This window comes from Streptomyces sp. NPDC034049, from assembly GCF_055575575.1.
Genome location: NZ_JBVISJ010000002.1, coordinates 283,742 through 340,101, shown reverse-complemented (window position 1 = coordinate 340,101; position 56,360 = coordinate 283,742). Strand labels below are relative to the sequence as shown.

At 72.4% G+C, this 56,360-nt stretch carries 54 protein-coding genes (2 of these 54 running past the window's edge); 34 read left to right on the top strand and 20 right to left on the bottom strand.

Features of this window, described 5'->3' with window-relative positions:
• The 3 genes in view from ACZ52C_RS06345 to ACZ52C_RS06335 are tightly spaced (at most 9 nt apart) and all read left to right on the top strand, a layout consistent with a single transcriptional unit that may run on beyond the window.
• Positions 1-13: the 3' portion of an ABC transporter permease gene (locus ACZ52C_RS06345; RefSeq protein WP_469073663.1), read on the top strand. The gene continues 1,001 nt to the left of window position 1, outside the view; the window shows 13 of its 1,014 coding nt (coding positions 1,002-1,014); the start codon falls outside the window, past its left edge; its stop codon occupies positions 11-13.
• Between the two features lie 9 nt (positions 14-22).
• On the top strand, positions 23-1,018 hold the full coding sequence (locus ACZ52C_RS06340) for an ABC transporter ATP-binding protein (protein WP_469073662.1): 996 nt from the start codon (positions 23-25) through the stop codon (positions 1,016-1,018).
• Positions 999-2,078: an ABC transporter ATP-binding protein gene (locus ACZ52C_RS06335; RefSeq protein ID WP_469073661.1), complete on the top strand. Its 1,080-nt coding sequence runs from the start codon at positions 999-1,001 to the stop codon at positions 2,076-2,078. The genes ACZ52C_RS06340 and ACZ52C_RS06335 overlap by 20 nt, the downstream gene beginning before the upstream one ends.
• Positions 2,079-2,243: 165 nt before the next feature.
• Here the strand turns inward: ACZ52C_RS06335 and ACZ52C_RS06330 are convergent, their stop codons facing one another.
• A complete protein-coding gene (locus ACZ52C_RS06330) occupies positions 2,244-4,400 on the bottom strand; it encodes a S9 family peptidase (protein WP_469073660.1) in 2,157 nt (718 codons plus the stop codon).
• 224 nt (positions 4,401-4,624) lie between these two features.
• On the opposite strand from ACZ52C_RS06330, the gene ACZ52C_RS06325 reads away from it, so the two are divergent.
• The 8 genes from ACZ52C_RS06325 (at position 4,625) to ACZ52C_RS06290 (ending at position 12,335) form a co-directional block, all read left to right on the top strand.
• Positions 4,625-4,819, top strand: coding sequence for a hypothetical protein (locus ACZ52C_RS06325; RefSeq protein WP_005480627.1), 195 nt, complete (start codon positions 4,625-4,627; stop codon positions 4,817-4,819).
• 127 nt (positions 4,820-4,946) lie between these two features.
• Positions 4,947-5,897: an N-acetyl-1-D-myo-inositol-2-amino-2-deoxy-alpha-D-glucopyranoside deacetylase gene (gene mshB, locus ACZ52C_RS06320; protein WP_469073659.1), complete on the top strand. Its 951-nt coding sequence runs from the start codon at positions 4,947-4,949 to the stop codon at positions 5,895-5,897.
• Positions 5,898-5,961: 64 nt separating this feature from the next.
• Positions 5,962-6,393, top strand: coding sequence for a DUF6113 family protein (locus ACZ52C_RS06315; protein ID WP_469073658.1), 432 nt, complete (start codon positions 5,962-5,964; stop codon positions 6,391-6,393).
• Between the two features lie 160 nt (positions 6,394-6,553).
• Positions 6,554-8,704: a hypothetical protein gene (locus tag ACZ52C_RS06310; RefSeq protein ID WP_469073657.1), complete on the top strand. Its 2,151-nt coding sequence runs from the start codon at positions 6,554-6,556 to the stop codon at positions 8,702-8,704.
• Between the two features lie 166 nt (positions 8,705-8,870).
• The gene (locus ACZ52C_RS06305; RefSeq protein ID WP_469073656.1) at positions 8,871-9,815 is read left to right on the top strand and encodes an ABC transporter ATP-binding protein; all 945 of its coding nucleotides are present in this window, start codon (positions 8,871-8,873) and stop codon (positions 9,813-9,815) included.
• Entirely contained in the window at positions 9,812-10,552 is a 741-nt protein-coding gene (locus ACZ52C_RS06300; RefSeq protein ID WP_469073655.1) for an ABC transporter permease, read from the top strand. Before ACZ52C_RS06305 ends, ACZ52C_RS06300 begins: the two co-directional genes overlap by 4 nt.
• Positions 10,549-11,724: a sensor histidine kinase gene (locus tag ACZ52C_RS06295; RefSeq protein ID WP_469073654.1), complete on the top strand. Its 1,176-nt coding sequence runs from the start codon at positions 10,549-10,551 to the stop codon at positions 11,722-11,724. The genes ACZ52C_RS06300 and ACZ52C_RS06295 overlap by 4 nt, the downstream gene beginning before the upstream one ends.
• On the top strand, positions 11,721-12,335 hold the full coding sequence (locus ACZ52C_RS06290) for a response regulator transcription factor (protein WP_045559115.1): 615 nt from the start codon (positions 11,721-11,723) through the stop codon (positions 12,333-12,335). The genes ACZ52C_RS06295 and ACZ52C_RS06290 overlap by 4 nt, the downstream gene beginning before the upstream one ends.
• A 131-nt stretch (positions 12,336-12,466) precedes the next feature.
• On the opposite strand, the gene ACZ52C_RS06285 is transcribed toward ACZ52C_RS06290, so the two are convergent.
• A complete protein-coding gene (locus tag ACZ52C_RS06285) occupies positions 12,467-13,318 on the bottom strand; it encodes a transglutaminase-like and tetratricopeptide repeat-containing protein (protein WP_469073653.1) in 852 nt (283 codons plus the stop codon).
• 17 nt (positions 13,319-13,335) lie between these two features.
• The gene (locus ACZ52C_RS06280) at positions 13,336-14,436 is read right to left on the bottom strand and encodes a GNAT family N-acetyltransferase (protein ID WP_469073652.1); all 1,101 of its coding nucleotides are present in this window, start codon (positions 14,434-14,436) and stop codon (positions 13,336-13,338) included.
• A 140-nt stretch (positions 14,437-14,576) separates the two neighbouring features.
• Between ACZ52C_RS06280 and fdxA the strand changes: the two genes are divergently transcribed.
• Positions 14,577-14,894, top strand: a complete 318-nt coding sequence (gene fdxA, locus ACZ52C_RS06275) for a ferredoxin (RefSeq protein WP_005480604.1) — start codon at positions 14,577-14,579, stop codon at positions 14,892-14,894.
• Between the two features lie 131 nt (positions 14,895-15,025).
• Positions 15,026-16,126, top strand: a complete 1,101-nt coding sequence (locus ACZ52C_RS06270; protein WP_469073651.1) for a bifunctional succinyldiaminopimelate transaminase/glutamate-prephenate aminotransferase — start codon at positions 15,026-15,028, stop codon at positions 16,124-16,126.
• Positions 16,127-16,185: 59 nt separating this feature from the next.
• On the opposite strand, the gene ACZ52C_RS06265 is transcribed toward ACZ52C_RS06270, so the two are convergent.
• Both ACZ52C_RS06265 and ACZ52C_RS06260 read right to left on the bottom strand, forming a co-directional pair.
• On the bottom strand, positions 16,186-16,599 hold the full coding sequence (locus ACZ52C_RS06265; protein WP_086803772.1) for an ATP-binding protein: 414 nt from the start codon (positions 16,597-16,599) through the stop codon (positions 16,186-16,188).
• A 314-nt stretch (positions 16,600-16,913) separates the two neighbouring features.
• A complete protein-coding gene (locus ACZ52C_RS06260) occupies positions 16,914-17,852 on the bottom strand; it encodes a VldE C-terminal domain-containing protein (protein WP_469073650.1) in 939 nt (312 codons plus the stop codon).
• Between the two features lie 199 nt (positions 17,853-18,051).
• Between ACZ52C_RS06260 and dapE the strand changes: the two genes are divergently transcribed.
• Together dapE and ACZ52C_RS06250 are read left to right on the top strand one after the other, a co-directional pair.
• Positions 18,052-19,131: a succinyl-diaminopimelate desuccinylase gene (dapE, locus tag ACZ52C_RS06255; RefSeq protein WP_469073649.1), complete on the top strand. Its 1,080-nt coding sequence runs from the start codon at positions 18,052-18,054 to the stop codon at positions 19,129-19,131.
• A 104-nt stretch (positions 19,132-19,235) separates the two neighbouring features.
• Positions 19,236-19,994, top strand: coding sequence for an LOG family protein (locus ACZ52C_RS06250; RefSeq protein WP_469073648.1), 759 nt, complete (start codon positions 19,236-19,238; stop codon positions 19,992-19,994).
• Positions 19,995-20,145: 151 nt separating this feature from the next.
• Here ACZ52C_RS06250 and folP read toward each other — a convergent pair whose 3' ends face one another.
• A complete protein-coding gene (gene folP / locus ACZ52C_RS06245; protein ID WP_469073647.1) occupies positions 20,146-21,006 on the bottom strand; it encodes a dihydropteroate synthase in 861 nt (286 codons plus the stop codon).
• Between the two features lie 119 nt (positions 21,007-21,125).
• Between folP and ACZ52C_RS06240 the strand changes: the two genes are divergently transcribed.
• Both ACZ52C_RS06240 and ACZ52C_RS06235 read left to right on the top strand, forming a co-directional pair.
• Entirely contained in the window at positions 21,126-21,476 is a 351-nt protein-coding gene (locus ACZ52C_RS06240) for a DivIVA domain-containing protein (RefSeq protein ID WP_192333120.1), read from the top strand.
• Positions 21,473-22,060 (top strand): DNA-3-methyladenine glycosylase I, encoded by a 588-nt coding sequence (locus tag ACZ52C_RS06235; protein ID WP_469073646.1) that lies wholly within the window; start codon positions 21,473-21,475, stop codon positions 22,058-22,060. The genes ACZ52C_RS06240 and ACZ52C_RS06235 overlap by 4 nt, the downstream gene beginning before the upstream one ends.
• 130 nt (positions 22,061-22,190) lie before the next feature.
• Here ACZ52C_RS06235 and chcB read toward each other — a convergent pair whose 3' ends face one another.
• Positions 22,191-22,982: a 2-cyclohexenylcarbonyl CoA isomerase gene (chcB, locus tag ACZ52C_RS06230; RefSeq protein WP_469073645.1), complete on the bottom strand. Its 792-nt coding sequence runs from the start codon at positions 22,980-22,982 to the stop codon at positions 22,191-22,193.
• A 379-nt stretch (positions 22,983-23,361) separates the two neighbouring features.
• Between chcB and ACZ52C_RS06225 the strand changes: the two genes are divergently transcribed.
• Positions 23,362-23,529 (top strand): DUF3117 domain-containing protein, encoded by a 168-nt coding sequence (locus ACZ52C_RS06225; RefSeq protein WP_003966491.1) that lies wholly within the window; start codon positions 23,362-23,364, stop codon positions 23,527-23,529.
• A gap of 114 nt (positions 23,530-23,643) precedes the next feature.
• Here ACZ52C_RS06225 and ACZ52C_RS06220 read toward each other — a convergent pair whose 3' ends face one another.
• Positions 23,644-24,345: an O-methyltransferase gene (locus tag ACZ52C_RS06220; RefSeq protein ID WP_469074155.1), complete on the bottom strand. Its 702-nt coding sequence runs from the start codon at positions 24,343-24,345 to the stop codon at positions 23,644-23,646.
• A 270-nt stretch (positions 24,346-24,615) separates the two neighbouring features.
• Between ACZ52C_RS06220 and sigE the strand changes: the two genes are divergently transcribed.
• From sigE to ACZ52C_RS06195, 5 genes are all read left to right on the top strand, one after another.
• Entirely contained in the window at positions 24,616-25,332 is a 717-nt protein-coding gene (sigE, locus tag ACZ52C_RS06215; protein ID WP_469074154.1) for an RNA polymerase sigma factor SigE, read from the top strand.
• The gene (locus tag ACZ52C_RS06210; RefSeq protein WP_469073644.1) at positions 25,329-26,522 is read left to right on the top strand and encodes an anti-sigma factor family protein; all 1,194 of its coding nucleotides are present in this window, start codon (positions 25,329-25,331) and stop codon (positions 26,520-26,522) included. The genes sigE and ACZ52C_RS06210 overlap by 4 nt, the downstream gene beginning before the upstream one ends.
• A gap of 142 nt (positions 26,523-26,664) precedes the next feature.
• On the top strand, positions 26,665-28,959 hold the full coding sequence (locus tag ACZ52C_RS06205) for a S1C family serine protease (RefSeq protein WP_469073643.1): 2,295 nt from the start codon (positions 26,665-26,667) through the stop codon (positions 28,957-28,959).
• Between the two features lie 257 nt (positions 28,960-29,216).
• Complete coding sequence (locus ACZ52C_RS06200; RefSeq protein WP_469073642.1) at positions 29,217-29,675, top strand: sec-independent translocase; 459 nt, start codon at positions 29,217-29,219, stop codon at positions 29,673-29,675.
• A 233-nt stretch (positions 29,676-29,908) separates the two neighbouring features.
• Positions 29,909-30,580, top strand: coding sequence for a hypothetical protein (locus ACZ52C_RS06195; RefSeq protein WP_469073641.1), 672 nt, complete (start codon positions 29,909-29,911; stop codon positions 30,578-30,580).
• A 141-nt stretch (positions 30,581-30,721) separates the two neighbouring features.
• Here the strand turns inward: ACZ52C_RS06195 and ACZ52C_RS06190 are convergent, their stop codons facing one another.
• From ACZ52C_RS06190 to ACZ52C_RS06180, 3 genes are all read right to left on the bottom strand, one after another.
• A complete protein-coding gene (locus ACZ52C_RS06190; protein WP_469073640.1) occupies positions 30,722-31,855 on the bottom strand; it encodes an Mrp/NBP35 family ATP-binding protein in 1,134 nt (377 codons plus the stop codon).
• A gap of 43 nt (positions 31,856-31,898) precedes the next feature.
• Positions 31,899-32,558 (bottom strand): DUF1003 domain-containing protein, encoded by a 660-nt coding sequence (locus ACZ52C_RS06185; protein WP_469074153.1) that lies wholly within the window; start codon positions 32,556-32,558, stop codon positions 31,899-31,901.
• Positions 32,559-32,640: 82 nt separating this feature from the next.
• Entirely contained in the window at positions 32,641-33,942 is a 1,302-nt protein-coding gene (locus ACZ52C_RS06180; protein ID WP_469073639.1) for a magnesium transporter MgtE N-terminal domain-containing protein, read from the bottom strand.
• A 176-nt stretch (positions 33,943-34,118) separates the two neighbouring features.
• Between ACZ52C_RS06180 and ACZ52C_RS06175 the strand changes: the two genes are divergently transcribed.
• Positions 34,119-34,877 carry a hypothetical protein gene (locus ACZ52C_RS06175; protein ID WP_469073638.1) on the top strand — a complete coding sequence of 253 codons (759 nt, stop codon included), beginning with the start codon at positions 34,119-34,121 and terminating at the stop codon, positions 34,875-34,877.
• Positions 34,878-35,194: 317 nt separating this feature from the next.
• On the opposite strand, the gene ACZ52C_RS06170 is transcribed toward ACZ52C_RS06175, so the two are convergent.
• Together ACZ52C_RS06170 and ACZ52C_RS06165 are read right to left on the bottom strand one after the other, a co-directional pair.
• Positions 35,195-35,740: a hypothetical protein gene (locus ACZ52C_RS06170; protein ID WP_469073637.1), complete on the bottom strand. Its 546-nt coding sequence runs from the start codon at positions 35,738-35,740 to the stop codon at positions 35,195-35,197.
• Between the two features lie 83 nt (positions 35,741-35,823).
• Positions 35,824-36,948: a magnesium and cobalt transport protein CorA gene (locus ACZ52C_RS06165; protein ID WP_469073636.1), complete on the bottom strand. Its 1,125-nt coding sequence runs from the start codon at positions 36,946-36,948 to the stop codon at positions 35,824-35,826.
• A 535-nt stretch (positions 36,949-37,483) separates the two neighbouring features.
• Here ACZ52C_RS06165 and ACZ52C_RS06160 point away from each other — a divergent pair.
• From ACZ52C_RS06160 to ACZ52C_RS06145, 4 genes are all read left to right on the top strand, one after another.
• Entirely contained in the window at positions 37,484-38,068 is a 585-nt protein-coding gene (locus ACZ52C_RS06160; RefSeq protein WP_469073635.1) for a suppressor of fused domain protein, read from the top strand.
• 253 nt (positions 38,069-38,321) lie between these two features.
• Complete coding sequence (locus ACZ52C_RS06155; RefSeq protein ID WP_469073634.1) at positions 38,322-38,963, top strand: DUF6758 family protein; 642 nt, start codon at positions 38,322-38,324, stop codon at positions 38,961-38,963.
• A 168-nt stretch (positions 38,964-39,131) separates the two neighbouring features.
• The gene (locus tag ACZ52C_RS06150) at positions 39,132-40,001 is read left to right on the top strand and encodes a PHP domain-containing protein (RefSeq protein ID WP_469073633.1); all 870 of its coding nucleotides are present in this window, start codon (positions 39,132-39,134) and stop codon (positions 39,999-40,001) included.
• Positions 40,002-40,179: 178 nt separating this feature from the next.
• Positions 40,180-40,785, top strand: a complete 606-nt coding sequence (locus ACZ52C_RS06145) for a MarC family protein (protein ID WP_469073632.1) — start codon at positions 40,180-40,182, stop codon at positions 40,783-40,785.
• A 91-nt stretch (positions 40,786-40,876) separates the two neighbouring features.
• On the opposite strand, the gene ACZ52C_RS06140 is transcribed toward ACZ52C_RS06145, so the two are convergent.
• On the bottom strand, positions 40,877-41,029 hold the full coding sequence (locus ACZ52C_RS06140; RefSeq protein WP_086786875.1) for a hypothetical protein: 153 nt from the start codon (positions 41,027-41,029) through the stop codon (positions 40,877-40,879).
• Positions 41,030-41,275: 246 nt separating this feature from the next.
• Here ACZ52C_RS06140 and ACZ52C_RS06135 point away from each other — a divergent pair, with 246 nt between their 5' ends.
• Positions 41,276-42,172, top strand: a complete 897-nt coding sequence (locus ACZ52C_RS06135; RefSeq protein ID WP_469073631.1) for an NYN domain-containing protein — start codon at positions 41,276-41,278, stop codon at positions 42,170-42,172.
• A gap of 58 nt (positions 42,173-42,230) precedes the next feature.
• On the opposite strand, the gene ACZ52C_RS06130 is transcribed toward ACZ52C_RS06135, so the two are convergent.
• Both ACZ52C_RS06130 and ACZ52C_RS06125 read right to left on the bottom strand, forming a co-directional pair.
• Positions 42,231-43,106, bottom strand: coding sequence for an alpha/beta fold hydrolase (locus ACZ52C_RS06130; RefSeq protein ID WP_469073630.1), 876 nt, complete (start codon positions 43,104-43,106; stop codon positions 42,231-42,233).
• Positions 43,107-43,482: 376 nt separating this feature from the next.
• Positions 43,483-45,966: a DEAD/DEAH box helicase gene (locus tag ACZ52C_RS06125; RefSeq protein ID WP_469073629.1), complete on the bottom strand. Its 2,484-nt coding sequence runs from the start codon at positions 45,964-45,966 to the stop codon at positions 43,483-43,485.
• A gap of 496 nt (positions 45,967-46,462) precedes the next feature.
• On the opposite strand from ACZ52C_RS06125, the gene ACZ52C_RS06120 reads away from it, so the two are divergent.
• On the top strand, positions 46,463-47,239 hold the full coding sequence (locus tag ACZ52C_RS06120) for a ferritin-like fold-containing protein (protein ID WP_469073628.1): 777 nt from the start codon (positions 46,463-46,465) through the stop codon (positions 47,237-47,239).
• Positions 47,240-47,341: 102 nt separating this feature from the next.
• Here ACZ52C_RS06120 and ACZ52C_RS06115 read toward each other — a convergent pair whose 3' ends face one another.
• From ACZ52C_RS06115 to ACZ52C_RS06100, 4 genes are all read right to left on the bottom strand, one after another.
• The gene (locus ACZ52C_RS06115) at positions 47,342-47,614 is read right to left on the bottom strand and encodes a hypothetical protein (protein WP_469073627.1); all 273 of its coding nucleotides are present in this window, start codon (positions 47,612-47,614) and stop codon (positions 47,342-47,344) included.
• Positions 47,615-47,822: 208 nt separating this feature from the next.
• Positions 47,823-48,050, bottom strand: coding sequence for a DUF3107 domain-containing protein (locus ACZ52C_RS06110; RefSeq protein WP_009293559.1), 228 nt, complete (start codon positions 48,048-48,050; stop codon positions 47,823-47,825).
• 169 nt (positions 48,051-48,219) lie between these two features.
• A complete protein-coding gene (locus tag ACZ52C_RS06105) occupies positions 48,220-48,861 on the bottom strand; it encodes a TetR/AcrR family transcriptional regulator (protein WP_469073626.1) in 642 nt (213 codons plus the stop codon).
• 201 nt (positions 48,862-49,062) lie between these two features.
• A complete protein-coding gene (locus tag ACZ52C_RS06100) occupies positions 49,063-49,287 on the bottom strand; it encodes a hypothetical protein (RefSeq protein WP_469073625.1) in 225 nt (74 codons plus the stop codon).
• Between the two features lie 423 nt (positions 49,288-49,710).
• Here ACZ52C_RS06100 and ACZ52C_RS06095 point away from each other — a divergent pair, with 423 nt between their 5' ends.
• The 4 genes from ACZ52C_RS06095 to ACZ52C_RS06080 all read left to right on the top strand — a co-directional run.
• Entirely contained in the window at positions 49,711-50,865 is a 1,155-nt protein-coding gene (locus ACZ52C_RS06095; protein ID WP_469073624.1) for an alpha/beta fold hydrolase, read from the top strand.
• Positions 50,866-51,644: 779 nt separating this feature from the next.
• On the top strand, positions 51,645-52,712 hold the full coding sequence (locus tag ACZ52C_RS06090) for a DUF3152 domain-containing protein (RefSeq protein WP_469073623.1): 1,068 nt from the start codon (positions 51,645-51,647) through the stop codon (positions 52,710-52,712).
• A 219-nt stretch (positions 52,713-52,931) separates the two neighbouring features.
• Positions 52,932-55,379 (top strand): DUF3492 domain-containing protein, encoded by a 2,448-nt coding sequence (locus ACZ52C_RS06085; protein ID WP_469073622.1) that lies wholly within the window; start codon positions 52,932-52,934, stop codon positions 55,377-55,379.
• On the top strand, positions 55,376-56,360 hold the 5' portion of the coding sequence (locus ACZ52C_RS06080) for a hypothetical protein (protein ID WP_469073621.1). 308 nt of this gene lie beyond the right edge of the window; 985 of the gene's 1,293 nt are visible here — the first part of the coding sequence; it begins with the start codon at positions 55,376-55,378; the stop codon falls past the right edge of the window. The genes ACZ52C_RS06085 and ACZ52C_RS06080 overlap by 4 nt, the downstream gene beginning before the upstream one ends.

The following is a 56,360-nucleotide window of genomic DNA, read 5'->3' as shown; positions in this document are numbered from 1 at the left end:
CAAGTTGAGGTGAGGCGTCGTCATGTTGCTCGAAGTGCGCGGTCTGCAGGTGGAGTTCCGCACCCGGGACGGGGTCGCCAAGGCCGTCAACGGGGTCGACTACGGGGTGGACGAGGGGCAGACGCTGGCGGTGCTGGGGGAGTCCGGCTCCGGGAAGTCGGTCACCGCGCAGGCGATCATGGGCATCCTCGACATGCCGCCGGGCAGGATCACCGGCGGCGAGATCCTCTTCAAGGGCCGGGACCTGTTGAAGCTCAAGGAGGACGAGCGCCGGAAGATCCGGGGCGCCGAGATGGCGATGATCTTCCAGGACGCCCTGTCCTCCCTGAACCCCGTTCTCTCCGTCGGCGACCAGCTCGGCGAGATGTTCGTCGTGCACCGGGGCATGACGAAGAAGGACGCCCGCGCCAAGGCCGTCGAGCTGATGGACCGGGTCCGCATCCCGGCCGCCAGGGAACGCGTACGGGACTACCCGCACCAGTTCTCCGGCGGTATGCGCCAGCGCATCATGATCGCCATGGCGCTGGCCCTCGAACCCGCGCTGATCATCGCCGACGAACCGACGACCGCGCTGGACGTCACCGTCCAGGCCCAGGTCATGGACCTCCTCGCGGAACTCCAGCGGGAACTGCGCATGGGCCTGATCCTCATCACCCACGACCTCGGCGTCGTCGCGGACGTCGCCGACCGCATCGCCGTGATGTACGCGGGCCGGATCGTGGAGTCCGCCCCCGTCCACGACATCTACAAGGCCCCGGCCCACCCGTACACGCGCGGCCTGCTCGACTCGATCCCGCGCCTGGACCAGAAGGGCCAGGAGCTCTACGCGATCAAGGGCCTGCCGCCCAACCTCATGGCCATCCCGCCCGGCTGCGCCTTCAACCCCCGCTGCCCGATGGCCCGCGACGTGTGCCGGACCGACGTGCCCCCGCTGTACGACGTGGAGCCGGCGGACGGGATCCGGATGAGCGCCTGCCACTTCTGGAGGGAGTGCCTCGATGACCACCGCCACCGCTGAGGCCGAGCCGATCCTGGAGGTCAGCGGCCTGGTCAAGCACTACCCGCTCACCCAGGGCGTCCTCCTCAAGAAGCAGGTCGGCGCCGTGAAGGCGGTCGACGGCGTCGACTTCGCCCTCGGCCGGGGGGAGACCCTCGGCATCGTCGGCGAGTCCGGCTGCGGCAAGTCCACGGTCGCCAAGATGCTGGTCCACCTGGAACGCCCGACCGCCGGCTCGATCCGCTACAAGGGCGAGGACATCACCAGGCTCTCCGGCCGCGCGCTCAGGACCGTCCGTCGCAACATCCAGATGGTCTTCCAGGACCCGTACACCTCCCTCAACCCCCGGATGACCGTCGGCGACATCATCGGGGAGCCGTACGACATCCACCCCGAGGTCGCGCCCAAGGGCGACCGCCGGCGCCGGGTGCAGGAACTCCTCGACGTGGTCGGCCTCAACCCCGAGTACATCAACCGCTACCCGCACCAGTTCTCCGGCGGCCAGCGCCAGCGCATCGGCATCGCCCGGGGGCTGGCGCTCCGTCCCGAGATCATCGTCGCCGACGAACCGGTCTCCGCCCTGGACGTCTCGGTCCAGGCCCAGGTCATCAATCTGCTGGACCGCCTCCAGAGCGAGTTCGGGCTGTCGTACGTCTTCATCGCCCACGACCTGTCCATCGTGCGGCACATCTCCGACCGGGTCGGCGTGATGTACCTGGGGCGGATCGTGGAGATCGGCCGCGACGCCGAGATCTACGACCATCCGACGCATCCCTACACCCAGGCGCTGCTGTCCGCCGTGCCCGTCCCGGACCCCGAGGCGCGCGAGCACCGGGAACGGATCATCCTCTTCGGCGATGTGCCCTCCCCGACGAACATCCCCTCCGGGTGCCGCTTCCGCACGCGGTGCTGGAAGGCCCAGGAGCGCTGTGCGCTGGAGGTGCCGCTGCTGGCGGTCCCCGCGGAGTTCCGGCTCACCACCGGCCCGGCCGCCCATGACTCGGCCTGCCATTTCGCGGAGGAGAAACGGGTGGTGCCGCCCGAGGAGTCGACGGACGATCATACGAATGAGGCGGAATAAGCCTACAAACCCATACCAAATGCGTTAACACACAGGCAACTTGGCTGACGCGGTTCCGATATACGGACGCGCGAATCTACTACGCGTACGGCCGTGCGGGTGCCGTAAACGGGCCGGGGCTCGCCATGTAGCCCCGGCCCGTTGCTGTGCCCGCTCCTCCTCCCGCTACGCCGGGTTCAGTGAACGCTTCAGGAAGTCGACCTGGAGCAACAGCAGGTTCTCCGCGACCTGTTCCTGCGGGGTGATGTGGGTGGCGCCGGAGAGCGGCAGCACCTCGTGGGGGCGGCCGGCCGCGAGCAGCGCCGAGGACAGGCGCAGCGCGTGCGCGAAGACCACGTTGTCGTCGGCGGTGCCGTGCACGATCATCAGCGGGCGGTGCGGTTCGGCGGGCGAGGAGAGCTCCTCGCCCGTGATCAGCGAACTCTTCGCGTAGGCCGCCGCGTTCTTCGCCGGGTCGCCGAGATAGCGCTCGGTGTAGTGCGTGTCGTACAGCCGCCAGTCGGTGACCGGGGCGCCCGCGATGCCGGCGTGGAAGACGTCCGGGCGGCGCAGCACCGCGAGGGCCGCCAGCCAGCCGCCGTAGGACCAGCCGCGGATCGCCACCCGGGACAGGTCCAGCGGATGGGACGTCGCCAGGTCGTGCAGCGCCTCCACCTGGTCGTCCAGGGAGAGCGTGAAGTCCCCGTCGATCTCCTTCTCCCAGGCGGGGGAGCGGCCGGGGGTGCCGCGGCCGTCGGCGACCACCACCGCGAACCCCTGGTCGGCGAACCACTGCGAGGTGAGGTGCGCGTTGTGGGCGGCGAGCACCCGGGGGCCGTGCGGACCGCCGTAGGGGTCCATGAGGACCGGGAGGGGCGTGACCCCGTCGTAGTCGCTCGGCATAAGCAGGGCGCACGGTACGCGGCGTGCGCCCCCCCGTGTAAACCGTACGCGCGGGGACAAACCGGGATTCTCCGCAAAAGACGCCACGGTCGCGATCTGCTTGCCGTCGCGCAGCACCTGCACCTGGGCGCCGGCCCGTCCCGGAACGGCCGAGACGAGTACGGTCACGCCCCCGGCGCGCACCGCCGAATGCACGCCGGGCTCCTGGGAGACGCGCTCCATGCCCAGCTCGTTCACGCGGTAGACGTGGATCTCCCCGATCTCCGGATCGGCCGCCGCCTCTCCCGCCGAGGCGGAGACCAGTACATCGGCGTCCGCGACGTCGAGCACCGCGCGGACGTGCAACTGCGGCCCGGTCAGCGGGCGTTCGCCGACCGCCAGCACCCGCGCGCCGCCCTCGTCCGCGACACGCACGAGCCGGCCCGACGGACTCCACGCGGGCACTCCGGGGAAAAGATCAAGCCAATGTGGATCTTCGTCGGCGTGCACCATCCGGGTCGCCCCGGAGTCCGGGTCCACGGCCAGGAACAACTGGCTGAGCTGGTCCCGCGCCTGCACCAGGATCAGCGGGGCCCCCGCCGCTGACCAGTGCACATGCGCCAGATACGGGTAACGGGCCCGGTCCCACACGACCTCCGTGCGCGTCCCGGCGAGGTCGATGACGAAGAGCCGCACCTCCGCGTCGGCGGTCCCGGCCACCGGGTACGCCACCTGCTGCGGGGCCTTCTCCGGCTGCGCGGGGTCGGAGATCCACCAGCGGCGCACCGGCGTGTCGTCCACGCGCGCCACCAGCAGCCGGTCCGACTCCGGGGACCACCAGAAACCACGTGAACGGCCCATCTCCTCGGCCGCGATGAACTCCGCCAGACCGAGGGTGACGTTCTCCGCCGCCTCCTCGGCGAGCGCCCGGTCCCCGTCGCCCTCCGCCCCGACCACCCGCAGCGCGCCCCGGGCGACATAGGCGACGTGGCGGCCGTCGGGCGAGGGGCGGGGGTCGATCACCGGGCCGGGGACGTCGAGTTCACGTGCCGTCCCGGCCCGCAGCTCGGCCACGAACAGCCGCCCTGACAAGGCGAAAGAGGCCAACTCCACGGCCGCGTCGGTGGCGTAGCCGACGATCCCGGCGCCGCCCTCACGCAGGCGCTCACGGCGCGCGCGCTCCTCGGCCGACAACTCCTCCCGGGAGCCCGCGAGCAGCGCCCCCGGGTCCGCCGCCACCCTCTCCCGGACCTCGGCCGGGCGGCCCCCCGTCCCGCTTCGCGCGCCGCCGTCCGGCAGGTCCAGCACCCACAGCTTGTTGGCCCGGTCGGTGCCGGACGAGGACCGCAGGAACGCCACGCGGGAACCGTCCGGCGCGACGGAGAAGGCCCTCGGCGCGCCGAGGGAGAAACGCTGGGTCCGGGCGTGTCGGCGAGGGAAGGACTCGGGCTGGGTCGTCATGCTCCGACCATATTGGCCATGCGCCCCCTTGTGCGGCCGTGCGCCGACCGATGCGCGCGTATGGATAGTTATGATCACTACCGCTGGGTGGGTATGAACCTGCTGGCCGCTGTATGGATTTACAACTGCGTCACCCACGTCACCGGTTGACGACGGCTTCGCCGTCAGCCCTCGACAACTGCTTCGCTCCCCAGGTCCCAGGGAACTTTTGGAGGTGAGCCGCCGTGGCACTCTCGATTTCGGCGGTGGTGCTGCTGGCGATCATCGTCTTCATCCTGATCAAGAAGTCAGGGTTGAAGGCACCACACGCGATCATCTGCATCCTGCTCGGGTTCTATCTCGCCTCCTCGACCATCGCGCCGACGATCAGCGAGCTGACGACCAACATCGCGGGCATGATCGGCAGTATCAAGTTCTGACACCTCCGGCCGCCGGGGGCCTCTCCCAGGGCCCGTCCCACCGGGCCCGCGACCCCCGCGGCCGACCGTTCCCGTGAGTGACCCCGCCCGGCACGGGCGCGGACCGGGGGCCTCGTAGGGTGGCCCCATGACGGATCAGCCCTCCCGCCGACTGCTCCTGGTGCACGCGCACCCGGACGACGAGTCGATCAACAACGGCGCGACCATGGCCAGGTACGCGGCCGAGGGAGCGCGGGTGACGCTGGTGACCTGCACCCTCGGCGAGGAGGGCGAGGTCATTCCGCCCGGCCTCGCCCATCTCGCGCCCGACCGCGACGACACCCTCGGCCCGCACCGGGTGGAGGAGCTGGCCGCGGCCATGAAGAAGCTCGGCGTCACCGACCACCGCTTCCTCGGCGGCCCCGGCCGCTACCGCGACTCCGGGATGATGGGCGTCGAACAGAACGAACGGCCCGGCGCCTTCTGGTCCGCCGACGTCGACGAGGCCGCCGCCCAGCTGGTCGAGGTGATCCGCGAGGTACGCCCCCAGGTCCTCGTCACCTACGACCCGAACGGCGGCTACGGCCACCCCGACCACATCCAGGCCCACCGCGTCGCCATGCGCGCCGCCGACCTGACCGCCGACCCGGACTTCCGCCCTGACCTGGGCGAGCCCTGGGAGATCGCCAAGGTCTACTGGAACCGGGTGCCGCGCGGGGTGCTCCTGGAGGGCTTCGGCCGGCTCCGCCGCGATCTCGCCGCGCCCGGGCGGCTGCCGTTCGAGCGGGCCGCGAGCGTGACCGACGTGCCCGGAGTGGTCGACGACCACATCGTCACCACCGAGATCGACGGCACGGGCTTCGCGGCAGCGAAGGCCGCCGCGATGCGCGCGCACGCCACCCAGATCGAGGTCGCCGAGCCGTACTTCGTCCTCTCCAACGGGCTGGCCCAGCCGCTCCTGACCACCGAGTACTACGAGTTGGTGCGGGGCAGACGCGAAGGAGGGAGCCGGGAGCGCGACTTGTTCGAGGGAATTCCCGGTATTTCTTTCGAGGACCGGCAGACTTTCGGGGAACAGCAGAACGGAACGGCCCTGTGATGCGTACGCATGGGTATGACACACCAGTGGTGCGGGCGCACGGCCACCGAGAGGCGGGCCGGTGATGACCGCGAAGGACCGGCCGACGGGCGGGCAAGGCAGCGCGCTCGCACAGCCGTTGACGTTTCCCCCGCTGGGCCGGGCCGCCGCGCACCTGGGACTCTTCGTGCTGGGCGCCGTGATCGGCCTGGCCGGCGGGCTGATCCAAGCGGCCTGGTTCCCCGGTGGGTTGCTGCTCGCGCTGCTCGGCGCGGCCGGGCTGTTCCTGGGCGGCGCCCGGGCGACGGGCGGGCGGGCCGGGGCCGTTGCGCCGGCCGCCGGCTGGATGATCGCCGTCGTCCTGCTGACGTCCACCCGGCCGGAGGGGGACTTCCTGTTCGGCGCGGGAGCGGGCTCGTATCTTTTCCTGCTCGGCGGCATGGCTGTGGCTGTGATGTGCGCCACCCTTGTGCGGGGGCGGCAACCGACCGGGTCCGACGCCCGACTTGGGAAGTGACGTACTACTTCGCCGTAGCGTGCGGGTGCGGGTCCCGTGTGGGTTTCCCACGCGGTCGTGGGATACGCGCGGGAAGTGGCCAGTATGGTGGTGCGCGCCGCCGAGCTGCCCGCTGAGTTGAGGTCGTGACGGGCGGCGGAGCAAACCGGGAGAACCTGCCTTGAGTCGTGAAACTGACACTTCGTCCTCCGGGGCCAATGGGCGCGGCAGCACCGCGTACCCGTCGGGGACACCGCCGTACGGCACGCCCATGGCCACCGAGGCCGGTGCCGAGGCGGCCCGGTCGGCCGCCGGCGAGCGGCCGGACGGACCCAAGACCGAGACCACGCTGACGACGCGGGTCCGGATCAACATCCCCGGCTCGCGCCCCATCCCGCCGGTCGTCGTCCGCAAGCCGGTCACCGACGGCGAGGGCGCCGCGGACGACGGCGGGTCGGAGTCGGAGACCACCGGCACCACGGCCATGCCCGTGTCCACGGACACCCCGCCGCCCGCGCCGGAGCCGGCCGCACCCGCCGACGACAAGCCGGCCAGCGACTGGTTCGCGCCCCGCAAGGGCGCGACCCCCGCCAGGGGCACGAGCACCGGCGGCAGCAACGGCGCCGGGTTCTCCACCGGCTCGATCGGTGGTCCCGCTCCCGGTGCCCCCGGCACGGGCGCCCGCCCCGGCGGTGCGGGCGGTCCCGGCCCGATGGCCGGCGGCCCCGGCGCCCAGCCCGGCGGCCCGCGCCCCGGCGCGGGCAACGGCTCCCGGCCCGGCGGCGCGAAGGGTGCCGGGCTGCCCGGCGCCACCGGCGGTCAGCCGGTCGCTCCCGGCCACGGCGGCGGCACCGGCTCCTTCGACGTCTCGGCCGCGCTGGCCGGCACCAAGCCCGAGCGCGACGACCTGCCGTACTTCTCCGACAACGGCACCGGCCGCCCCGGCGGCCCGGCCGGCCCCACCGGCGGCCCCGTCACCGGCGACAGCCCGCTCGGCCCGCCGCCCGGCCAGGGCGGCCCCGGTGGCCCCGGCTACCAGGGCAACCCCTTCGCCCCCGACGCCGACTTCTCCGCGCCCGGTGCCTCCGGTGCCTACGCCCGCCCCGGGGGCGGCATCAGCGACGACACCGCGGTCCTCACCCCGCAGCGGCCCGCCCCCGAACCGGGCACCCCGGGCTACGGCGGCTCCGGCCCCCTCGTCGACAACCCCTCCGGGCACACCCTGACCAGCGGCATCCCGGTCGTGCCCCCCGGCACCCAGGGCCCGCCGTTCGGCGCGGGCGGCCCCGACGGCGCCGTGCAGCACACCCCGCCGAAGCTGCCCGACCCCGGCCCGCAGCAGAAGTCCGGCCCGGCGAAGAACACCAAGTCCGCCAAGCCGGCCAAGAAGAAGGGCCGCGGCAAGCTCGGCCTGCTCGTCGGCGGGGTGATCGTCCTCGGCGGCGGTGTCTACGGCGCCGGTCTGCTGATGAACCACTCGGACGTCCCCAAGGGCACCACCGTCCTCGGCGTCGACATCGGCGGCGGCACCCGCGACGAGGCCGTCAACAAGCTCGACGCGGCCTTCGGCAAGAGCACGAGCGAGGCGCTGAAGCTCACGGTCGACGGCGAGACCGTCTCCCTCAAGCCCGACCAGGCCGGACTCCAGTTCGACAAGCAGGCCACGGTCAGCGCCGCCGCCGTCAGCGACTACAACCCGGTCTCGGTGATCGGCGCGCTCTTCGGCCAGGAGCGGGTGGTCGATCCCGTCATGCCCGTCGACGAGGAGAAGCTCCGGGCCGCCCTGCAGCGCGCCGCCGGCGGCTCCGGCTCGGCGAGCGACGGCACCGTCAAGTACGAGGCGGGCAAGGCCGTCGCCGTCTACGGCAAGGCGGGCAAGGGCATCGCGGTCGACGAGTCCACCGAAGCCGTCGAGGAGGCCTACCGCACCCAGGTGGAGACCGGCGAGGCCGCGCCGGTGCAGCTGCCGACGACGACCAAGGAGCCGTCGGTCGACAAGGCCGAGGTCGACCGGTTCATGAAGGAGTTCGCGGAGCCGGCCATGTCGGGCACCGTGACCGTCCAGACCGACGCCGCGCACAGCATCGCGCTGAGCCCGGAGAACTCCCTCTGGAAGTTCCTGAAGGTGAAGGCCGTCGACGGCAAGCTCGTCGACTCCTACGACGAGAAGGCGCTCAAGGAGCTCTACGGCGGCACCTTCGACGGCGTCCTCATCACCCGCGGCAACGGCGAGAAGACCCCCGTCACCGTCCAGGACGTCTACGGCGCACTCCGCCTGGCCCTGAAGAGCACGACCGAGCGCACGGCGGTCATCGAGACGGACCCCAGCTAGCGGCACCCGGCAAGGCCGGTGGGCGGATCGCACGGCACGACGAGGGGGCACCCGGGACATCCCGGGTGCCCCCTTCCGTCACGGTCGCGGGTATGACTTCTGTCATGCCGGGGTGTGGACCCCCGACACTGCCGCCCGCACCCCCCGCGCGCCCACGATGGTGCCCATGACGACGACCACGACGACGACCACCGAGGCCGCCACCCGGTCCGCGGTGGTGGGGTTCGACCATGTGACGAAGGCGTACGGCGACGTGCGGGCCGTGGACGGCCTGACGCTCGCCCTGCACCCGGGGGAGACCGTGGCCCTGCTGGGCCCGAACGGCGCCGGCAAGTCCACCACCCTCGACCTGCTGCTCGGCCTCAGGAACCCCGACAGCGGCACGATCGACCTCTTCGGCACCGGCCCGCGCGAGGCGATCACCGCCGGACGCGTGGGCGCCATGCTGCAGAGCGGCGGCCTGATGGACGAGGTCACGGTCACCGAACTGGTCCGGCTCGCCTGCGCCCTGCACCCGAGGCCGTACCCGGTCTCCGAGGTGCTCGCCCGCGCCGGCGTCACCCGGATCGCCGACCGCAAGGTCCACAAGCTCTCCGGCGGCCAGGTCCAGCGGGTCCGCTTCGCCCTCGCCACGGCCGGCGACAGCGACCTGATCGTCCTGGACGAGCCCACCACCGGCATGGACGTCTCCGCCCGCCAGGCCTTCTGGGCCACCATGCGCGAACAGGCCGACCGGGGCCGCACCGTCCTCTTCGCCACCCACTACCTCGAAGAGGCCGACGCCATCGCCGACCGTGTGCTCGTCCTGCACCGGGGCCGCCTGCTGGCCGACGGCACGGCGGCCGAGATCAAGGCCAGAGCGGGCGCCCGCCGCATCACCTTCGACCTGCCCGACGGCCCGCCGGACGAGCCGCGGCTGCGCGGCCTCCCCTTCCTGACCACGCTCGACGTGTCCGGCCGTACCGTGCGCATCCAGTCCTCCGACGCCGACGCGACCGTGCACGCCCTCTACGGACTCGGTGTGTACCCCCGCAACCTCGAGGTCACCGGCCTCGGACTGGAGCAGGCCTTCGTCGCGATCACCGCCGCCGAGGAGGCGAAGTCGAAGTGAACAGCCTCATCAAGCTGGAACTCACCCGCGCCCTGCGCAACCGCAGGTCCATGTTCTTCACGGTGCTCTACCCGTCGCTGCTGTTCCTGCTCATCGCGGGCAGCGCGAGCACCACCGACGAGGTCGGCGACACCGGTCTGACCCTGCCGACGTACATGATGGTCTCCATGGCCTCCTTCGGCGCCCTGACGGCCGTCCTGATGGGCAACAGCGAACGCATCGCCAAGGAACGCGAGAGCGGCTGGGTACGGCAGCTGCGGCTCACCACGCTGCCGGGGCGCGGCTACGTCCTCGCGAAGACCGCGAGCGCGGCCGTGGTCAGCCTGCCGTCCATCGTGATCGTCTTCGTGGTGGCCGCCGTCGTGAAGGACGTGCGCCTGGACGGCTGGCAGTGGCTCGCCCTGACCGGCGCGATCTGGGCCGGCAGCCTCGTCTTCGCCGCGCTCGGCGTCGCCCTCGGCTATCTCGCCTCCGGCGACGCGGTCCGCCCGATCACGATGATCGTCTACTTCGGCCTGTCGATGCTCGGCGGCCTGTGGATGCCGACGACCACGTTCCCCGACTGGCTCCAGTCCGTCGCCAGGTGGGTGCCCACCCACGCGTACGCCGCCCTGGGGCAGGCCATCGAGCAGAGCCGGGCCCCGCACGCCGAGGACCTCGTCGTCCTGGCCGTCTCCTTCGCCCTGTTCGCGGGCGGCGCGGCCTGGCTCTACCGGAAGGACACGCTGAAGGCGTGAGCGGTGTACCCCTCGGGCAGCGCCCGCAGAACCGCAGGCAGAGAGCGATCAAGTTCCTCTGGACCGGGATCTGGCTCGCCTATCTGAGCGCCCCCGTCAGCGACCTGCTGCACGGGGGCCACAGCGACGGCGTCGTCGTCCTCGGCTGGATCGGCCTGGTGGCCTTCGTCGCCTGGTACTTCGTGCTGATCTTCCGCACCGGCCGCCGCGACACCACCCCCATGGTGCTCGGCGCGCTCGCCGTCCTCGCCGCCCAGTCCGTCGTGCTCGCGCTCTCCCTCGGCCGCGAGTGGCTCGTCCTCTTCGTCTACGTGTCGGTGGCCTCCGGCGCGGCCCTTCCGCTGCGGCTCGCCCGCTTCACGATCCCGGCGGTGTCGGCCCTGCTCACGGCCGCCGCCCTCGCCGTACCGGGCGGCGGGGCCTACCTGGCCTCGCTGCTCCTCCCGGCCCTCCTCGGCGGCTTCTCCATGACCGGTGTCCGCGAGCTCATCCGCACGACACAGGAACTGCGCGAGGCGAGGGCCACGGTCGCCCAGCTCGCCGCGAACGAGGAGCGGCTGCGGCTCGCCCGTGACCTGCACGACCTCCTCGGCCACTCCCTCTCCCTGATCACGCTCAAGAGCGAGCTGGCGGGCCGGATGCTCCCCGGCCGGCCCGACAAGGCCGCCCAGCAGGTCGCCGACATCGAACAGGTCAGCCGCCAGGCCCTGGTCGACGTCCGGGAGGCCGTCACCGGCTACCGGCGCCCCCGCCTCGGCGCGGAACTCGCGGGCGCCCGGGACGCGTTGACGGCGGCCGGCATCACCCCCGAACTGCCCGCCGACCCCGACCTCACCGACGTGCCCGAGGAGAGCGAGTCCGCCCTCGCCTGGGCCTTGCGCGAGTCCGTCACCAACGTCGTACGGCACAGCGGCGCCCACCGCTGCACGGTGGACCTCGTCCGCCGTCACACCCTCGGCGGGCCGGTGCTCGAACTGACCGTGGACGACGACGGACCGGGCAGCCCCGGCGGCCCGGCCGGCACCACCACCGGAAGCGGTCTCGCGGGCCTCGCCGAACGGCTGGAGAAGGTGGGCGGCACCCTGGAGGCGGGCCGCTCCCGGCACGGTTTCCTGCTGGTGGCCCGGGCCCCCGCCGCACCCTCCGGCCCGGACGTAGGATCCGGCGCATGACCCGCACGATCAAGGTCCTGCTCGCCGAGGACCAGTCCATGGTCCGCGAGGCCCTGGCCGCCCTGCTCGGCCTGGAGGACGACATCGAGGTCGTGGCCCAGGTCGCCCGCGGCGACGAGGTCCTGCCGGCCGCCCGCGCCCACGCCGTCGACGTGGCCCTCCTCGACATCGAGATGCCGGGCGCGACGGGCATCGAGGCGGCCGCCGAGGTCCACCGGGCCCTCCCGGCGGTGAAGCTGGTCGTCCTCACCACCTTCGGCCGCCCCGGCTACCTCCGCAGCGCCATGGAGGCCGGCGCCGACGCCTTCCTGGTCAAGGACGCCCCCGCCGCCCGACTCGCGGACGCGGTCCGCAGGGTCCTCGCGGGCGAGCGGGTCATCGACCCGACGCTCGCGGCAGCGGCCCTGGCCGAGGGCGCGAACCCGCTGACCGACCGCGAACGCGAGGTGCTGCGCGCGGCGGCCGACGGCTCGACCAACGCGGAACTGGCCGAGGCCCTGCACCTCTCCCAGGGCACGATCCGCAACTACCTGTCGACGGCGATCCACAAACTGGCGGTGAGAAACAGGACGGAGGCGGTCAGAACGGCACGGGAGAAGGGGTGGTTGTAACCGCCGACGGGCTGCGGAGGAGCCAGGGCTCGGGGAACCGCGCGACCAGCCGCGACGCACCCGCACCCGCCCGCCAGGAGGTGTCCCACGGCGAAGAGGCGCCCTCAGTCCCCTCGGTGTCCGAGACGCCCTCAGTTCAGCCGAGCCCGAGCCGCCTCCGCCTGCCTGCGCATCTTCTCGGCGGCCCCGGCATCCACCCCGGCCACGACCTCCGCGTACTCCTCCAACGCGGCGGCACCCCGCACGAACTCCCCCCGCTGCACCAGCAACCGCGCCCACTCGTACCGCAACCGCCCCGGATGCGAAGGCATCGCCAGCGACAACTCCAGCGCCCACAACGCCACATCCGTCCGCTCGGGCCGCGCCGCCGCCCACGCCCGCACGTTGTTGAGGACCCGCACCACCACGTCGAGCGGATCGGCGGGGCTCAGCACCGAGGGGTCCAGCGCGGCCCCCGTCGCCCCGGCCACCAGCAACTCCGCGTCGCTCCCGCTCAGCACCCGCCCTCCGTCGAACGGATCGGCGAGGACCTGCCCCTCGCGGGGCCCGAACCCCACCACGAAGTGCCCCGGCAGCGCGACCCCGTACACGGGCGCACCCGCCCGCCGGGCCACCTCCATCCACACCACGGACAACAGGATCGGCAACCCCCGCCGCCGTTCGAGCACCTGGTGCAGCAGCGACGACTCCAGCCGCTGGTAGTCCCCGGCGGCCCCCCGGAACCCGTACCGCTCGCCGAGCAGTTCGGCCGCCGCGACCGCCCACGCGCGCGGCGTGCCCGGCCGGTACGGCATCAGCCCGGCCAGCCGGTCGAGCTCGATCTCGGCGGCGTCGACGCCCGCGTCGTCCAGCGTCCCGTCGCCCGCGGCCCCCACCAGCAGACACAGCAGGGCCAGGTCGGGCCGCTCGGCCCGCGCCTCCTGCGCGAACCGCCGCCGGACCTCGGCCGCCCGCTCCGGCTCGGGGGGAAACGGCGCCGGCACGGCGGGGTGATGCCCGCTCACGACGACCCGCCCGACACGGAACCGGCACCGGCACCGGAATCGGCCTCCGAACCGGCACCTGAGCCGGCACCCGCACCGGACTCGGCGTCACCACCGCGGCTCGCGCCCCCGGGCTCCCGGTAGTGGTGGTACGCGTGGTGCGCCGCGAACCCCATCCCCCCGTACAGCGCCCGCGCCCCCGCGTTGTCCGTCTCCACCTGGAGCCACCCCGCCGAGGCCCCTTCGTCCAGCGCCCGCCGGGCCAGCGCGGCCATCACGGTCGTCGCGAGCCCCCGCCGCCGCTGGGCCGGATCGACCTCGACGGCCGCGAAACCGGCCCACCGCCCGTCCACGACACACCGCCCGATGGCGGCGGGACCCGCGTCCCCGGCCCCCGGCACGGTCGCGAACCACACCGACGGCCCGCTCCCGAGCACCTTCAGCGCGACCTCGCCGAGCCCCTTGCGCTGGTAGCGGCCGAGCCACGCCTCGTCCGCCGTGCGCGACAGCTCGACCCCGGCCCCTTCCCGGTCCGCGACCGGCGCGAGCGCGCCGATCCACAGCTCGGCGGTCACCTCACGCACCCAGCCGCGGTCCGCCACCTCCGCGCACAGCAGCTCCTGCGTCCCCTCGGCGCCCGTGGCCAGCTGGAGGAAGGCGGGCAGCCCGCGGGCCGCGTACCAGCCGCGTACGGCGGTCAGCGCGTCGTCCAGGGGCATTCCGGGGTCGCCCGCCGGCAGCACCGAGTTGGCGCGCCGGGTGAAGCCGGCGGCGGCTCGCAGCTCCCACTCGCCGAGCCGCTCCCGTTCGATCGGCTGCCAGGCCCGCGCGGCGACCCGCGCCAACTCCTCGTACGAGGCGGCGGGGCCGCGCCGACGGGCCGGGGCGGCGGGCACGACCTTCCCCGCGACCAGCGAGGTCTCCTCGATCCGTACCCGCTCCCCGTTCCGGCGGGTGATCAACAGGACACCGCCGTCCCATGATGTGAGAACACCAACCGTGTCGGTGAATTTCCCACCCCCGGCGACAGCGTCGGCGAGGCAGCGCACGGACACGCGTTTGCCCACGTCAGCAGCAGAGACACGGATCTCGAGCCGTCCACCGGCAGAGATTTCCACAGGTCTGTCCACCCCTCCTGTTCGGATCACGCCCCGGAACGGAGATACTAGGTGCGGGCATCGACGACGCCGCGCTCCCGCGCGCCAGGCGGCGGAGCCTGAGGAGGCCCGCCAGCGCCCTATCGAGGAGGAACGACAGCGTGACCTACGTCATCGCGCAGCCTTGTGTCGACGTCAAGGACAAGGCGTGCATCGAGGAGTGCCCGGTCGACTGCATCTACGAGGGGCAGCGGTCCCTCTACATCCACCCGGATGAATGCGTCGACTGCGGCGCCTGCGAGCCGGTGTGCCCGGTCGAGGCGATCTTCTACGAGGACGACACCCCGGAGGAGTGGAAGGACTACTACAAGGCGAACGTCGAGTTCTTCGACGAGCTCGGCTCGCCCGGTGGTGCCAGCAAGCTCGGTCTGATCGAGCGCGACCACCCCTTCGTCGCCGCACTCCCGCCGCAGGCCTGAGAGCGACGCCGCGGGCCCTGGGGCCGAGTCCCGGCGGCCCGCATCCGCGCCGCCCCGGTCCCGTACGCCCGATCAGCATGATCGCCGTACGGGGCCGGGGCGTTCGCCAGTGAGAAAGTGAGCCAGATCCCGTGTCCGCAGTCAGCGACCGCCTTCCCACCTTCCCCTGGGACAAGCTGGAGCCGTACAAGGCGAAGGCCGCCGCGCACCCCGGTGGCATCGTCGACCTGTCCGTCGGCACTCCCGTCGACCCGGTGCCCGACCTGATCCAGAAAGCGCTGGTCGCGGCGGCGGACTCGCCGGGCTATCCGACCGTCTGGGGCACCGTCGGACTGCGCGACGCGATCACGGGCTGGCTGGAGCGGCGTCTCGGCGCCCGGGACGTGACCCACAGCCACGTCCTGCCGATCGTCGGCTCCAAGGAACTGGTGGCCTGGCTCCCCGCCCAGCTCGGCCTCGGCCCCGGCGACCGGGTCGCGTACCCGCGCCTGGCCTACCCGACGTACGAGGTGGGCGCCCGGCTCGCCCGCGCGGACCACGAGGTCTACGACGACCCGACGGACCTGGACCCGGCCGGCCTGAAGCTCCTCTGGCTGAACTCGCCGTCCAACCCCACGGGCAAGGTGCTCTCCAAGGACGAGCTGACCCGGATCGTGGCGTGGGCCCGCTCGCACGGCATCCTGATCTTCTCCGACGAGTGCTACCTGGAGCTGGGCTGGGAGGCCGACCCCGTCTCGGTCCTCCACCCGGACGTCAACGGCGGCTCGTACGAGGGCATCGTCGCCGTCCACTCCCTCTCCAAGCGTTCCAACCTGGCGGGGTACCGCGCGGCCTTCCTCGCCGGCGACCCGGACGTCCTCGGTCCGCTTCTGCAGATCCGCAAGCACGGCGGCATGATGACCCCGGCCCCCACCCAGGCCGCCGTGGTCGCCGCCCTCGGGGACGACACCCACGTCCAGGAGCAGCGCGTCCGCTACGCCGCCCGGCGCACGGCCCTCCGCGAGGCCCTGGTCGCGCACGGCTTCCGTATCGAACACAGCGAGGCGAGCCTCTACCTCTGGGCCACCCGGGGCGAGTCCTGCTGGACCACCGTCGCCCACCTCGCCGACCTCGGCATCCTGGTGGCCCCCGGCGACTTCTACGGCACCGCCGGCGACCACCACGTCCGCGTGGCCTTCACGGCGACGGACGAGCGCGTGGCGGCAGGGGTGGAGCGCCTGTCCCGGGCGTAGGACACACGACGTCGAAGGGGCCCGGGGGAGTTCCCCGGGCCCCTTCGACGTACGGCAGGTCAGCCGAGCGGGCTCTTGGCCGGCAGCTGGCCCGTCGGCAGGCCACCCTTCGTCGCCGTCTTGGTGGTGTCGCCCAGAACGGTGCCGGCGGACCCGGCGGTCTCCCCGGCGGCCTTCTGCGCGACGGGCGTCGTCGTCTTGACGGCCTTCCCGCCGGTCTTGCTCACGGTCGGCAGCGTCTGCTTGGCCGCCTTGGTGCCGGCGTCGCTCGCGACCCCGGTGACGTTCTGCGTCGCGCCGTCCACGGTGCTACCCGCGTTCGCCCCGTCCACGGCGGACAGACCGCCGAGGTTCGGGGTGGCCGGCAGTTCGGGTGCCGCACTCGCGGAGCCGGCCGCACCGACCACGGAGGCCGCTCCCGCTGCGGTGAGCAGCGCGGCACGGGCGATCCGGCGGGTCAGGGGGAGGGACATGGTGCTCCTTTGACGGAAGAGAACGTGGAAGTGTCCGACCACGCCCGGGAGTTGACCGTTCCGGGCTCGGACGCAGTGACTACCGCTCGAAGCCTTGGAAGGTTGCGGCGCCCGGACGTAAAGAGTTCGCAATGCGTCGCATGATCAAATGGGGATCCAATCGGACAAACGCCACCCGCTGCGACCGGTCTGCTGAATCCTTACGGCCCTGTGCTCCCAACGGATTCCGCGCACCGGGGGTGAGCAGGGGAGATCCCGCCCACCCCGTCCACCCGACGCTCCGTCGCCTCCCCCGCACGGGTGAGCCGTGCGGCCTACTGTCCAGTGACGATTCGGACCTCGGTGGAGGAGCCCGCCGCACCGCCCGCCGCCCCCCGGGCCTGGCGCCACGCACCGGCCCGGCCCTCGGCGACCCACTCGCGGCCCGCGTACGAGACGCGCTCGACCCCGAGCCGGGAGGAGTTGGCCACGGCCCAGTGCGCCAGCTCCCAGCCGCGCTGCCGGTCCCGGTCCGCGTCCTTGCCGTCCAGGGGGATGATCACGGTGCCGGCGACGGGGGAGACGCTCGGACTCGGCGTCGCGCTCGCCGCGGCGGACGCGCCGCCCTCGGAGCGGACCACCGCCGCGGCCGACTCGAACGCGTCGTCCCCGAAGTCCCGGGCGAGCGCGCTGCGCACGGCGTCCGGGCCGCCCGTGGCGGCGGTGCCGGTGCCGGTGGTCTCCCGGCGCCCCTCGCACGTCAGCGTGGCCGCCGACCGCCCGGTCAGCGCGGCGGCGAGCAGCGTGGCGTCGGGCTCGTGCTTGGCGTACGCCTCCGGGTAGCCGCTGCGCTGCACGCGCTGCGCGGCCACGGTCAGCGGCAGCCGCTCATAGCCGTCGACCTTGACGAGGTGCTCGTAGAACTCACCCGCCGCGTAGACCGGGTCCTGGATCTGCTGCTCGGTGCCCCAGCCCTGCGACGGCCGCTGCTGGAACAGGCCGAGCGAGTCCCGGTCGCCGTGGGCGATGTTGCGCAGGCTCGACTCCTGCAGGGCGGTCGCCAGCGCGATCGTCACGGCCCGCTCGGGCAGCTCGCGCGAGGTGCCGACCGCCGAGATCGTCGCCGCGTTGGCCGCCTGCTCGGGTGTGAACTCGTACGACTCCCCGTCGCCCGACCCGGACACGACCACGCACCGCGGCGTGCCGTTCCCCCCGGTCAGGTACTGCACGGTGAGATACGCCCCGATCGCGGCGAGCACGACGAAGGCCGCCATGAACTGCAGCACGCGACGGCCGCGACGGCGGGGGCGGGGACCTGGGGGGAAGGGGTACGGCTGCGACACGCCGTCCAAGGTACTGGAGAGTAATGGCGCTCGTGCAGGAGTTGTGAACAGAGATGTGAACGGGGATGCGGAAGTGACCGGATCCACGTGCCCGGCGGTCCGGTCCCGGGGGCGCGTTAGGGTCGGGGACATGGCCGAGACCCCGATTGACCTCACGCTGGACGCCGCGCGGCTGACCGCGCAGCTCGTCGACTTCCCCTCCGAGAGCGGCACCGAGAAGCCCCTCGCGGACGCGATCGAGACCGCCCTGCGCGCCCTGCCGCACCTCACGGTCGACCGGTACGGCAACAACATCGTCGCCCGTACGAACCTGGGCCGCGCCGAGCGCGTGATCCTGGCCGGCCACATCGACACCGTGCCGATCGCGGACAACGTCCCCTCCCGCCTCGACGAGGACGGCGTCCTGTGGGGCTGCGGCACCTGCGACATGAAGTCCGGCGTCGCGGTCCAGCTGCGCATCGCGGCCACGGTCCCGGCCCCCAACCGTGACCTGACCTTCGTCTTCTACGACAACGAGGAGGTCGCCGCGGACCTGAACGGCCTGAAGCACGTCTCCGAGGCCCACCCCGAGTGGCTCGAGGGCGACTTCGCGGTCCTCCTGGAGCCCACGGACGGCGAGGTCGAGGGCGGCTGCCAGGGCACCCTGCGGGTCCTGCTGACGACCAAGGGCGAGCGCGCCCACTCCGCGCGCGGCTGGATGGGCTCCAACGCCATCCACGCGGCGGCCCCCATCCTGGCGAAGCTGGCGTCCTACGAGCCGCGGTACCCGGTGATCGACGGCCTGGAGTACCGCGAGGGCCTCAACGCGGTCGGCATCTCCGGCGGCGTCGCCGGCAACGTCATCCCCGACGCGTGCGTCGTGACGGTCAACTTCCGCTACGCGCCCGACCGCAGCGAGGAGGAGGCCATCGCCCACGTCCGCGAGGTCTTCGCCGACTGCGGGGTCGAGGACTTCACCGTCGACGACCACAGCCCCGGCGCGCTGCCCGGTCTGTCCCACCCGGCGGCCGCGGCGTTCATCGAGGCCGTCGGCGGCACCGCCCAGCCCAAGTACGGCTGGACGGACGTCTCCCGCTTCAGCGCTCTCGGTGTCCCGGCCGTCAACTACGGCCCCGGCAACCCGCACTTGGCGCACCGGCGCGACGAACGCGTGGAGGCGGCGAAGATCCTGACGGGTGAGGAGCGGCTGAGGTCCTGGCTGACGGCGTGAGATGTCCGGCGCGGCGGATCGCGCCGGACACGCTGAGGTCCCCCGTCCGTAACCCGTATGGATCTACGCTGAGGTGAACCACCAGCACGGCGGAGGGAGCGGACATGGCGACCGGCAACCCCGAGGGCAAGAAGCAGCCACCCGAGGAGCGGCGGCTCGGACCGGTGCTGCGCAGACGCGGCCAGGTTCAGGCGAGCACCACGGACCAGCGGCTGCTGGACGCGGGCGGTCCCTCGGACTGGGTCCACACCGACCCCTGGCGGGTCCTGCGCATCCAGTCCGAGTTCATCGAGGGCTTCGGCACCCTCGCCGAACTCCCGCCCGCCATCAGCGTCTTCGGCTCGGCCCGCACGCCCACCGACTCACCCGAGTACGAGGCGGGCGTCCGGCTCGGCCGCGGCCTGGTGGAGGCCGGCTTCGCCGTCATCACCGGCGGCGGCCCGGGTGCGATGGAGGCCGCCAACAAGGGTGCCCTGGAAGCGGGCGGCACCTCCGTCGGCCTCGGTATCGAGCTCCCCTTCGAACAGGGCCTCAACCCGTACGTCGACATCGGCCTCAACTTCCGCTACTTCTTTGTCCGAAAAATGATGTTCGTGAAGTATGCGCAAGGGTTCGTGGTGCTGCCCGGCGGCCTCGGCACCCTCGACGAACTCTTCGAGGCCCTCACCCTCGTCCAGACCCAGAAGGTCACCCGTTTCCCCATCGTCCTCTTCGGCGAGTCCTACTGGAGCGGACTGGTCGACTGGCTCACCAGCACCCTGATCGCCCAGGGCAAGGCGGCGGAGAAGGACCTGACCCTCTTCCACGTCACGGACGACGTCGACGAGGCGGTCGCGCTGGTCTCGAAGGAGGCGGGCAGGTAACTCGCGGATGCCCACCCCGCGCCCTCAAGGGGCGCGGGGAACTGCGCGAACGGGGTCCGGGGCGGAGCCCCGAAGTCTTTGACGCGGGGGTCGAAGGGGCGCGCAGCCCCTGGTGGACGGGACGGGTAGGGGCGGCGGGGGCGAAAAAGAATCAGGCGAGCCCCCGCCGGGCAACGGCAGGCCCCCGCCACCCCGCGATCGCTCCCACCATCTCCACCACCTGCCGAGTCTCCGCCACCTCATGCACCCGGTACACCTGAGCCCCCAACCAGGCCGAGACAGCCGTGGTCGCCAAGGTCCCCACCACCCGCTCCTTCACCGGCCGGTCCAACGTCTCGCCCACGAAGTCCTTGTTGGACAGCGACACCAGCACCGGCCACCCCGTGGCGACCATCTCGCCCAGCCGCCGCGTCGCCTCCAGACTGTGTCGCGTGTTCTTGCCGAAGTCGTGCCCCGGATCGATCAGCACGGACTCCCGCGGCACGCCCAACGCCACCGCCCGCTCCGCCAGCCCCACGGTCACCCGCAGCACGTCGGCCATCACGTCGTCGTACTCGACCCGATGCGGCCGCGTACGCGGCTGAGCCCCACCCGCGTGCGTGCACACCAGTCCCACCCGGTACCGCGCCGCGACCTCCGCGAGCCGGGGATCGACCCCGCCCCACGCGTCGTTGAGCAGATCCGCCCCCGCCTCGCACACGGCCTCAGCCACCTCGTGCCGCCAGGTGTCGACGCTGATGATCACGTCGGGAAACCGCCGCCGCACCTCCGCGACGAACCCCACGGTCCGCCGCGCCTCCTCCGCCGCGGTCACCTCCTCCCCGGGCCCGGCCTTCACGCCGCCAATGTCGACGATGACCGCGCCCTCGGCGACCGCCTGCTCCACGCGCGCGAGCGCCGGCTCGTCGCGAAAGGTGGCCCCCTGGTCGTAGAAGGAGTCCGGCGTCCGGTTCACGATCGCCATGATCACCGGCTCGTGCGGCCCGAATTCCCGCTTGCCCAGCCTGAGCATCCGCTGTGCCCTCTCCCAGTACGTCCCGTCGATCGCCGGGCCTGCCCGACCGCCTGCGACCTTAACTGTCAGACTCCCATGGCACGATCGGAGCCGAACACACTCGAGGGGACCCAGCGATGTTCATGTTCTTGTTCCTGGTCGTCGCGCTCGCCGTCGTGGTCGCCGCGGTGACGCTCGCGGTGGTCGGCGGCGGTGACAACGCCGTGCTGCCGGAGGCCGTGGGCGAGCGGCTCCGGGACCCGCTGCCGGCGGACCGCCCGGTCAACCGCGCGGACGTCGAGGCACTCCGCTTCCCGGTCGCCGTCCGCGGCTACCGCATGGTGGACGTGGACGACGCCCTCGGCCGGCTCAGCGCCGAGATCGCCGAGCGGGACGCCCGGATCGCCGACCTGGAGTCCGCGCTCGCGGGCGCCCGCGCGGCCACCACGACCTCGCTGCACAAGCCCGAGGAGGGCGACCGCCGGTGAGCGACGGCACCGCCCTGCCCGGCTCCGACGGCGCGCTGCGCTGCCCCTGGGCCCTGTCCACCGAGGACTACGTGGCGTACCACGACGAGGAGTGGGGCCGCCCGGTCCACGGCGACGACGCGCTGTACGAGCGGCTCTGCCTGGAGGCCTTCCAGTCCGGCCTCTCCTGGATCACCATCCTGCGCCGCCGCGAGGGCTTCCGCGCCGCCTTCGCCGACTTCGAGATCGCCTCGGTCGCCCTGTTCACCGAGGCCGACCGGGAGCGTCTCCTCGCCGACCCCGGCATCATCCGCAACCGCGCCAAGATCGAGGCCACCGTCGCCAACGCCCGCGAGCTGTCCACCTGGACCGCCGGCGAGCTGGACGAACTCATCTGGTCCCATGCCCCCGACCCGGCGACCCGCCCGGCTCCGAGAACCCTCGCGGACGTCCCGGCGGTCACCCCCGAGTCCACGGCCCTCTCCAAGGCGCTGAAGAAGCGGGGCATCCGCTTCGTCGGCCCGACGACGGCGTACGCCCTGATGCAGGCGTGCGGCCTGGTGAACGACCACTTGGAGACATGCGTCGCCAGGAGCGCCCCCTAGATCCACGCCCCGCACCGGCCGGCTCCGCACCGGCCGGCTCCGCACCGGCCGGCTCCGCACCGGCCGGCTCCGCACCGGCCGGCTCCGCACCGGCCGGCTCCGCACCGGCCGGCTCCGCTCCGGTGGATCGTCACCGCCCCAGGTAGTTGGGGGTCTCCTTGTTCACGAACGCCCGCACCGCGATCTGGTGGTCCTCCGAGGCACCCGCCCGGGTCTGGAGTTCGTCCTCCTTCTCCAGCGTCTCGGCCAGCGAGTGGGTGAAGCCGTACGCCACCGCCTCCTTGATCGCCGCGTACGCCACGGTCGGCCCCTCGGCCAGCATCCGGGCCACTTCCTCGGCCGCCGTGTGCAGCGAGGCCGCGGGGACGATCCGGTTGGCGATCCCCAGCTCGTACGCCTCCTGCGCCTTGATGCTGCGCGGGAAGAGCAGCAGATCGGCGGCCCGGCCGGGGCCGATCACCCGCGGCAGGGTCCACGAGACCCCGGAGTCGGCCGTGAGCGCCACCCCGGCGAAGGACGTGTTGAAGGAGGCCGTGTCGGCGACCACCCGGTAGTCCGCGGCGAGCGCGAACCCCAGACCGGCACCGGCCGCCACCCCGTTCACCCCGGCCACCACCGGCTTCGCCATGCTCGTGAGCGCCTTCACCACGGGGTTGTAGTGCTCCTTGACCGTGCTCATGACCTGCCCCGAGTCCTCGATCAGCAGCCCGATGTGCTCCTTGAGGTCCTGGCCCACACAGAACGCCCGCTCCCCGGCGGCCGTCAGCAGCACCGCCCGCACCGCGTCGTCCCCGGCGGCCTCCTCCACGGCCTCCCGCAGCGCCACCTTCGTCGCGATGTTCAGCGCGTTCATCGCCTCGGGGCGGTTGAGCGTGATCGTCGCGAGTCCGTCGCGCACCTCGTAGAGCACGGTGTCGGCCATGGCGGTTTCCCCTCCGGTGTCGCTTCGGCAGGCGGCGTACTGGTCAGTACGCCCTCGTCACAGCACAGCATGGCGGAGTTCACGGGTGACGGCCGGGCCCGGACGTGTGACCTGCGTCAAAGAATCACCAATGGGCGAGCGCCCACCCCGGACCGAGGGGTGGCGCAGTATCGCAGTCACACCGCCGAATTGGGTGGTTTTGCTCGCGCGCGTTGCCCAAGCGATGCCGACCGATGTTGGTCATCGGGTCATGAGATGCGGGATAATGGCCTGGAAGCAATGTGTTCGATGCCGGTGTCGCGTGTCCCCAGGTGGGCCCGCGCCTGCCCTCCCGGGCCGTCGGCTTGGCGATGAGCTGGTTTCAGGAAGGGGTACGAGCATGGCGGCCATGAAGCCGCGGACGGGCGATGGCCCGCTCGAGGTGACCAAGGAGGGGCGGGGCATCGTCATGCGCGTTCCGCTCGAAGGCGGCGGTCGGCTCGTCGTCGAGCTGACCCCTGACGAGGCCGACGCCCTCGGAGATGCCCTCAAGAAGGTCGTCGGCTGACGCGCGTAGCGACGATACCCTTTCAGTTGCCCCGGCACCGCCGCACCCGGCGGTGCCGGGGCGCTGTCGTGCCAGGGGTGTGAGCGGGGGGCCGGTCGGATCGCGGGCGGCCGCTCAGCGCTTGACGGCGCACAGCAGGCCGTCGCCCACCGGGAGCAGGGACGGCACGAGCTCGGGGCTCTCCCGGACCGTGCGCAGCAGCTCCCGCAGGCGTATGACCTCGGTGGGCTGGGGGTTGGAGTCCACCGTCCGGCCACTGGCGAAGACACCCTCGAAGGCGACGAGGCCACCGGGTCTGAGCAGGCGCAACGATTCAGCGAGGTAGTCGAGGCACTCCAGCCGGTCGCCGTCGCAGAAGACCAGGTCGTACCCGGAGTCCGCGAGCCGGGGCAGCACGTCCAGGGCGTGGCCCGGGATGAAGCGCGCGCGGTTGCTGGCGAAGCCGGCCGCGCGGAACGCCTGCCGGGCGAACTGCTGGTGCTCCGGCTCCGGATCCACGGTGGTCAGCACCCCGTCGGGCCGCATGCCGTGCAGCAGATGGATCCCGGAGACACCGGTGCCGGTCCCGATCTCCGCCACCGCCTTCGCGTCCACGGTGGCGGCGAGCACCCGCAGCGCGGCGCCCGTGCCGGGCGACACCGAGCGCAGCCCTGCCTCCCGGGCCCGTTCACGGGCCCAGCGCAGCGCCTCGTCCTCGGCGACAAAGGCGTCGGCGAACGCCCAGCTCGTCAGCCGGTTGCCGGTAATGACCCTCTCCTTATGTCCCCGTGGTTGCCTGGGCGTGACTGTATCCGTTGCCGTCGGGAACCTGCTGATGGGACCGGTCGTTTAAAGGGATGAGTGAGTGACGGGGGCCGCGACGGGGGGCACGGGATGGATCGGTCCGACGAGCAGGGGCGCGCATCGACGCGCCTGCTGACCAAGCCACAGGGGCCGCATCAGCAGGACGTGCCCCACCGGCGTACAGCAATTTCTTATAAAACCGCTTATCCGGAGCTAACGGGCGAGGTGGCTATGGTAGGGGCTCCACTGGACACCACCAGAGCCGACAGGGGAGGTGCGGCTGCGCATGTGGATCGGGGAGGAGTGCTGCGGCGCTTTCTCGGATCGGCAGGCAGGCCGAAATCCGTGAACGACACCGCTGACCACAGCCACGCCGACGCTTCCGCCTCGGGCGGAGCACAGACCGCGACCTTCACCACGGACGCGCACGCACAGGCGTGGACTCCGCCCACCTGGGAGGAGATCGTCAGCACTCACAGCGGCCGCGTCTACCGGCTCGCCTACCGTCTGACCGGCAACCAGCACGACGCCGAGGACCTCACCCAGGAAGTCTTCGTCCGCGTCTTCCGCTCCCTGTCGACCTACACGCCCGGCACCTTCGAGGGCTGGCTGCACCGCATCACCACCAACCTCTTCCTGGACATGGTCCGGCGCAAGCAGCGCATCCGCTTCGACTCCCTCGGGGACGACGCGGCCGAGCGCCTGCCCAGCCGCGAGCCCACCCCGCAGCAGATCTTCAACGACGCGCACTTCGACGCCGACGTCCAGCAGGCCCTCGACACCCTGGCACCCGAGTTCCGCGCCGCCGTCGTCCTGTGCGACATCGAAGGACTCTCGTACGAGGAGATCGCCGCGACCCTGGGCGTCAAGCTCGGCACGGTCCGCTCCCGGATCCACCGCGGCCGCTCCCAGCTCCGCAAGGCCCTCGCGCACCGCTCCCCGGAGGCCCGGGCCGAGCAGCGTCGCGGGTTCGCGGTGCCCCGGGTGGCCGTGCTGGGAGGAGGGGGCGCGACCGCGTGAGTGGATCCCGTCCTACGCCTGCCGAGCAGCACCTGGGAGACCGTCTCTCCGCCCTGGTCGACGGAGAGCTCGGTCATGAGGCGCGCGACCGCGTCCTGGCACATCTCGCCACCTGCGCGAAGTGCAAGTCGGAGGCGGACGAGCAGCGCCGTCTGAAGAACGTCTTCGCGGAGGCCGCCCCGCCGCCCCCCTCCGAGAGTTTCCTGGCCCGGCTCCAGATGCTCCCGGCGGGCGGCGACGGCGGCTCACCGCTGTCCGGTGGCTTCGGCGGAAGACTCGGAGGCACGGCCGGAGGGCCGGGTCTGCCCGGTGCCCCCTCCGACTCCCGGGACTTCGCCGACTTCGGGGTCTTCGGCTCCGGCGACTCCTTCGGGTACGTCCCGTCGGGACCACACGGCGGCGCGCTGACGCCGTCGGAGGGCCGCGGGCTGCTCGGTGGCGGCCGTGGGGCGTCCGGCGGCCGTGGGTTCCTCGGTGACCGGGGTTTCCTGAGCGGCCGTGGAGCGCTGGGCGACCGTGGCCTCCTGGGCGGCGGACGCGGCCTCTCCGGCGGTGCGGACGAGCGTCCGGACCGGGAGGAGAGAACCACCGGCGACAGGGACGACCGGCACGACAGAGGGGTCACACGCGACCGCGGTTTCCGGATCCATGACGTGGGCCGGCAGGAGGCGGAGCGTTCCGCCTCGCGCGGTATGCGGTTCGCCTTCGTCGCGGCGGGAGCCGTGTCGCTGGCCGCGATCGCCCTCGGCGGTGTGACCAACGGCATGCCCGTCGAGACGGCGGACGCCCGGGGCGGTTCCGGCGCCGGGAGCAACGTCACCCCGCTGCGGACCCCGGCCGGCACGGTCCCGACGCCCGAGGCACAGCGCCGCCGGGGAGCCGTCGGCCCGCTGCTCGGACAGGGCCAGCAGTCCCTGGGCAACGCGCCCGTCGCCCCGACGGAGATCTCCGCCCCCCTGCTGCCCGGGGTCCCCGCCCCGGCCGGCCAGGACCGTCGGTCCGTACACCCGCTGACCGCACCCGTGTTGGCCGGTGCGGCCGTCATGTCGCCGCTCATACGTCCGCTCACCGACGCGCCACCGTTGCAGCTGACCGACTGGCCCTCGGCCTCCGAACTCGCCGGCCCCGGCCTGCTGACGGCGCCCGACACCACCTCGTCCCCCACACCCACCTCGCCCGTCCTCCGCTGACCCCGAGGCCTGCGCGCCGGCCCGCGAACCTGGTTGAATCCAGAGTGGGCCGTGTCCGCTCGGGCCGGTTCCGGCTCGCGGCACTCGGTGAACGGTGGGCGTCGGGCCGGTCCTCGGGACAGGCCCCAGGTGTGGGGAGAACATGAACGAGGGGAAGCCCACGAAGGCGAAGTGGTGGAGCCGCCCCCGGGCGCACGGCGCGGGGGGCGAGACGACGGGGGACACGGGCCCGGTCGGCACCGCTGATTCCGCAGAGTCCGCCGGGACTGGGACTGTGGACGCCCTCGGGCTGTCCGCGGGCGCGGCGCGTGCGGAAAACCCCGAGGGCGACTTCGAGTTGGAACGCCCGGCAACGGTGACGGCGACGGCACCGGCCGTCGCCGGGACCGACTCCCGCATCGGGACCGACTCCCGCATCGGGAGCGACTCCCGCATCGAGAGCGAAGGCGAGGCCGAGGCCGGTTCCGGCTCCGATTTCGAACTGGCTCGCCCGGTCGCCGCGGCTTCGTCCGGCTCGGACGGCGACTTCGAACTGGAACGGCCGAGCGCGAGGAACGCGGGGCACGACGCCGAGGGCGGGGCGAACTCGCCGACGGGGACCGACGGTTCGTCGGTCGACACCGACGGGGTCGGTACCGGCGCTGCCGCGGCCCCCGGCACCGCCGCGACCACGGTCGTGGGCGCCGCCGTGGTCACCGACGCTCGGCCCTCGGGTCAGCAGGGTGCCCTGAGCGCCCCTGAAGGGCCCTCTGGGCGCCCCAAGCCGCTGCACGACCCCGATCCCTACGGCACCCCGCCGTACGGCGAGCCCGGCCCCTGGGCGCCCGCTCCGCCGTTCCAGCATCCGGCGACCGCCTCCGCCCCCGGCACGAACGTCCAGCCGGCGACAGCGGCACACGACGCGCACCCGGTCGCGGGGGAGCCGGCACCGGCCGGGGCGCCCGCGACCGCCGCTCCCGGGTATGCCGACACGAGCACGCCGGTGACTCCGGCCCACGGCACCGCCGTACCGGCCGCCGCCGCGGCTTCCTTCCCGGACGCGGCCCGGCCCGCCGCCGCGCCCTACCCCGACACATCCCAGCCTCCCGGCGCCTCGTACGCGTATCCGTCCCAGCCGGGACCGCCGCCCTTCGGGGACTCGGCGCAGCCGGTCCCGCCCCCGTACGCGGGCGGTGCCCAGGCCGCGCAGCCCTCGCCGGGAGCCTTCGCCGAGCCCGGGCAGTCGCCGCCCGGTTCGCCGGGGCCCTGGCAGAACTACGACCCGTGGGCCGGGTCGGGATCGCTGCAACAGAACGGGGCCGCGGTGGACGACGCGGCGCGGCGGCGCCGGCGCAGGGGCAGGACGCTCGTGGTCGGGGCCCTGCTGATCGCCGTGGTGGCCGGCGGCATCGGCGGAGTCGTGGGCGCGTACCTGGAGCGCAACGGCGGAGTCGGGGCCATCGAGCTGCCGCAGGCCAGCGACGGGGTGACGGGCCGGGCGCCCGACAGCGTCGCCGGGATCGCCGCCAGCGCGCTGCCCAGCGTCGTGACCCTGCACGTCAGTGGGGACAGCGCGCAGGGCACCGGCACCGGATTCGTGCTCGACGAGCGTGGCCACATCCTCACCAACAACCATGTCGTCGACCCCGCCGGCAGCGACGGCGAGATATCGGTGACCTTCAGCGGCGGTGAGACGGCCAAGGCCACCATCGTCGGCCGGGACACCGGCTACGACCTTGCCGTGGTCAGGGTCTCCGGCGTCCGCGGACTCAAACCGCTGCCCCTCGGCAACTCCGAGGAGGTCCGGGTCGGCGACCCGGTCGTCGCCATCGGTGCCCCCTTCGACCTGGCCAACACCGTCACCTCCGGCATCATCAGCGCCAAGGAGCGGCCCATCACGGCCGGCGGCGAGAGCGGCGACGTCAGCGATGTGTCGTACGTGGACGCGCTGCAGACCGACGCGCCGATAAACCCGGGCAACTCCGGAGGCCCGCTCCTCGACGGCAAGGCCCGTGTGATCGGTATCAACAGCGCCATCCGCTCCGCCGGCAGCGGCTCCGAGTCGGAGGGCGGGCAGGCCGGTTCCATCGGACTGGGCTTCGCGATACCCATCAACCAGGGCAAGCGCGTCGCCGAGGAGCTGATCAACACCGGCAAGGCCACCCACCCGGTCATCGGGGTCACCCTCGACATGGACTACTCCGGTGACGGCGCCCGCATCGGCGACGAGGGCGACGGCGACGGCTCCGGGGTGACCCCGGGCGGTCCCGCCGACCGGGCGGGCATGCGCGCGGGCGACGTCATCACCCAGGTCGACGGCCAGCGTGTCCACTCCGGCAACGAACTGATCGTCAAGGTCCGCGCGCACCGGCCCGGCGACCGCCTGGAGCTCACCCTCCTGCGGAACGGCAGGGAGCGGACGCTCACCCTCACCCTCGGCTCGTCCGGCGGCGACTGACCGTGTCCCCGGCGTCCCCGGCGGCCACGACGGCGCGGCCACGACGGCGGGATCCACTGACACCAACTTCACAGGAGGGGCCCCGCACCCCCTCCTGCCAGGCAAACAGCTGGGAAAACCCGTCCTTCGGGCACGGTCGGAAGCGGCCCGAAGGTACCGGATCGGCGGGATCGCCGGGTACCGTGGATCCGGCCCGGACCACGGAAGACCTGCCGAGGCCCGCGGATCGGGACCGAGGACATCGCAAGGAGCTTCAGGTGTTCAATGACATAGGTGCGCTCGAGGTGGTGACGCTCGTCGTCCTCGCCGTGCTCGTCTTCGGTCCGGACAAGCTCCCGAAGGTGATCCAGGACGTCACGCGGACCATCCGCAAGATCCGCGAGTTCTCGGACAGCGCCAAGGCGGACATCCGCAACGAACTCGGACCGGAGTTCAAGGACTTCGAGTTCGAGGACCTCAACCCCAAGACGTTCATCCGCAAGCAGCTGGACAACGACGAGCTGGGGCTGAAGGAGATCCGCAACGGCTTCGACCTGAAGAAGGAGATGGCCGAGCTCACGGACGCGGTCCACGGCCGTGAGTCCGAGTCCTCCTCGTCCGGCTCCTCCTCGGACTCCTCCGGTGGCTCCTCCTCGGGTGCGGCCGGCGGCTCGGTCGACATGACGAAGAAGCGCGAACTCGAAGAGCGTCCGCCGTACGACATGGACGCCACCTGAGTCGTACGCCGGTGTGCTGCCGCGCCCCCCTACGTGATGCGATTCATACCGTCACGCACCCTCGTACGGCCCGAACCCGCCGGTACGCCGTCCTACGCGCCGGGCGCTTTCCCTGCTGCTCGGAGAGCTGTGGCTATGCTGCCCAGTTGTTGTGCGGACCGTAGGAAGAGCGAGCGACGCCCGAGGGGGCCGGGCCGCTCCGGTCCGTCGAGAGCGAGGAGGCGTCCGGGCACATGGAGACGACGAGTCGGGTAGGCGCGCAGGCGTCGGCCGCGGAGGGTGGACAACAGCTCCCCTCCGCCCGACGCACGGTCGACGGCTACCTGCTGGCGCCCTTCCCGTGGTACGGCCTCGACGAGGCCTTCACGGGACCGCGCTGGCTGATGCAGGTCGGTACGTCGGCGGAAGGAGCCGTCGAGCACGGTTCGATCGGCCACGGTGACGAGCCCTCGGTGCGCAACGAGTACACCGCAGGGTCGGACGACGAGGTCAAGGAGCGGTTCGCGGTCGTGGTGACCGTCGCGGAGAACCCGTCCCGCAGGAGCGCCGACGGTACGGGGCTGCTGGAGGCCACGTCGGTCTCCTCGGCGGCGTGGCTCGCGGGTGTGGGGCTGCTGTCCTTCACCTGGCCCGGGCAGTTGGACCACTCCCTGCGGGACGACTGGCTGGACCAGCAGACCGAGGCCGCGTGGGTGCTGGCCGACGATCTCGCCGGGCCCGACTGGACGACCCTGTCCCTGCCGGTGGACGGCGTGCCGACGCCGTTCCACTACCGCGAGTCCGAGTTCGGGTGGGTGCTCGCGGGGTCGACGTCGCAGGGGGTGCATGTGGGGGCGTACGGGCGCGGGATGAGCGCGTACGGTCTGGGGTTCGCCGTGATCAAGGACGTCGAGGCGTACGCGTGACGGTGAAGGGCACCGCCGTGTGGTGCGGCGGTGCCCTTCGAAGCCGTGCAGGCTCGGGCGGCTCGGGGGCCGCTGTGCGGCGTGGCTCGTCGCGCGGTTCCCCGCGCCCCCGAGAGGCCGCCCCCGGCTGCGACAGGCGCCCTAGAACTTGTTCCTCGGGGTGATTCCCAGGCTCATGCCCGACAGGCCCCGCTGGCGGCCGCCCAGCTTGCCCGCGATGGCCCGCAGGGCCGAGCCCGCGGGGGAGTCGGGGTCGCTCAGGACCACCGGCTTGCCGTCGTCTCCGCCCTCACGGAGGCGGACGTCGATGGGGATGGAGCCGAGGACCGGGACCGTGGCGCCGGTGGTGCGGGTGAGGCCGTCGGCGACGGTCTGCCCGCCACCCGTGCCGAACACGTCGACCATCTCGTCGCAGTGCGGGCAGGGCAGCCCCGACATGTTCTCGACGACGCCGACGATCTTCTGGTGGGTCTGCACGGCGATGGAACCGGCGCGCTCGGCGACCTCGGCCGCCGCCTGCTGCGGGGTCGTCACGACGAGGATCTCGGCGTTCGGGACCAGCTGGGCCACCGAGATGGCGATGTCGCCCGTGCCCGGCGGGAGGTCGAGGAGGAGGACGTCCAGGTCGCCCCAGTAGACGTCCGCGAGGAACTGCTGGAGGGCGCGGTGGAGCATCGGGCCGCGCCAGACCACCGGGGCGTTGCCCGGGGTGAACATGCCGATCGAGATGACCTTCACGCCGTTCGCCGACGGCGGCATGATCATGTTCTCGACCTGGGTGGGAAGGCCGTCGGCGCCCAGCATGCGGGGCACGGAGTGGCCGTAGATGTCGGCGTCGACGACACCGACCTTGAGACCGTCGGCCGCCATGGCCGCCGCCAGGTTCACCGTCACCGAGGACTTGCCGACGCCGCCCTTGCCGGAGGCGACGGCGTACACGCGGGTGAGGGAGCCCGGCTTGGCGAAGGGGACCTCGCGCTCGGCCTGGCCGCCGCGCAGGGCGGTCGCCAGTTCCTTGCGCTGCTCGTCGCTCATGACGTCCAGTTCGACATCGACGCGGGTGACGCCCTCGACCCCCTCGACCGCCTCCGTCACGCGCTTGGTGATGGTGTCGCGCATGGGGCAGCCGGAGACCGTCAGGTACACGGCGACCGCGACCGCTCCGTCCTCGCCGATCTCCACCGACTTGACCATCCCGAGTTCGGTGATGGGGCGGTTGATCTCGGGGTCGTTCACCGTCGACAGTGCTTCGCGCACCGCGTCTTCCGTAGCCATAAGGACGATGGTACGGCGCTGCGCGGGGCCCCTGGGAGCCCTGTCAGCGGTCGCCCATGTCACGTCCGCGGGCGTGTTCCGGCGGGAATACGGTCCGGGTCCCGCGCGGGACGTCACCGTCGTGCTCGTGCATCTCCCTGACCAGGTCCTGGAGCTCCGAGCGCAGCCAGTCGCGGGTGGCGACCTCGCCGAGACCGATGCGCAGCGCGGCGATCTCCCTGGTCAGATACTCGGTGTCGGCGATCGACCGCTCGTTCTGCTTGCGGTCCTGTTCGAGGTTGACCCGGTCGCGGTCGTCCTGGCGGTTCTGCGCGAGCAGGATCAGCGGGGCCGCGTAGGAGGCCTGGAGGGAGAGCATCAGGGTGAGGAAGATGAAGGGGTAGTTGTCGAAGCGCAGGTCGCTCGGGGCGGAGACGTTCCACACCACCCAGAGGATGATGACGACCGTCATCCAGACGATGAACCGCCCGGTGCCCAGGAACCGCGCGATCCGCTCCGACAGCCGCCCGAAGGCCTCCGGGTCCCATTCCGGCAGGAACCTGGCCCGGCGCGGCAGCGGCTGGTCGAGACGTGTACGCGGGCGCGCGGTGGCCCCGGAGGGCGTGCGTTCCCTCAGGGGAGCGCCGGAGGGCGTCGTGCGCTCCCGGGGGCCCGCGCCGGAGTGCGCCCGCTCCCGCCCCGGGTGCCGCCCTTCGCGCCCGATGTGCCGCCCGTCCCGCCCGTCACGTCCTGCGGGCCGCCCCCCGCGCCCTTCGCGGGCCTCACGGGCCTCACGCCCGTCCCGGTCAGGAGCCATCGCCGACCTCCTGCCCGTCCGCGACGTCGTCGTCCTCGTACAGATGGAACTCCGTCTCCCGCCAGTCCTCGGGAAGCATGTGGTCCAGGACGTCGTCGACGGTCACCGCCCCCAGCAGCGAGCCGCTCTCGTCGACCACGGGCGCCGCGACCATGTCGTACGTCGCGAAGAACCCGGCGACGTCGCGCAGCGCGGCCTCCGGGTCCAGTGGCTGGAGATCGTCGTCGAGGAGCGAGCTGACCAGGGTGTACGGCGGGTCCCGCAGCAGCCGCTGGAAGTGGACCGTGCCGAGGTACTTGCCGGTCGGGGTCTCGTCCGGCGGCCGGCACACGTACACCTGTGCGGCGAGCGCCGGGGACAGATCGGCGTTGCGCACCCGCGCGAGCGCGTCGGCGACGGTCGCGTCCGGGCGCAGCACGATCGGCTCGGTGGTCATCAGACCGCCGGCGGTCTTCTCCTCGTACGCCATCAGCCGCCGTACGTCGGCCGCGTCGTCCGGCTGCATCAGCGTCAGCAGCCGTTCCTGTTCCTCCTCGGGCAGCTCGGCGAGGAGGTCGGCGGCGTCGTCCGGGTCCATGGCCTCCAGGACGTCGGCGGCCCGCTCCTCCTTGAGCTTGCCGAGGATCTCGATCTGGTCGTCCTCGGGCAGCTCCTCCAGGACGTCGGCGAGCCGGTCGTCGTCGAGGGCGGCGGCGACCTCGGCCCGGCGCTTGGGGGAGAGGTGGTGCAGCACATTGGCCAGGTCGGCCGGGCGGAGCTGCTCGAAGGTGGCGAGCAGGTTCTCGGCGCCCTGCCCGTGCTCCTCCAGCGAGAACCCGGTGACCGCCGACCACTCCACGGTCACCGTCTCGCCCTTGTGCCGCCGGAACGCCCCGCCCTTGCCCTTGCGGACGAAGACCCGGTCGATCTCCCAGTCCCGGCGGGCCGGCAGCTGCTGGACCGAGATGTCGAGGACCGTCACCTCCTCGCCGGTCTCGACGAGGGTCACGCGGCGGTCCAGGAGCTCCCCGATGACGAGGCGCTCGGTGGGGCGCTGCTCGAAGCGGCGCACGTTCAGGACACCGGTGGTGATGACCTGGCCCGACTCGATGCCGGTGACGCGGGTCATGGGCAGGAAGATCCGGCGGCGGGTGGAGAGTTCGACGACCAGGCCGAGCAGGCGCGGGGGCTTGCGACCCACCCGCAGGATGGCCACCAGATCCCGGACGCGGCCCACCTGATCGCCGCTCGGGTCGAAGACGGCGACACCGGAGAGGTGGGAGACGAAGATCCGGGGCGCCACCGCCGCCATGAGCCGCCCCTTTCCTTCCCGTCGTGAGGGGAATGTCCGCCGAGGACGGCTTCAGGCTAGCCCGTCCCGATCGGATATGCCCTGGTGAGCGGTGCGGACGGACTGGCTCAGTGGCGGGTCGGGAGCCCCGGTACTCTGCGGTACGCCTGGACTCCCCACGAAGAGGTGCATCGCCTGTGACTGTGATTCCCCGTACCCGAAGGGCCGCACTGGTGAGCGCCGTCTGCACCCTGGTGGTCGGCGGGCTGGGGCTCACGGGGTGCAGCGAGGATCCCGACGAGGGGACCAACGGGGTCGGCAAACTGGAGCCGGCGAAGATCCAGAGCACGACCAGGGCGGCGGCCACGGCGGCGGACACGGTCCGGCTGTCCGGGGCCGTGGTGAGCAACGGCAGGACCTACAGGCTGGACATGCGCCTGAAGGAGGACGGCGGCACGGGTTCGGTGACGACGGAGGGCTCCACGTTCCGGCTGCTGAAGGTGGGGGAGCACCTCTTCCTCAAGGCCGACGCGGACTTCTGGGACCACGAGGACTCCGGGAAGGGCGGCGAGCAGGACGAGGACTCGGAGACGGCCGCCGCGGACAAGCTGGACGGCATGTATGTGAAGGTGCCGACCGGTGACCCCGCCTACAAGCGGTTCAGCGGCTTCACCGACAAGGACGTCCTCCTCAACAGCCTGCTCACCCTGCACGGCACGCTCTCCACCGAGGGCCACCACGAGCAGTCCGGCACCCGCACCATCCGCATCACCGGCGACAAGGGCTCAGGCGGCACGCTCGACGTCTCCCTCGAAGGCACCCCCTACCCCCTCCGCCTCGTCCGCGCCGGCGACGCGGGCACCATCCTGCTCTCCGACTGGGGCAAGGACTTCACGCTGGAGGAGCCGGACGGCAAGTCGGTGGTGGACTACGGCAAGCAACTGCCGACGTCGTAGTACGGGCGGGACGGGCGGGGACGGCCTGCGGTTTCGTGGAGCGGCGGCGTGGCGCGTGGGCGGTGCGGACACGGGTGGGCCGAGTGGGCGAAGGGCCGCTGTGCGCCCGTGTGGGGCCACCGCCGGCATCGCCTTGAGGGGTGCCCCCGGCGCAGCGCCTCGTGGCCGCCCAGTGGGGACGCGCCGCTCTGATCGGTGCCCGAGGGCTCGGCTCCACTCCGTGCCCGGCGTCAGCCCGCTGTCCGTTGCACCGCAGGTCCCCGTTCTGGCGGTGCGGCGGTGCCGACCGGGACGCGTCCGCTGTCAGGAGCCGAGTCTCACCGCTGTCGTTTGCGGCGGCCGAAGAGCAGGCGTGGCACCGCCGCCGGGATCGGCTGCCGTGTGGTCGCCGGCGTCGCGGCCGGTGCCTGCGCCAGGTCGTCGTCGGGCAGGGGCAGGGTCACCCCCGTCGGCCGCAGGCGGAGCACCCGGCACTCGCGCGCCCACCGGCCCGGCATCGCCTCCCCGTCGGGCGCGTTGAGCCGCTTGCCCTTCAGCTCGGCCACCACGGCCTCCCACTCGGGGGAGTCCGGGGCCAGTTCGACGACGTCCGCGACCCAGCTGACCAGCCGCCCACCCTTGTCCTTGCTGCGGACGGTCACCACCGCAGACCCTCCGTCGGCCAGCCCGGGCAGCGGTTGCTCACCGGGCCCGTCGCCCACCACGCACGCCGCACCCTCGTGCCAGACGTGCCACAGCGCCCGCGACACCTCACCACCCCGGACCCAGATCAGCCCGGACTTCTTGGTGGCCTCCTCGACGAGTGCCTGTTCGAGCAGCGCGTCGGGGTTCGGCGAATCGGCGGGGAGCGGATCGGCGGTCATGGGGGCAGCCTAACCGTGCCCCCACGAGCCCGGCCCGCCCCCTCGTAGCCCCCGGCCCACCGCCTCGACCGTGGCCTACGGCGTCACAGCCACCCGTTGCGCTTCAGCGTCCGGTGGATGCCGAGGCAGAGCGCGACCGTGACACCGAGGACCACCGGGTAGCCGAACTTCCAGTGCGTCTCCGGCATGTAGTCGAAGTTCATGCCGTACACGCCGCACACCATCGTCGGTACGGCGATGATGGCCGCCCAGGACGTGATCTTGCGCATGTCCTCGTTCTGCGCGACGGAGGCCTGCGCCAGGTTCGCCTGGAGGATCGAGTTGAGGAGCTCGTCGAACCCGACGACCTGCTCCTGGACCCGGGCGAGGTGGTCGGCCACGTCACGGAAGTACTTCTGGATGTCGGGGTCGATCAGCCGCATCGGCCGCTCGCTCAGCAGCTGCATGGGCCGCACCAGCGGCAGCACCGCGCGCTTGAACTCCATGACCTCGCGCTTGAGTTGGTAGATCCGGCCGGCGTCGGTGCCCCGGGGTGTGCCCTTGCGCCCGGGGGAGAACACCTCCGTCTCCACCTCGTCGATGTCGTCCTGCACGGCGTCCGCGACCGCCACGTACCCGTCGACGACATGGTCGGCGATGGCGTGCAGCACGGCCGACGGCCCCTTCGCCAGCAACTCCGGGTCGTCCTGCAGCCGGTGGCGCAGCGCCCTGAGGGAGCCCTGCCCGCCGTGCCGCACGGTGATGAAGAAGTCCCGTCCGGTGAAGCACATGACCTCGCCGGACTCCACGACCTCGCTGGTGGCGGTGAGTTCGTCGTGCTCGACGTAGTGGATGGTCTTGAAGACGGTGAAGAGGGTGTCGTCGTACCGCTCCAGCTTCGGCCGCTGGTGCGCGTGCACCGCGTCCTCCACGGCCAGCGGGTGCAGCCCGAACTCGGCCGCGATGCCGGAGAATTCGGCCTCCGACGGCTCGTGCAGGCCGATCCAGACGAAGCCGCCGTCACGGCGCACCTGACGGATCGCCTCGTGCGGGGGCAGGTTGCGCTCGAACGACACGCGCGCGCCGTCGCGGTACACGGCGCAGTCCACGACGGCCGTGGCCGTCTCCGCCGGACGCGTGGCGTCGTACACCCCGCCGTCCTTGCGCAGCGACAGCCGCGAGGGACGGGACGGGCGGACCGCGGCACGCAGGTTGTGGATCATCGACATGAGCTGGCTCCTTCGCAACGAAAGGCCGCCGACGACGGTTGGAACTACCCGGAATGGGGACGTTTTGACTTCGGATGTTTGGCACGTCCACAAAGCGGGGAGCACCGCACCGTCGCGGTGACAGCTTCGCTTGATTCAGATCAAGACGGGAAAGAAGTGCTCTTCCGATGCGCGGCGACCGACGAGCGGCACGACGCGAGTGAGGGCGGTAGCGAGCGGAGCGAGAACTACGGCTACGACCAGAGCTACGGAACTCGAACAGCGGAAGAGCGGGTGGTACTGCCAGGTCGACTTCGGTCCATCGCAGCCCCACCTCCTCCGGCCGGTCCCTCGTAAGGGACGTTCCATACCCCATCCGGGGTTCCCCGTAGGGGAGTCAGTCTTCTCGGTGCGGGACGCGAAGGCATGAGAAGCCTTGAGAGCGAGGCTTCTGCGTGCTGCCCGCGTACTGTCCCGACCGGCGGCCCAGACTAACAGTCGGCTGAAGTGTCAAGGCGCCCGTTTGCCGGTTCCTGACGAGTTCTATGCTCGGCTCATGGCTGATGTTCTTCCGTTGGTGGAGGCCCGTCTGCGCACCGCGCTGGGCGAACCGGACGCGCGCGCCGCGGTCACCTTCCTCGGCACCGACCGTATCGAGGTCCTCCGTTTCACCGACGGCGACGTCGTCCGCTACGCCACGCTCGGCATGTCCGCCCAGCCGATGGCCGACCCCACCGCGGTCCTCGCCGACCCCGTCAAGGGCCCGCGCGCCGAGCTCGTCCTGTCCGTGCGGCGCGGTGTCGCCGACACCGACAAGGTGCTGCGCCCGCTGGCCGTACTCGCCGCGTCGCCGCAGGTGGAGGGCTTGATCGTGGCCCCCGGCGCCTCGCTCGACGTGGGTGATCCGCTCTGGCCCCAAGCCCCCTTCACCTCCGTCCTCGTCGCCGAGTCCGGCGGCCTGGTCGAGGACCTCGAACTCGACGCCCCGGCCGACCCCGTACGGTTCCTGCCCCTCCTGCCGATGACGCCCAACGAGGCGGCCTGGAAGCGGGTGCACGGCGCCCAGGCCCTCCAGGAGCGCTGGCTCATCCAGGGGACGGACCTCCGCGACCCGGCCCGCAATTCGGTCCCCCTGGACTGACCGGATCGCGTGACACGGCTTCCCCGTGTGACGGACGGCACGCCATACGTGACCGGAGGCGCCTCGGCAGGTGGCCGAAAACCGCCGCTTCCCTTGGTCGTGTGGGTAGTTGATCCCGTTGGTCGGTCCGACGGGCCGACCACAGGCCGCCGGCCGGCGTTCGTGTGCGGAACGTGCGCGGAATGTGACGCGCACACGCCGGACGGGTGATCGTCCTTGACGCGAGGAAGCACGGGGAGGACCGTTGGGCCCTATGAGGGGCGAACCCAGTTGCCCGAAGTGTGGTGGCCGGGTCAGGGCTCCCGGCCTCTTTGCCGACTCCTGGCAGTGCGCCGCGCACGGGACGGTGCACCCGATGCAGCCCGTGATCCCGCCCAGCGTCGAGGCCCTCAGCGTCGTGGTGCACCGCGCCAAGGTGCCGGTCTGGATGCCCTGGCCGCTGCCCGTGGGCTGGCTCTTCACGGGTGCCGCCTTCGCCGGGGACGACCGCAGCGGCGGACGTGCCACCGCCGTGGCCTGCTCCGGTCCCGGCCCGCTCGGCGGCGTCGGGGAGCTCGTCCTCATCGCGGAGGAGCTCGGCGTCGGTCTCGGCGCGCGGTACGCGGGCATCGACGGTCCCGACCCCGGCCCCTACCTGAGCGTCGAGAAGCCGCCCCAGGCCAAGGTGCTGGCCGCCGGACGGCCCACACCGCTGTGGCACGTCACCGGCACGCCGGACGACCGCGCGGTCTTCGCGGGCGAGGCGCTCGGGCTGTGGCTGTGGGCGATCGTGTGGCCCGAACAGACGGGGTTGCTGATGTACGACGAACTGGTGCTGACGGATCTGCGGGACGCAGGCGCGGAGGTGGAACTGCTGCCGTGCGGGGCGCTCTCACCGCGCATCCTGGAGCCGTAGGGGGCCTCGCGCCTGCGGGCGGAGGCGTGGCTCCGGGTGGCGGAGGCGCGGCTCCGGGGCGCGTCCTCTGTAGGGGGCGCCCGCGGCTTTCGGGTGTGACAGGAGCTGCCCGGAAGGGCGCTATCCTTGAGCGTCCGCTTCCGTTTCCCTGCGCCTGGAGTCCGAGTCGTGCGTATCGATCTGCACTGCCACTCCACGGCGTCCGACGGTACGGACACCCCGGCTGAGCTGGTACGGAAGGCGCGGACGGCCGGTCTGGACGTCGTCGCGCTCACCGACCACGACACCACGCGCGGGCACGCCGAGGCGATCGCCGCGCTCCCGGAGGGGCTCACCCTGGTCACGGGCGCCGAGCTGTCGTGCCGGCTGGACGGCGTCAGCATGCACATGCTGGCCTATCTGTTCGACCCCGAGGAGCCCGACCTGCTGGCCGAGCGCGAGTTGGTGCGGGACGACCGGGTCCCCCGGGCCCAGGGGATGATCGCCAAGCTGAACGAGCTGGGTGTGCCGGTGACCTGGGAGCAGGTCGCCCGGATCGCCGCCGGCGGTTCCGTGGGGCGGCCGCACGTGGCCACCGCGCTCGTCGAACTCGGCGTCGTGCCGACCGTGAGCGACGCGTTCACGGAGCAGTGGCTCGCCGACGGCGGCCGCGCCTACGTCGAGAAGCACGAGACCGACCCGTTCGAGGCGATCCGGCTGATCAAGGGCGCCGGCGGTGTCGCCGTCTTCGCCCACCCCGCCGCCGTCAAGCGCGGCCGGACCGTGCCGGAGTCCGCCATCGCGGAGCTGGCCGCCGCCGGACTCGACGGCATCGAGGTCGACCACATGGAGCACGACCCGGCGACCCGGGCCCGGCTGCGCGGCCTGGCGAAGGAGCTGGGGCTGCTCGCCACCGGGTCCTCGGACTACCACGGCAGCCGGAAGACCTGCGTGCTCGGCGAGTACACGACCGACCCCGAGGTGTACGGCGAGATCACGCGGCGGGCCACCGGCGCGTTTCCCGTCCCGGGGACCGGCGGGAACCAGCTGATCCCCTGACCGTGGGGCGCCAGGCTCCGGCGGACGCCGGCCGTGCCCGGCCCACCGCGCTCTCCACTCTGTCCGCGCGGGGCGATGCCCCGTTTCTCCGCGCGACCATCGCCCCGGCCGTACCGCACCCGGTACCTTGCCGAGGGCTGCCCTCTCGCTCGCTCTTCCTCTCCCGCAAGGCATCCCCGTGTTCGATCTCGCCATCTTCGGTTCGCTCTTCCTCACCCTCTTCGTGATCATGGATCCCCCGGGGATCACCCCGATCTTCCTCGGCCTCACCGCGGGCCGTCCCGCGCGCACCCAGAAGCGGATGGCCCTCCAGGCCGTCTGTGTGGCCGGTGGTGTGATCACCGTCTTCGGGCTGCTGGGGCACCAGATCCTGGACTATCTGCATGTGTCCGTCCCGGCGCTGATGATCGCCGGCGGGCTGCTGCTCCTGCTGATCGCGCTCGACCTCCTGACCGGCAAGACGGACGAGCCGCAGCAGACCAAGGACGTCAACGTCGCGCTCGTGCCGCTGGGGATGCCGTTGCTCGCCGGTCCCGGTGCGATCGTGTCGGTGATCCTCGCCGTGCAGAAGGCGGACGGTGTCGCCGCCCATGTCTCCGTGTGGACCGCGATCCTCGCGATCCACGTCGTGCTGTGGCTGACGATGCGGTACTCACTGCTGATCATCCGGGTCATCAAGGACGGCGGTGTGGTGCTGGTGACCCGGCTCGCCGGCATGATGCTCTCCGCGATCGCCGTGCAGCAGATCATCAACGGCGTCACCCAGGTCGTACAGGGCGCCTAGCGCACGCGCCCACCGCCCCTGGCCGGGACGTCGCAGAGCCCCGTACGGCGTCGTGCCGTACGGGGCTCCGAAGTGTGAACGGACCCGCGTCCTATGAGGCGGTCACGTCGGCCGGGCGGATCCAGAGGCGCTGCCCGATGGCGGCGGCCTGCTGCACGATCCGGTTGACGGAGGCGGCGTCCACGACCGTGCTGTCGACGGGCGTGCCGTCGATGTCGTCGAGTCGCAGGATTTCGAAGCGCAAGGGCTTCTCCCTTCGTCTGGTCATCCTCCTGAGGAGAACTACTGGTGATGGCTCACGGGTCGTCGGTGCCCGTGTTCCATGAGGAGTCAACGGTATGCGTGTTACAAACATTCCCTACGCTAAGGAAATTTTTCGGGAAGCTAATTACTAGCCGGTAAGCGGTGTGGTGGTATGTCTACCTGAAGGCAGGAAGACTGATTGGGACCGGTTGTGTTCGCAGCGTGACCGCCGGGACAATGGGCCGTAATGAACGACGACCTCACGGCGCTCGGCGCCCGCATCGACCGTACGAACGAGCTACTGCACCGCATGCTCGCCGAGGTGGCGAAGACTCCCTCGACGCACGCGATCTTCGTCGATGCCGGGTATCTGTACGCGGCCGCGGGACGGCTCGTCGCGGGGACGGAGGACCGACGGTCCTTCGACCTCGACCCGGAAGGGCTCATCGACGCGCTGATCGACAAGGCACGCACGATCTTCGCGGACAGCCGGCTGCTGCGGGTCTACTGGTACGACGGGGCGCGCCGCCGCATCCATACGGCGGAACAGCAGTCGATCGCCGAGCTGCCGGACGTGAAGGTCCGCCTCGGCAACCTGAACGCGAACAACCAGCAGAAGGGCGTCGACTCCCTGATCCGCACCGACCTGGAGTCACTGGCCCGCCACCGCGCGATCAGCGACGCGGCCCTGATCGGCGGCGACGAGGACCTGGTCTCGGCGGTCGAGGCCGCGCAGGGGTACGGGGCGCGGGTCCACCTGTGGGGAGTCGAGGCGCCCGAGGGCCGCAACCAGGCCGAGCCGCTGCTCTGGGAGGTCGACAGCCAGCGCACCTTCGACCTCGACTTCTTCAAGCCGTACGTGTCACGCCGGGCCGCCGCCACCTACGACGCCCCCACCGGGGCGCGCCCCAGCCGTGAGGACGTCCGCTTCGTCGGCGCCCAGATCGCCGCGAAGTGGCTCGCCTCCCGGGGCCGGGAGACCTTGCAGGAACTGCTCCAGGGCCACCCGTACCTCCCCGGTTCCGTCGACCAGGACCTGCTCGTCGAGGCGGAGGGCCTGCTCCAGTACTCGCTGCGGGGACAGGCGGACCTGAGACGGGCGCTGCGGGACGGCTTCTGGGAGCACCTGCGGGCCCAGTACTGAGGTCCGGACCGGGCTGGGCTGGTTCGGCGCGTTCGGCGGGGCTCGGTCCGAGTGGCGCTCAGCGGCCGAGCCGGTCCCAGAAGCCGATGAGGGCCTCGGCCGTCGCCTGCGGCTGATCGGTGTTGGGGGAGTGCTCGGCGCCGCGGACGACGGTGCGGTGGGCGCTCAGCCGGACGGCCATGTCGTCGAGGACCGGGATGGGCCAGGTGTCGTCGCGTTCGCCGGAGAGGACGTGCTTGGGCAGGTCCACGGCGGCGAGTTCGGCGACGCGGTCGGGTTCCGCGCAGAGCTGGCGACCCGTGGCGATGAGCTGGGCCGGTTTGGTGGCGAGCCAGCGGCGGCGCAGGTCGTCCCGGTCGTCCAGCCCCGCGTCGAGGGCGCCCGTGTCGGCCTCCTCGGGCTCCGGTGCCTCCATCGCCTGGATGGCGTCCCAGACCTGCTCCATGTCCATCACGGCCAGGGCGTCCCGCAACAGCTTCACGCGCTCCTGCTGACCGGCCGAGATTTCGGCGGGGCCCGAGGCCATGAGCGTGAGGGAGGCGAAGGGGGAGGCGTCCCTCAGCACGGCGGCGCGGGAGATCTGGCCGCCGAGTGAGTGGCCGACGAGGTGGAGCGGGCCGCCGTCGCCCACGACCTGCGCCTGGGCGAGCAGGTCCTGCGCCAACTCCGCCTGAGCGTAAGGCGCTTCGTCGCTCTCGGCGCCCGGGCTCTCGTACTGGCCGCGTCCGTCCACGGCCACCGTCCGGTACCCCGCAGCCGCCAACGGCTCGTGCAGCGCGATGAAGTCCTCCTTGCTCCCGGTGAACCCCGGCACGAGCAGGACGCTCCCCTTCACCGCCACCCCCGCCTCGATCACGGCGAACTCCCCACGAGGGGTACGCAGACGATGGGCGCGCGCGCCGGGAGGAGGGGTGAACGAGGGGGGACGGCTCATGGGGGGAGCGTAACGGGCCCCAGCGGGGGTGGCTCGCGCTGCCCCGCTGGGGGCGCTGCCGGGTGCGTTGTCAGGTGCGGGTGAGTGGGGCTTCTCGCGCAGTTCCCCGCACCCCTGAAAGGCCTCCGGCCTTTCGGCCCGAAAAAGCACGGGGCGCAGCCCCTGCTTTTTCAGGGGCGCGGGGAACTGCGCGACCAGCCCCCACCGGACGGACGTCTGGGGGTCGAAGGGGCGCAGCCCCTTGGTGGGGGCACCTCCCGCTCGAGCGAAGCCGAGAGTGGGGGAGGGAAGGGTAGGGGCGGCGGGGGCGAGAAAAGGCCGGAGGCCCGGCCCCACCAGGGAACCGGACCTCCACCAGCCGACAGCAAGAACGGACTCAGCCCTCCGAGCCGTCCACCACAGCCACAGCAGCCTTCCGCGCCCGCCGCCGAGGAGCCGGAGCCTCAGCCCCCGCCTCCCCACCGTCCACAGACGCCGCAGCCTTCCGCGCACGACGCGGCTTCGTCGCCTGCTCCTCCGTAGGCTGCGCGGGAACCGCCCCCTCAGCCGTCGCCGCGGCCTTACGGGTGGTCCGGCGGCGCGGCTTGGGCGCCTCGGCGGCGTCGACGGCGGCGCCGTCCGTCACCTCGCCCACGCTCTCGACGCTCTCGGCGACCTTGCGCACACGCCGACGCGGCTTGGCCGGTGCCTCCTCGGCCGCGGCCTCCTCGCTCACGGTTTCGACGGGCGCCGCCTCGGCGGGCGCGGCGACCTTGCGCGCACGCCGACGCGGCTTGGTCACGGCCTCGGCGGCCGGCTCGGCGACGGCCGTGCCCTCCGCCGTGTCGACCACGGCCTCGGCGGCAGGCGCCTCGACGGCGGCCGCGGCCTTACGGGTCCGACGACGCGGGGCCGGAGCCTCGACCACCGCCTCTGCGGCGACAGCCTCCACCACGCTCTCGGCAGGCGTCGCCGCGGCCTTACGGGTGGTCCGGCGGCGCTGCTTGGGCGCCTCGGCGGCGTCCACGGCGGTCTCGGCGGCGCTGTCCGTCGCCTCGACGACACTCTCGGCGGCCTTACGGGTGCGTCGACGCGGCTTGGCCGGTGCCGGTGCCTCCTCGGCCGCGGCCTCCTCGCTCACGGCCTCGGCGGGCGCCGCCTCGGCGGGCGCGGCGACCTTGCGCGTACGGCGACGCGGCTTGGTCACGGCCTCGGCGGCCGGCTCGACGTCGGTCGTGCCCTCCGCCGTGTCCAGCGCGGCATCCGCGCCGGGCGCGGCCTCCACCGACTTACGGGTGCGGCGGCGACGCGGCTTGGGAGCCTCCTCCACCGACTCGACGGGCGCGCCCGCGACGGTGTCGACCACGACCTCCGCCGACTCGACCGGCGCACTCTCGACCGTCTCGGTCTCGGACCCGGTCACGCCCTCGGCGGCGGGGTTCGCCCCGGCCCGCGTCCGGCGACGACGGCGAGGCGTACGCGGCTCGGACGCGACGGAGTCGCTGCCCGGCGTCTGCGTGGACTCCGACGGCTCCGTGACCGCGACGGCCTCCGGCGACGCCCCCTCCACGGTGCTGCCACCACGCGTACGGCGGCGACGACGCGGCGTACGCGCCGGGCGCTCACGCTCGCGCTCGGCGGACGACGGGCCGGCGGCTCGGCCACCACGACCGCGCGGACCACGTCCGCCCGGCTCGCCGAGGTCCTCCAGCTCCTCCGCGTCCAGCCCGGCGCGAGTGCGCTCGGAACGCGGCAGCACGCCCTTCGTGCCGACGGGGATGCTCAGTTCCTCGAAGAGGTGCGGGGACGTGGAGTACGTCTCCGGCGGGTCGTTGAACCCGAGGTCCAGCGCCTTGTTGATGAGCTGCCAGCGCGGGATGTCGTCCCAGTCGACGAGGGTGATCGCGATGCCCTTGGCGCCCGCGCGGCCCGTACGGCCGATGCGGTGCAGGTACGTCTTCTCGTCCTCGGGGGACTGGTAGTTGATGACGTGGGTGACGCCCTCGACGTCGATGCCGCGGGCGGCGACGTCGGTGCAGACGAGGACGTCCACCTTGCCGTTGCGGAAGGCGCGCAGCGCCTGCTCGCGGGCGCCCTGGCCCAGGTCGCCGTGGACCGCGCCGGAGGCGAAGCCCCGCTGCTTCAGCTGGTCGGCGAGATCGGCCGCGGTGCGCTTCGTACGGCAGAAGACCATGACCAGTCCCCGGCCGTCGGCCTGCAGTATGCGCGAGACGATCTCGGGCTTGTCCATGTTGTGCGCGCGGTAGATGTGCTGCGCGGTGTTCCGGACTGTCGCGCCCTCGTCGTCCGGCGACGTGGCGCTGATGTGGGTCGGCTGGGACATGTACCGGCGGGCCAGACCGATGACCGCGCCCGGCATGGTCGCCGAGAACAGCATCGTCTGGCGGCGGGCCGGAAGCATGTTGATGATCTTCTCGACGTCGGGCAGGAAGCCCAGGTCGAGCATCTCGTCGGCCTCGTCGAGGACCAGGCACTTGACGTGCTTCAGGTTCAGCTTCTTCTGGCCCGCGAGGTCGAGGAGCCGCCCGGGCGTGCCGATGACGACGTCGACGCCCTTCTTGAGGGCCTCGACCTGGGGCTCGTAGGCGCGGCCGCCGTAGATCGCGGTGACGCGCACGTTGCGCACCTTGCCGGCGGTCAGCAGGTCGTTGGTGACCTGGGTGCACAGCTCGCGCGTGGGGACGACGACGAGCGCCTGCGGCGAGTCGACGAGGTCCTCGGGCCTGGCGCGGCCGGCCTCGACGTCGGCGGGGACGACGACGCGCTCCAGGAGCGGGAGGCCGAAGCCCAGCGTCTTGCCGGTGCCGGTCTTGGCCTGGCCGATGATGTCGGTGCCGGTGAGGGCGACCGGGAGCGTCATCTCCTGGATGGGGAAGGGGGCGATGATGCCGACGGCCTCGAGGGCCTCGGCCGTCTCGGGAAAGATGCCGAGATCGCGGAAAGTCGTAGTCAGGGTGCTGCCTCTTCTGTGTACGCGGTGTGAGGCGAGCGCGGGGGGCGTGTCAGACCGTGCCGGGGGACGTCGGCCGCCCTCACGGGCGGACCGTGTGGGCACGGGACCACTGCCGACGCTCTAGCGCTCATACCGCTGAGGGGTTCCCTCCGGACGCCGTACGCGAAGTGCCGTACGGAAAAGGAGGGCTGTCGGGTCGGAGCCGATCGGGCCACCGACCGGGCATCCTCATGCGTGCGGCCTGTCGAGGCACCGTCGAACTACATCTCGGTACCAGCAGGCGCATTACCACCATACCCTGGAATCGCGCATATGCGATGGCCGATTTGGTCACGTAGTCGTCGTCACACTGTGGGACGCGCGATATGACCGGGCCCTTCCGCCTTGCGCGGAGCGGGCTATTGTGCGCTTCATGACCACGTCTGACAAGCCTGAGAACGCCACCGGCGGCGCGTCCGCCGACGCCGCCGACACCACGGAGGTCACCGGCATCGCCGCCCAGGACTGGGAGCGTGCCGCTGCCGACCCGCAGTACCGCGCCGCGGTGGTGGATCTGCTGGGCGCGCTGGCGTACGGGGAGTTGGCGGCGTTCGAACGGCTCGCGGAGGACGCGAAGCTGGCGCCGACCCTCGTCGACAAGGCGGAGCTGGCGAAGATGGCGGCGGCCGAGTTCCACCACTTCGAGAGGCTCGCCGGCCGGCTCACCGAGATCGGTGAGGAGCCCACGCGCGCCATGGAGCCCTTCGTCGACGCGCTCGACGGCTTCCACAAGCAGACCGCCCCCTCGGACTGGCTGGAGGGCCTCGTCAAGGCCTATGTCGGCGACTCGATCGCCAGCGACTTCTACCGGGAGGTCGCGGCGCACCTCGACTCGGACACGCGCGGACTCGTGCTCGCGGTGCTCGACGACACGGGACACGCCGGGTTCGCCGTGGAGAAGGTGCGGGCCGCGATCGACGCGGATCCGCGGGTGGGCGGTCGACTGGCGCTCTGGGCGCGGAGGTTGATGGGGGAGGCGCTCTCGCAGTCGCAGCGGGTGGTGGCCGACCGGGACGCCCTGTCCACGATGCTCGTGGGCGGTGTGGCCGACGGGTTCGACCTCGCCGAGGTGGGGCGCATGTTCTCGCGGATCACCGAGGCGCACACCAAGCGGATGGCTGCGCTCGGCTTGGCCGCCTAGTCGCCGCGGGGTGAGCTGTCGTCCGGCGGGTGCGGGTGCTTCGTGGCTGATCGCGCAGTTCCCCGCTCCCCTGGATGGGGCTTCGCCCCTATCCGTGGATCCTCACGCCGTCGCCGAGCTGCTGCGTCGAAAGCGTTCCGTCGGGCGGAGGAGCAGCGAGAGGGAGGCCGCCGCGACGACGAGGGCGCCGGCGAGGACCACCAGGTAGTCGGCCGAACCCAGTGCCGTGTGGGTGAGGAACGCGCCGAAGAGGCCACCGGCGGTGCCCGTCGGCAGGACCAGGGCGCGGGCCGGCAGACGGTGCGGCAGACGGTAGACGGCGGCGCAGGCGAGGGCGAAGCCGAGGAGTGCGGATCCGAGTGCTTCCAAGAACATGATCGAGTTCCCTCCCGCACGGCCTGGCCTGGGCAAATCGGTTGTAGCCGGTACTACCCGCGAGGCGTGGGACGCAATCATCGTCTGTGGACGAGTTGTGGCCGCTCTGTGGCGCGCGCCCCATGGCGGCCATGAGACGCGGGCGCATGGAAGGGGCCCGGTGGTTTCACACCACCGGGCCCCTTCCGTACGCCTCTTGTGCTCGTGACTACAGCGCGCTGAAGCCCACCTTGCGGACGGTCGGCTCGCCGATGTCGACGTAAGCGAGACGGTCGGCCGGGATCAGCACCTTGCGGCCGTGCTCGTCCGTGAGGCTCAGCAGCGCCGACTTGCCGGCCAGCGCCTCGGCAACAGCACGCTCGACCTCCTCGGCACTCTGACCGCTCTCCAGAACGATCTCGCGGGGCGCGTGCTGCACGCCGATCTTGACCTCCACGGCTATGTCCCTCCGACGGTCAGTGAAATGCGCGGGCTTCCGCGCCGTACGCAGCACACATTAGCCCGGTGAGGGGACGTACACGCTCCGCCCGAGAACGCCAGGAGCGAACAGGGGGCGGGAACAAATCCCCGGACCGGTGTGCGGCGGGGCCGGCCGGCCGGCGGGGTCAGTGCTGGTCGATGCCGTGCAGGGGGAAGCCCGCGATACCGCGCCAGGCAAGCGAGGCCAGCAACTGGACCGCCTGCTCACGCGGGACGGTGCGGTCGCTGTGCAGCCAGGACCGCGCCACCACCTGGGAGAGGCCGCCCAGCCCCGAGGCGAGGAGCATCGACTCCGCACGGGAGAGGCCCGTGTCCTCCTCGATGACGTCGCAGATGGCCTCGGCGCACTCGTTGGTGACCTTGTCGACGCGCTCGCGCACGGCGGGCTCGTTCGTCAGGTCGGACTCGAAGACCAGCCGGAAGGCACCGCCCTCGTCCTCGACGTACGCGAAATAGGCGTCCATCGTCGCGCGGACCCGCTGCTTGTTGTCGGTCGTCGACGCCAGCGCGCCGCGCACCGCCTGGATCAGGGCCTCGCAGTGCTGGTCCAGCAGGGCCAGGTAGAGGTCGAGCTTGCCGGGGAAGTGCTGGTAGAGCACCGGCTTGCTGACTCCGGCGCGCTCGGCGATGTCGTCCATCGCGGCGGAGTGGTAGCCCTGGGCCACGAAGACTTCCTGGGCGGCGCCCAGCAACTGGTTCCGTCGGGCTCGGCGGGGCAGCCGTGTGCCCCGCGGGCGCGCCGCCTCTGTCTGCTCGATGGCTGTCACGCCGCCTCCCAAGATCGTCCACATGCGGGTGTGCGCCGCGCCGCCATCGTACTTTTCGGTAACCCTGGTGTGCGCGGTGCGAGCGCAGAATTTCACGGACCGGACGCCTGGGAAAGTGCCGCCAATCACGTCAAACGCGGGCAGGGCGGGCAGAAGGAAGCCCTTTCTCGTCACCGGTCGTCGTCCCTGGTGAGGATCGGGTTACCGATAGTCGTCCTCGTCCTCGTCCAGGGAGACCACGCGGGCCTGTTCCGCCAGATCGGCCTCGTTGGCCGTGCCCGGATCGACGTCGGTCAGCGGATCGTCCCGGTGCGGGGCGATGTCCGCGTGCTGCTCGGCGGCATCGGCCTCGGGGGCCTCGACATCGTCCAACTCCACGGAGTCCTCCTCGACGAAGGTGTCGGGATCGGTCGGATCAACGGCCATCGTGGGTTCCCCTTTCCTGGTGCTGCCCGGTGCTGTCCTGGTGCCGCCGGAACGTCCCCGACGGCGGCGGGGGCCACGTACGGGTGCCCTCTTCGCGAGCCCGGATGCGCCGCCCGCGAGCTTGGCTCGCGAGCCTGTGCCCGGGCTCGGTCCGGGGTGCGTGCCCGGGCCGCCCAGGGCTGCTTCCGGGCCGGCTCGTGGGCGGGCTTGCGGGCCCCGCCGCGAGCACGTTTCCGAGCCTAGGAGACAGGTCATCGCGGCGCTACGCGGTCGAGCCGGACCCGGTGCCGAGCGCCGGGGCGCGGACGGTCCGGCGGTGAAGTGCATGGCGCCCGGTACCCCCTGAGAAGTGGCTGAATTGTGGTGTGGCCTGTGACGGCGAACACATGAGCCACTGCGTGATCGTCTCGTAACATTGCCCGCATGTCTTCGACCGATCTGCCGTCCCTGCTGACCGCCACCGCGTCGCCGAAGACGAGTGCCGTGCGCGTGGCGCCCGGTGAGCGGCTGAGGTCGGTCCGGTTGCCGGGCATCACGTTGTCGGTACGGGCTAGACCGCCGGCGCGCGAGGGGCTGCCGCCCGCCCTGTACGTCCACGGCCTGGGCGGCTCCTCGCAGAACTGGTCCGCGCTGATGCTGCTGCTCGACGGGCTCGTCGAGAGCGAGGCGCTCGACCTGCCCGGCTTCGGCGATTCGCCGCCGCCGGACGACGGCAACTACTCCGTCACCGGACACGCGCGCGCGGTCATCCGCTACCTCGACTCCACCGGGCGCGGCCCCGTGCACCTCTTCGGCAACTCCCTCGGCGGCGCGATCACGACCCGCGTCGCCGCACTGCGCCCGGACCTCGTCCGCACCCTGACCCTCGTGTCGCCCGCCCTGCCGGAGCTGCGCGTGCAGCGGACCGCCGTGCCGACGGGGCTGCTCGCCCTGCCGGGCATGGCGGCGCTCTTCACCCGCTTCACCAGGGGGTGGAGCGCCGAACAGCGCGTACGGGGCGTCATGGCGCTCTGCTACGGCGACCCCGGCCGTGTCACGGACGAGGGTTTCCGCAACGCCGTGGAGGAGATGGAGCGGCGCCTCCAACTGCCGTACATGTGGGATGCGTTGACGCGTTCGGCCCGAGGGATCGTGGACGCCTACACTTTGGGAGGGCAGCACTCGCTCTGGCGCCAGGCCGAGCGGGTCCTCGCCCCGACCCTCCTCGTCTACGGCCGACGCGACCAGCTCGTCGGCTACCGCATGGCCCAGCGCGCCGCCCGCTCCTTCCGCGACTCCCGCCTCGTCTCTCTGCCGGACGCGGGGCACGTGGCGATGATGGAGTACCCGGAGGCGGTCGCCGCCGCGTTCCGCGAACTGCTCGCGGATTCGGGGAGGCCGCGGGGCGGGGCGGATGCGATGGCGGTGGGTTCGGAATCGGCGGATCTGGTGTCAGTGGGTTCGGGGTCGGGGTCGTTCGAGTCGGTCGAGTTTTCGGGTGAGGGTGGTTCGGTGAGTGGCGGTGGGTCGGTCGGCGCCGACGACGGTGATTCGGTCGCCGAAGGGCCGCCCAAGGGCTCGCCCGGCGTGGGGAGCTGAGGCGCGGCGTGGGACGGCACAGCCGCAAGGGGCGGGCGCCGAAAGGCGACACAACCGACAGCAAAACCGATATCGCAGCCGATGTCGCAGCCGATATAAGGACAGCGCGGGCGGATGCGTCCATCGGCGCGGGTGACCGGCCGTCCGCCGCTCGGCCGCAGGCGCAGCCGCCGAAGGGCGCTCCGCCGCCCCGGGGGCACGGGGCGCCGGGGTACGACAGGGCGCCGGGGCAAGGGGCCCCGGGCCAGGGGAGGCCGTCGGGGTTCGGCGGTGGTGTGCCGGGGCAGCAGGACCGGCCGTCAGGCTTCGGGGGCGGTGCGCCCGGGCGGCAAGGGGCGCGCTTCCCGGACGGCACGCCCGCGCACGGCTTCCCGCGCCTTCCCGACGGCACACCGGCGCACGGCGTACCGCGATTCGCGGACAGCACTCCGGCGCACGGGTCCCCCCGTCTCCCTGACGGCACGCCCGCGCATGGGATGCCGCGACTGCCCGACGGCACGCCCGCGCACGGCTTTCCGCGTGTCCCGGACGGTGCCCAGGCGCGCGGCGGTCCGCCGAGCCGGGGGGAACACCCCGAACAGCGTGAAGCGGGCGGGGGTTGGGGCCACCTGGGTGGTGCCGGGCGTCGGCAGGGCGCCGGACCCGGCGTGGCGCCAGGGGATCCCGGCGGGTCCCCCTATGGTGGGCCGGGCGAGGCGTCACCCCATGGCGCCCCGCACGGCGTGCCTCCGGAGAGTTCGGGCCGCCGTATCCCCATTCCCCGGCAGCGGCAGGAGACCATGCCCCCCGGTGGCCCTCGCCAGGCCTATCTGGACGCCTTCGACGAGGTCGACGACGTCTTCGCACCCGGCCGGACCCATCAAGGCGCGCCGGGTGCCGACGACGACGGCCTTGCCGAGACGGCTCTGGAGGAAAAACCGCTGAACCGACGGTCGCCTCGGCAGGACGTGTCTGGACAAGGCCCGTCTCAGGGCGCGTCCCACGGGTCGTCCGAGCAGCCGCCGGGCGACGAGGCCGAGGTCGCCGGGGCGGCGAAGGGCGGCAAGGGGCGGGCGTTCGTCGGGATCGCGGCCGCCGCTGTCACGACCGTGCTGGTGGTCGTCGTGGGCGGACAGATGGCCGTCGGAGAGGACGACACCGCCGCTCGGCCGCAGGCCGCCGACGCCGGCGAGCGTGCCGTGCGCGACGCCTCGCGCAGCGACAACCGGCCCACACCGTCGGTCCCGCCCAGCCCGAGCGCGACCCCTCTGACGTACGAGCAGAAGATGGACAAGAAGTACGCGCTCGCCGCGGATCTGGAGGGCGGCGGGAAGTTCGAGGCGGTCGGGGGCTTCGACAGGGCGCCGGGGACGGGGCAGAAGTACCGCTACCGGGTCGATGTCGAGAAGGGGCTCGGGCTGGACGCGGAACTGTTCGCCGACGCCGTGCAGAAGACCCTGAACGACGACCGGAGTTGGGCCCACGGCGGTGGCCGTACGTTCGAGCGGATCTCCTCGGGCACACCCGACTTCGTGATCACGCTGGCGAGTCCGGGGACCACCGCGTTCTGGTGCGCCAAGTCGGGGCTCGACACCACCGTGGACAACGTCTCGTGCGACTCGGCCGCCACCGAGCGCGTGATGATCAACGCGTACCGCTGGGCCCAGGGTTCGGAGACCTACGGCGACAAGATCCACGCGTACCGACAGATGCTGATCAACCACGAGATCGGCCACCGCCTCAAGTACCCCCATGTGACCTGCGACAAGGACGGCGAACTCGCGCCCGTCATGCAGCAGCAGAGCAAGTTCCTGACCTACGGCGGGATCACCTGCAAGGCCAATCCCTGGCCCTATCCGGGGGGTTGACCGGCCTCCGCCGGGACCGTCGGTGGCCGCGCAGTGTGATCGACTGATCCCTTAGCGCGACAAAACGCGTCCCGCTAGTGAAAGTTACGACCGTTCACCCCTTTTGGTGGCGCGATGGACAACCGTCCGTCGCGCCACTGCCTTGTCCGCATACGTTCGTCCCGCTGCGGGCCGCCGGGCGAACGGCGGCTCCACAAACGGGAGATCGGGGGTGCACGCGTGCGCATCGGACTGCTTACGGAGGGTGGCTATCCGTATGTGAGCGGTGACGCCAGGCTCTGGTGCGACCGACTCGTACGTGGGCTGGAGCGACACGAGTTCGACATCTACGCGCTCAGCCGGAGCGAGCGGCAGGAGGACGAGGGCTGGATCCCGCTGCCGCCGCAGGTCAGCCGGGTCCGTACGGCACCGCTGTGGACGGCCGAGGACGACGGGGTCGTCCATGGCCGCCGGGCGCGAAGGCGCTTCGCGGAGGCGTACGGCGAGCTCGTGGCGGCCGTCTGTTCGGGAGGAGCGGGCGGTGCCGATGCGGCTGGGCGGGACGGCGAGGGCCGGGTCGATGCTGAGGCGGACCGTTTCGGCAACGCGCTGTACGGGCTTGCCGAGCTGGCCCGGGACGAAGGCGGACTGATCGGCGCGCTGCGCTCCGAGGCCGCCGTCCGCACTCTGGAGCGCGCCTGTCGCGCGCCGGGCGCGCTGCGGGGGGCGCGCGAGGCTCGCGTACCGGATCTGCTGACCGTCGCCACCCATCTGGAACGCGCCCTGCGCCCCCTCTCGCTCGACTGGTACGAGGACGACGGCCTCGGCTCGGTCGACCTGTGCCATGCCGCGGCGGGCGGATCGGCCGCGCTGCCGGGGTTGTTGGCCCGTCACTTCCACTCGGTGCCCCTTCTGGTCACCGAGTACGGCGTGCCGCTGCGGGCGCACTACCTCGGGACGTCGGGAGAGGCGCCGGTACGCGCGCTCCTCGCGGCCTTCCACCGGCGGCTGACCGCCGAGGTATACCGGCAGGCCGCCTGTCTCACCCCCGGCAACACCCATGCTCGCCGCTGGCAGGAGCGCTGCGGCGCCGACCGGGCCAGGATCCGTACCGTCTACCCCGGCATGGACGCCGCCCGCTTCGCGGAGGTGGGCGAGTCGCCGGAGTGCGCGGATCCGCACACGCTGGTGTGGGTGGGCCGGATCGAGCCCGCCAAGGACCTGATCTCGCTGCTGCACGCCTTCGCCGAGATCCGCCGGGCGGAGCCCAGGGCACGGCTCAGGATCGTCGGAGCGGCGGCGGGGGCCGAGGCCACCGCCTATCTGGGCCACTGCAAGGCCCTCGCGGCGCAGCTCTTCCCCGACGAGGCGGACGGCGTCCACGCCGTCGGCGACAACCCCGTCTCCTTCGAGGAGATCGGCGACCCGGCCGTCCCCGACCTGGCCGAGGCCTACGCCGCCGGCGCGGTGGTCGTGCTGTCGAGCGTCGTCGAGGGCTTCCCGATCAGCCTGGTCGAGGCCATGTTCTGCGCCCGGCCCACGGTCTCCACCGACGTGGGCGCGGTGGTGGAGGTCATCGGCGGCACCGGGCTCGTCGTTCCCCCGCGCAATCCGCGGGCGCTCGCGGAAGCGTGCGTGGCGCTCCTGCGAGAACCCGAGCGCCGTGCGCGCCTGGGCGCGGCTGCCCGCGCCCGCGCTCTCGAACTCTTCACGGTGGAGCAGAACGTCGCGGCATTTCGTGGCATCTATCTGGAGATCGTCTCCCACGCCCCGGTACGCAAGATCGTCCTCGACGCCACCGGTGAACCACTGCCCTTCGGGGCCCCTGCCGAGGCCCACGTTCCCGGCCGCTGGACCGAACCCCGGCCGTCTGCGGGGGGCCTTGGGGTTGTGGGGGTCGCGGGCGTGGCGGGTGTAGCCGGCGTGACAGGGGTTGCGGGTGTGGCAGGGGTTGCCGGTGTCGTGGGGGTGGCTGGAGCGGCGGGGGCTGCCGAGGTTGTCGGGGGAGCCGGGGCGGTGGGTTCGGGTGAGAGGAGGGCCGGGGTCGGGAGACCGCGCTGGGCCGTTGGCTCGGCCGTGCGGACTGCGGCGCCGGGCCGGGAAGCGGTGCCCGAGCGGGATGGGGCGCCGGCTTGGGGCGTGGTGCCCGAGCGGGATGGAGCGCAGGCTCGGGACGTGGTGACGGGGCGGGATGGGGCGCCGGTTCGGGAGGCTGGTCCGGAGCGGGATGGGGCGGCTCCGCGCGGCGGGGTGTCTGCGCGGGGGGCGGCTTCGGCGGCGGGTGGGACACCGGCCGCTGGGTCTGTTCCTGGGGCGGCTTCTGAGGCCGGCTCGGCTGTCGTGCGGGGCGCAGCTGTACGTGGCTCGACCTTGGCTGAGGCCCCCGGCACGGCCTCAGCCGGGGGCGCGGCTTCGGCGGCGGCCACCATCGCTTCGACTTCCGCTGCGGACGCCGCTTCGGCGGGTGCCACAGCCTCGGCCCGGTTCCCAGCCACGACCTCCGGGGCCGCTGCGGCCGCAGATGGGGAAGGGCCCACGACAGTGGCCCCCCGCACGGTCTCGGCCAGTGACGCAGTCACCGGTGTGACCAGCGCGTCGGCAGCGGGATCCGCTTCGGTCCGAGCTGCGGAGAGGCCTTCGGGTGCGGGTGCCGGCGAGCCGGTGCCCGCGGGGGAGGGGGCGCGATGAGCGAGCTACGGTTGGACGGGCTGGACGGGCTGGACGGGCTGGACGGGCTGGACGGGCTGGACGGGCTGGACGGGCTGGACGGGTTCGATGCGAAGCCACCGTCGGACGACATGACGCCGGACGATCTCCTGGCCCCGCGGGACCTCATCGCCCCGCCCGACCCTGTCCTCCGGGCGCCCGGCGACGACCTTTCCCTGCCCGAGGCCGGACCCAGGTCCGCTCCCCGGCGCGGTGCCGTGGACCCCGTGAAGGCCCTGATGCACCGGCACCGGGAACTCTGCGAGCGGGCGGTCGACCCCTTGGAGATCGCCGCCGGCCTGGAGGCGCACGGGCTGACCGACCGGACGGCCGCCCGCTTCCGGCACCGCGACGTGTTCTCGCTCGCCGAGGAGATGTACGCGCGCGTGTCGCGTGACGGTGAGGAATCCGCGCAGCGCGCGCCGGTGCCGAACGCCCCCGGCGCACGCGGTGGATGGGCCCTGTTCGCCCTGCTGCCGGGCGCCCTCTGCGCGGCGGGTGTCGTCGGGGTACGGCTCACCGAGGGCCAACCCCGGCTCGCGGCCGCGGCCCTCGGCGCCCTCGCTGTGGCGCTCGGCCTCCGCTCGGCACTCGACCGGGGTCCCCTGCGCGCCCCGTCCGGTACAGCGGGCCGCACCCGCACCTGGACCTGCTGGCTGATCGCGTACGCCCTTCTCGGCGACGGCCTGCTCGCCGCCGGGCTCGACGGCGGGCCCCACGGGATGTGGCCCCTGTCCGTCGCACCCGTGCTCGCGCTCGCCCTGTCCTGCGCTCCCGCCGTCTGGTGCGCCCACCTCCTCTCCGTGCGGGCCCGCCGCAAACTCACCGCCAGCCGGGGCCTCGCGGAGTTCGCCGAGTCCATGAAGCCCCTGATCCTCGGCGTGTTCGCACTTCACCTCGGTGCACTGGCCGCCCTGCTGGCGCTGTGCGGCACCTTCCTGGACGAGCCCTCCGGCCGCGCGG

What these genes read in the sequence shown, in the direction of transcription:
- ACZ52C_RS06340 (WP_469073662.1), top strand. Translation starts at nt 23, where the DNA reads ATGTTGCTCGAAGTGCGCGGTCTGCAGGTGGAGTTCCGCACCCGGGAC.
- ACZ52C_RS06335 (WP_469073661.1), top strand. Translation starts at nt 999, where the DNA reads ATGACCACCGCCACCGCTGAGGCCGAGCCGATCCTGGAGGTCAGCGGC.
- ACZ52C_RS06330 (WP_469073660.1), bottom strand. Translation starts at nt 4,400, where the DNA reads ATGACGACCCAGCCCGAGTCCTTCCCTCGCCGACACGCCCGGACCCAG.
- mshB (WP_469073659.1), top strand. Translation starts at nt 4,947, where the DNA reads ATGACGGATCAGCCCTCCCGCCGACTGCTCCTGGTGCACGCGCACCCG.
- ACZ52C_RS06315 (WP_469073658.1), top strand. Translation starts at nt 5,962, where the DNA reads ATGACCGCGAAGGACCGGCCGACGGGCGGGCAAGGCAGCGCGCTCGCA.
- ACZ52C_RS06305 (WP_469073656.1), top strand. Translation starts at nt 8,871, where the DNA reads ATGACGACGACCACGACGACGACCACCGAGGCCGCCACCCGGTCCGCG.
- ACZ52C_RS06290 (WP_045559115.1), top strand. Translation starts at nt 11,721, where the DNA reads ATGACCCGCACGATCAAGGTCCTGCTCGCCGAGGACCAGTCCATGGTC.
- ACZ52C_RS06265 (WP_086803772.1), bottom strand. Translation starts at nt 16,599, where the DNA reads ATGTCCCTCCCCCTGACCCGCCGGATCGCCCGTGCCGCGCTGCTCACC.
- ACZ52C_RS06260 (WP_469073650.1), bottom strand. Translation starts at nt 17,852, where the DNA reads ATGGCGGCCTTCGTCGTGCTCGCCGCGATCGGGGCGTATCTCACCGTG.
- dapE (WP_469073649.1), top strand. Translation starts at nt 18,052, where the DNA reads ATGGCCGAGACCCCGATTGACCTCACGCTGGACGCCGCGCGGCTGACC.
- ACZ52C_RS06250 (WP_469073648.1), top strand. Translation starts at nt 19,236, where the DNA reads ATGGCGACCGGCAACCCCGAGGGCAAGAAGCAGCCACCCGAGGAGCGG.
- folP (WP_469073647.1), bottom strand. Translation starts at nt 21,006, where the DNA reads ATGCTCAGGCTGGGCAAGCGGGAATTCGGGCCGCACGAGCCGGTGATC.
- ACZ52C_RS06240 (WP_192333120.1), top strand. Translation starts at nt 21,126, where the DNA reads ATGTTCATGTTCTTGTTCCTGGTCGTCGCGCTCGCCGTCGTGGTCGCC.
- chcB (WP_469073645.1), bottom strand. Translation starts at nt 22,982, where the DNA reads ATGGCCGACACCGTGCTCTACGAGGTGCGCGACGGACTCGCGACGATC.
- ACZ52C_RS06225 (WP_003966491.1), top strand. Translation starts at nt 23,362, where the DNA reads ATGGCGGCCATGAAGCCGCGGACGGGCGATGGCCCGCTCGAGGTGACC.
- ACZ52C_RS06205 (WP_469073643.1), top strand. Translation starts at nt 26,665, where the DNA reads ATGAACGAGGGGAAGCCCACGAAGGCGAAGTGGTGGAGCCGCCCCCGG.
- ACZ52C_RS06195 (WP_469073641.1), top strand. Translation starts at nt 29,909, where the DNA reads ATGGAGACGACGAGTCGGGTAGGCGCGCAGGCGTCGGCCGCGGAGGGT.
- ACZ52C_RS06190 (WP_469073640.1), bottom strand. Translation starts at nt 31,855, where the DNA reads ATGGCTACGGAAGACGCGGTGCGCGAAGCACTGTCGACGGTGAACGAC.
- ACZ52C_RS06180 (WP_469073639.1), bottom strand. Translation starts at nt 33,942, where the DNA reads ATGGCGGCGGTGGCGCCCCGGATCTTCGTCTCCCACCTCTCCGGTGTC.
- ACZ52C_RS06170 (WP_469073637.1), bottom strand. Translation starts at nt 35,740, where the DNA reads ATGACCGCCGATCCGCTCCCCGCCGATTCGCCGAACCCCGACGCGCTG.
- ACZ52C_RS06165 (WP_469073636.1), bottom strand. Translation starts at nt 36,948, where the DNA reads ATGTCGATGATCCACAACCTGCGTGCCGCGGTCCGCCCGTCCCGTCCC.
- ACZ52C_RS06160 (WP_469073635.1), top strand. Translation starts at nt 37,484, where the DNA reads ATGGCTGATGTTCTTCCGTTGGTGGAGGCCCGTCTGCGCACCGCGCTG.
- ACZ52C_RS06155 (WP_469073634.1), top strand. Translation starts at nt 38,322, where the DNA reads ATGAGGGGCGAACCCAGTTGCCCGAAGTGTGGTGGCCGGGTCAGGGCT.
- ACZ52C_RS06135 (WP_469073631.1), top strand. Translation starts at nt 41,276, where the DNA reads ATGAACGACGACCTCACGGCGCTCGGCGCCCGCATCGACCGTACGAAC.
- ACZ52C_RS06130 (WP_469073630.1), bottom strand. Translation starts at nt 43,106, where the DNA reads ATGAGCCGTCCCCCCTCGTTCACCCCTCCTCCCGGCGCGCGCGCCCAT.
- ACZ52C_RS06125 (WP_469073629.1), bottom strand. Translation starts at nt 45,966, where the DNA reads ATGACGCTCCCGGTCGCCCTCACCGGCACCGACATCATCGGCCAGGCC.
- ACZ52C_RS06115 (WP_469073627.1), bottom strand. Translation starts at nt 47,614, where the DNA reads ATGTTCTTGGAAGCACTCGGATCCGCACTCCTCGGCTTCGCCCTCGCC.
- ACZ52C_RS06100 (WP_469073625.1), bottom strand. Translation starts at nt 49,287, where the DNA reads ATGGCCGTTGATCCGACCGATCCCGACACCTTCGTCGAGGAGGACTCC.
- ACZ52C_RS06095 (WP_469073624.1), top strand. Translation starts at nt 49,711, where the DNA reads ATGTCTTCGACCGATCTGCCGTCCCTGCTGACCGCCACCGCGTCGCCG.
- ACZ52C_RS06090 (WP_469073623.1), top strand. Translation starts at nt 51,645, where the DNA reads ATGCCCCCCGGTGGCCCTCGCCAGGCCTATCTGGACGCCTTCGACGAG.